The organism is Streptomyces sp. NPDC031049 (genome assembly GCF_055571015.1).
This window is the reverse complement of the sequence record NZ_JBVIGC010000007.1, coordinates 111748-168513: the sequence shown is the minus strand read 5'-3', so window position 1 is coordinate 168513 and position 56766 is coordinate 111748. Positions and strand designations below refer to the sequence as shown.

The 56766-nt window shown below is 73.8% G+C and carries 44 protein-coding genes (2 of these 44 cut by a window edge); 18 read left to right on the top strand and 26 right to left on the bottom strand.

Annotation, left to right across the window (positions count from 1 at the left end; all coding sequences use genetic code 11):
* Nucleotides 1-604 carry the 3' portion of a class F sortase gene (locus tag ACZ45Q_RS14390; protein WP_468259890.1) on the top strand. Its footprint begins 65 nt before the window's first position, so 604 of the gene's 669 nt are visible here — the last part of the coding sequence; its start codon lies off the left edge, out of view; its stop codon occupies nt 602-604.
* A gap of 31 nt (nt 605-635) precedes the next feature.
* Here ACZ45Q_RS14390 and ACZ45Q_RS14385 read toward each other — a convergent pair whose 3' ends face one another.
* Both ACZ45Q_RS14385 and lysX read right to left on the bottom strand, forming a co-directional pair.
* Nucleotides 636-1478, bottom strand: a complete 843-nt coding sequence (locus tag ACZ45Q_RS14385) for a polysaccharide deacetylase family protein (RefSeq protein ID WP_468259887.1) — start codon at nt 1476-1478, stop codon at nt 636-638.
* Nucleotides 1479-1567: 89 nt separating this feature from the next.
* Nucleotides 1568-4870: a bifunctional lysylphosphatidylglycerol synthetase/lysine--tRNA ligase LysX gene (gene lysX / locus ACZ45Q_RS14380; protein ID WP_468259885.1), complete on the bottom strand. Its 3303-nt coding sequence runs from the start codon at nt 4868-4870 to the stop codon at nt 1568-1570.
* A gap of 88 nt (nt 4871-4958) precedes the next feature.
* Between lysX and ACZ45Q_RS14375 the strand changes: the two genes are divergently transcribed.
* A complete protein-coding gene (locus ACZ45Q_RS14375) occupies nt 4959-5423 on the top strand; it encodes a universal stress protein (RefSeq protein WP_468259882.1) in 465 nt (154 codons plus the stop codon).
* A 39-nt stretch (nt 5424-5462) separates the two neighbouring features.
* Here ACZ45Q_RS14375 and ACZ45Q_RS14370 read toward each other — a convergent pair whose 3' ends face one another.
* Nucleotides 5463-6278, bottom strand: coding sequence for an alpha/beta fold hydrolase (locus tag ACZ45Q_RS14370; protein ID WP_468259880.1), 816 nt, complete (start codon nt 6276-6278; stop codon nt 5463-5465).
* A 57-nt stretch (nt 6279-6335) separates the two neighbouring features.
* Here ACZ45Q_RS14370 and ACZ45Q_RS14365 point away from each other — a divergent pair, with 57 nt between their 5' ends.
* On the top strand, nt 6336-6809 hold the full coding sequence (locus ACZ45Q_RS14365) for a MarR family winged helix-turn-helix transcriptional regulator (protein WP_468259877.1): 474 nt from the start codon (nt 6336-6338) through the stop codon (nt 6807-6809).
* A gap of 171 nt (nt 6810-6980) precedes the next feature.
* Here the strand turns inward: ACZ45Q_RS14365 and ACZ45Q_RS14360 are convergent, their stop codons facing one another.
* Nucleotides 6981-8144, bottom strand: a complete 1164-nt coding sequence (locus ACZ45Q_RS14360; protein WP_468259874.1) for a CapA family protein — start codon at nt 8142-8144, stop codon at nt 6981-6983.
* 231 nt (nt 8145-8375) lie between these two features.
* Here ACZ45Q_RS14360 and ACZ45Q_RS14355 point away from each other — a divergent pair, with 231 nt between their 5' ends.
* The 3 genes from ACZ45Q_RS14355 (at nt 8376) to ACZ45Q_RS14345 (ending at nt 10493) form a co-directional block, all read left to right on the top strand.
* On the top strand, nt 8376-8924 hold the full coding sequence (locus ACZ45Q_RS14355) for a sigma-70 family RNA polymerase sigma factor (RefSeq protein WP_468259871.1): 549 nt from the start codon (nt 8376-8378) through the stop codon (nt 8922-8924).
* A 148-nt stretch (nt 8925-9072) separates the two neighbouring features.
* A complete protein-coding gene (locus tag ACZ45Q_RS14350; protein ID WP_468259869.1) occupies nt 9073-9579 on the top strand; it encodes a hypothetical protein in 507 nt (168 codons plus the stop codon).
* A gap of 251 nt (nt 9580-9830) precedes the next feature.
* The gene (locus ACZ45Q_RS14345; protein WP_468259866.1) at nt 9831-10493 is read left to right on the top strand and encodes a zf-HC2 domain-containing protein; all 663 of its coding nucleotides are present in this window, start codon (nt 9831-9833) and stop codon (nt 10491-10493) included.
* Here ACZ45Q_RS14345 and ACZ45Q_RS14340 read toward each other — a convergent pair.
* From ACZ45Q_RS14340 to ACZ45Q_RS14325, 4 genes are all read right to left on the bottom strand, one after another.
* On the bottom strand, nt 10471-11307 hold the full coding sequence (locus tag ACZ45Q_RS14340) for a SigB/SigF/SigG family RNA polymerase sigma factor (protein ID WP_468259863.1): 837 nt from the start codon (nt 11305-11307) through the stop codon (nt 10471-10473). The two genes, ACZ45Q_RS14345 and ACZ45Q_RS14340, sit on opposite strands and share 23 nt — an antisense overlap.
* 109 nt (nt 11308-11416) lie before the next feature.
* Complete coding sequence (locus ACZ45Q_RS14335) at nt 11417-12280, bottom strand: Fpg/Nei family DNA glycosylase (RefSeq protein WP_468259860.1); 864 nt, start codon at nt 12278-12280, stop codon at nt 11417-11419.
* Between the two features lie 48 nt (nt 12281-12328).
* On the bottom strand, nt 12329-14425 hold the full coding sequence (locus tag ACZ45Q_RS14330) for a SpoIIE family protein phosphatase (protein ID WP_468259857.1): 2097 nt from the start codon (nt 14423-14425) through the stop codon (nt 12329-12331).
* A gap of 170 nt (nt 14426-14595) precedes the next feature.
* Nucleotides 14596-15885, bottom strand: a complete 1290-nt coding sequence (locus ACZ45Q_RS14325) for a DUF6777 domain-containing protein (protein ID WP_468259854.1) — start codon at nt 15883-15885, stop codon at nt 14596-14598.
* A 233-nt stretch (nt 15886-16118) separates the two neighbouring features.
* Between ACZ45Q_RS14325 and ACZ45Q_RS14320 the strand changes: the two genes are divergently transcribed.
* Nucleotides 16119-17540, top strand: a complete 1422-nt coding sequence (locus ACZ45Q_RS14320) for a lipase maturation factor family protein (RefSeq protein ID WP_468259851.1) — start codon at nt 16119-16121, stop codon at nt 17538-17540.
* A 19-nt stretch (nt 17541-17559) separates the two neighbouring features.
* Here the strand turns inward: ACZ45Q_RS14320 and ACZ45Q_RS14315 are convergent, their stop codons facing one another.
* The 6 genes from ACZ45Q_RS14315 to ACZ45Q_RS14290 form a co-directional block, all read right to left on the bottom strand.
* On the bottom strand, nt 17560-20583 hold the full coding sequence (locus ACZ45Q_RS14315; RefSeq protein ID WP_468259848.1) for an alpha-mannosidase: 3024 nt from the start codon (nt 20581-20583) through the stop codon (nt 17560-17562).
* 66 nt (nt 20584-20649) lie between these two features.
* Nucleotides 20650-22668, bottom strand: coding sequence for an endo-beta-N-acetylglucosaminidase (locus ACZ45Q_RS14310; RefSeq protein WP_468259845.1), 2019 nt, complete (start codon nt 22666-22668; stop codon nt 20650-20652).
* Complete coding sequence (locus tag ACZ45Q_RS14305) at nt 22665-23927, bottom strand: glycoside hydrolase 5 family protein (protein ID WP_468259842.1); 1263 nt, start codon at nt 23925-23927, stop codon at nt 22665-22667. Before ACZ45Q_RS14305 ends, ACZ45Q_RS14310 begins: the two co-directional genes overlap by 4 nt.
* A 36-nt stretch (nt 23928-23963) precedes the next feature.
* Complete coding sequence (locus ACZ45Q_RS14300) at nt 23964-24878, bottom strand: carbohydrate ABC transporter permease (RefSeq protein ID WP_468259839.1); 915 nt, start codon at nt 24876-24878, stop codon at nt 23964-23966.
* The gene (locus ACZ45Q_RS14295; protein ID WP_468259836.1) at nt 24875-25783 is read right to left on the bottom strand and encodes a carbohydrate ABC transporter permease; all 909 of its coding nucleotides are present in this window, start codon (nt 25781-25783) and stop codon (nt 24875-24877) included. Before ACZ45Q_RS14295 ends, ACZ45Q_RS14300 begins: the two co-directional genes overlap by 4 nt.
* Nucleotides 25784-25789: 6 nt before the next feature.
* Nucleotides 25790-27079: an ABC transporter substrate-binding protein gene (locus ACZ45Q_RS14290; protein WP_468259833.1), complete on the bottom strand. Its 1290-nt coding sequence runs from the start codon at nt 27077-27079 to the stop codon at nt 25790-25792.
* A 216-nt stretch (nt 27080-27295) separates the two neighbouring features.
* Here ACZ45Q_RS14290 and ACZ45Q_RS14285 point away from each other — a divergent pair, with 216 nt between their 5' ends.
* The gene (locus ACZ45Q_RS14285) at nt 27296-28351 is read left to right on the top strand and encodes a LacI family DNA-binding transcriptional regulator (protein ID WP_468259830.1); all 1056 of its coding nucleotides are present in this window, start codon (nt 27296-27298) and stop codon (nt 28349-28351) included.
* Between the two features lie 173 nt (nt 28352-28524).
* Nucleotides 28525-29898 carry an amidase gene (locus ACZ45Q_RS14280; protein ID WP_468259828.1) on the top strand — a complete coding sequence of 458 codons (1374 nt, stop codon included), beginning with the start codon at nt 28525-28527 and terminating at the stop codon, nt 29896-29898.
* Here ACZ45Q_RS14280 and ACZ45Q_RS14275 read toward each other — a convergent pair.
* Nucleotides 29879-30361 (bottom strand): GNAT family N-acetyltransferase, encoded by a 483-nt coding sequence (locus tag ACZ45Q_RS14275; RefSeq protein WP_468259825.1) that lies wholly within the window; start codon nt 30359-30361, stop codon nt 29879-29881. The genes ACZ45Q_RS14280 and ACZ45Q_RS14275 overlap by 20 nt on opposite strands.
* Nucleotides 30362-30409: 48 nt before the next feature.
* Complete coding sequence (locus ACZ45Q_RS14270; protein ID WP_468259822.1) at nt 30410-30583, bottom strand: hypothetical protein; 174 nt, start codon at nt 30581-30583, stop codon at nt 30410-30412.
* 472 nt (nt 30584-31055) lie between these two features.
* On the opposite strand from ACZ45Q_RS14270, the gene ACZ45Q_RS14265 reads away from it, so the two are divergent.
* Entirely contained in the window at nt 31056-31505 is a 450-nt protein-coding gene (locus tag ACZ45Q_RS14265) for a hypothetical protein (protein ID WP_468259820.1), read from the top strand.
* 99 nt (nt 31506-31604) lie between these two features.
* Here the strand turns inward: ACZ45Q_RS14265 and ACZ45Q_RS14260 are convergent, their stop codons facing one another.
* The 5 genes from ACZ45Q_RS14260 to glgA form a co-directional block, all read right to left on the bottom strand.
* Nucleotides 31605-33089 (bottom strand): SDR family NAD(P)-dependent oxidoreductase, encoded by a 1485-nt coding sequence (locus ACZ45Q_RS14260; protein ID WP_468259817.1) that lies wholly within the window; start codon nt 33087-33089, stop codon nt 31605-31607.
* A gap of 187 nt (nt 33090-33276) precedes the next feature.
* Nucleotides 33277-34617 (bottom strand): wax ester/triacylglycerol synthase family O-acyltransferase, encoded by a 1341-nt coding sequence (locus ACZ45Q_RS14255; RefSeq protein WP_468259815.1) that lies wholly within the window; start codon nt 34615-34617, stop codon nt 33277-33279.
* Between the two features lie 250 nt (nt 34618-34867).
* Nucleotides 34868-37480: a PA14 domain-containing protein gene (locus ACZ45Q_RS14250; protein WP_468259812.1), complete on the bottom strand. Its 2613-nt coding sequence runs from the start codon at nt 37478-37480 to the stop codon at nt 34868-34870.
* Nucleotides 37481-37660: 180 nt separating this feature from the next.
* Nucleotides 37661-38881, bottom strand: coding sequence for a glucose-1-phosphate adenylyltransferase (gene glgC / locus ACZ45Q_RS14245; protein ID WP_468259810.1), 1221 nt, complete (start codon nt 38879-38881; stop codon nt 37661-37663).
* Nucleotides 38882-39003: 122 nt separating this feature from the next.
* Nucleotides 39004-40176 (bottom strand): glycogen synthase, encoded by a 1173-nt coding sequence (glgA, locus tag ACZ45Q_RS14240; protein WP_468259807.1) that lies wholly within the window; start codon nt 40174-40176, stop codon nt 39004-39006.
* Nucleotides 40177-40594: 418 nt separating this feature from the next.
* On the opposite strand from glgA, the gene ACZ45Q_RS14235 reads away from it, so the two are divergent.
* Nucleotides 40595-41827 (top strand): DMT family transporter, encoded by a 1233-nt coding sequence (locus ACZ45Q_RS14235; RefSeq protein ID WP_468259804.1) that lies wholly within the window; start codon nt 40595-40597, stop codon nt 41825-41827.
* Nucleotides 41828-41852: 25 nt separating this feature from the next.
* Here ACZ45Q_RS14235 and ACZ45Q_RS14230 read toward each other — a convergent pair whose 3' ends face one another.
* Nucleotides 41853-43121 carry a transglycosylase family protein gene (locus ACZ45Q_RS14230; protein WP_468259802.1) on the bottom strand — a complete coding sequence of 423 codons (1269 nt, stop codon included), beginning with the start codon at nt 43119-43121 and terminating at the stop codon, nt 41853-41855.
* A gap of 447 nt (nt 43122-43568) precedes the next feature.
* On the opposite strand from ACZ45Q_RS14230, the gene gndA reads away from it, so the two are divergent.
* Nucleotides 43569-45008 (top strand): NADP-dependent phosphogluconate dehydrogenase, encoded by a 1440-nt coding sequence (gndA, locus tag ACZ45Q_RS14225; protein ID WP_468259799.1) that lies wholly within the window; start codon nt 43569-43571, stop codon nt 45006-45008.
* A gap of 741 nt (nt 45009-45749) precedes the next feature.
* On the opposite strand, the gene ACZ45Q_RS14220 is transcribed toward gndA, so the two are convergent.
* Together ACZ45Q_RS14220 and panD are read right to left on the bottom strand one after the other, a co-directional pair.
* A complete protein-coding gene (locus ACZ45Q_RS14220; RefSeq protein WP_468259797.1) occupies nt 45750-46094 on the bottom strand; it encodes a GNAT family N-acetyltransferase in 345 nt (114 codons plus the stop codon).
* A gap of 103 nt (nt 46095-46197) precedes the next feature.
* A complete protein-coding gene (gene panD, locus ACZ45Q_RS14215) occupies nt 46198-46617 on the bottom strand; it encodes an aspartate 1-decarboxylase (protein WP_468259794.1) in 420 nt (139 codons plus the stop codon).
* 289 nt (nt 46618-46906) lie between these two features.
* Between panD and ACZ45Q_RS14210 the strand changes: the two genes are divergently transcribed.
* Nucleotides 46907-48127: a metallophosphoesterase gene (locus tag ACZ45Q_RS14210; protein ID WP_468259791.1), complete on the top strand. Its 1221-nt coding sequence runs from the start codon at nt 46907-46909 to the stop codon at nt 48125-48127.
* Between the two features lie 128 nt (nt 48128-48255).
* On the opposite strand, the gene ACZ45Q_RS14205 is transcribed toward ACZ45Q_RS14210, so the two are convergent.
* A complete protein-coding gene (locus ACZ45Q_RS14205; RefSeq protein WP_468259789.1) occupies nt 48256-49092 on the bottom strand; it encodes an endonuclease/exonuclease/phosphatase family protein in 837 nt (278 codons plus the stop codon).
* A 317-nt stretch (nt 49093-49409) separates the two neighbouring features.
* Between ACZ45Q_RS14205 and ACZ45Q_RS14200 the strand changes: the two genes are divergently transcribed.
* The 4 genes from ACZ45Q_RS14200 to ACZ45Q_RS14185 all read left to right on the top strand — a co-directional run bounded on the left by ACZ45Q_RS14200 (nt 49410) and on the right by ACZ45Q_RS14185 (nt 54209).
* Nucleotides 49410-50951: a GMC family oxidoreductase gene (locus tag ACZ45Q_RS14200; protein ID WP_468259786.1), complete on the top strand. Its 1542-nt coding sequence runs from the start codon at nt 49410-49412 to the stop codon at nt 50949-50951.
* Between the two features lie 125 nt (nt 50952-51076).
* Nucleotides 51077-52465 carry an MFS transporter gene (locus tag ACZ45Q_RS14195; RefSeq protein ID WP_468259783.1) on the top strand — a complete coding sequence of 463 codons (1389 nt, stop codon included), beginning with the start codon at nt 51077-51079 and terminating at the stop codon, nt 52463-52465.
* Nucleotides 52466-52476: 11 nt separating this feature from the next.
* Nucleotides 52477-53649, top strand: a complete 1173-nt coding sequence (locus ACZ45Q_RS14190; RefSeq protein ID WP_468259781.1) for an anhydro-N-acetylmuramic acid kinase — start codon at nt 52477-52479, stop codon at nt 53647-53649.
* A gap of 227 nt (nt 53650-53876) precedes the next feature.
* Nucleotides 53877-54209 (top strand): putative quinol monooxygenase, encoded by a 333-nt coding sequence (locus ACZ45Q_RS14185; protein ID WP_468259779.1) that lies wholly within the window; start codon nt 53877-53879, stop codon nt 54207-54209.
* Between the two features lie 51 nt (nt 54210-54260).
* On the opposite strand, the gene ACZ45Q_RS14180 is transcribed toward ACZ45Q_RS14185, so the two are convergent.
* Nucleotides 54261-55145 carry an endonuclease/exonuclease/phosphatase family protein gene (locus tag ACZ45Q_RS14180; protein ID WP_468259777.1) on the bottom strand — a complete coding sequence of 295 codons (885 nt, stop codon included), beginning with the start codon at nt 55143-55145 and terminating at the stop codon, nt 54261-54263.
* 203 nt (nt 55146-55348) lie between these two features.
* On the opposite strand from ACZ45Q_RS14180, the gene ACZ45Q_RS14175 reads away from it, so the two are divergent.
* Nucleotides 55349-56766: the 5' portion of a BCCT family transporter gene (locus ACZ45Q_RS14175; RefSeq protein WP_468259774.1), read on the top strand. It continues 277 nt past the right edge of the window; 1418 of the gene's 1695 nt are visible here — the first part of the coding sequence; it begins with the start codon at nt 55349-55351; its stop codon lies beyond the right edge, outside the window.

Genomic DNA, 56766 nt, shown 5'->3' with positions numbered 1-56766 from the left:
AGCGCTGGTGCTGCTGACCGGCCTGGCGCTCATTCGCAACGGCTCCGGGGAGTTCGACGTGGGGCCGCCGCAGCCGGCCTCGGCGGCCTCCTCGGACAGCCGCCGCGCCCCGGAGGACATCACCGTGGCCGCGGGGCTCCAGCCGCTGCCGTACTCCGTGCCCGACCGGGTCAGGATCCCCGCCATCCAGGTCGACGCGCCCATCATGCCGGTCGGTCTGGACGCGGACGGCTGGGTCGACGCGCCGCCGCCCGAGGACCCGAATCTGGCGGGCTGGTTCACCGCGGCGGTGACCCCGGGGGAAAAGGGCACCGCGGTCGTCGTCGGCCACGTCGACAACCAGCAGGGCCCCGCCGTGTTCTACGGGCTCGGGGCGCTGAAGCAGGGCAACAAGGTGGAGGTCTCCCGCGAGGACGGAAAGACCGCGGTGTTCGAGATCTACGCCATCGAGGTGTTCGAGAAGGACAACTTCCCCGGCGACCGGGTGTACGCCTCCAAGGGCCATCCCGAACTGCGGGTCATCACCTGCGGCGGCGGCTTCTCCAAGCAGGAGGGCTACGCGGGGAACGTCGTCGCCTTCGCCCGCCTGGTCGAGACCCGCTGAGCGGATCGCCGTCCGGGCGGGCGGCGGCGTCTCACAGGTACTGCCGGCGCGGGACGGTGAGGTGGTAGCCGTCGTCGATCAGCCGCGGGAGATAGGAGCGCAGGGCGCGCACGCTCTGGGAGCGGTCGCCCCCGGCGTCGTGCGAGAGCACCACGACGCCGGGGGCGGCGCCGTCCTCGACCCGGTCGACGATGGTGCTCGTGCCGGGCGTGGTCCAGTCGAGGGTGTCGACGGTCCAGGCGAGCGGCTCCATGCCCAGTTCGGCGCCCAGTTGGAAGGCGGCCCGGTTCCACGCCCCGTACGGTGCCCGGAACCAGCGCGGCGGCTCGCCGCAGACCTCCTCGACGACCTCGCTGGTGCGTTCCATCTCGGTGCGGATGCGGCGGCGGGAGAGCCGGGTCAGCAGGGGGTGGGACCAGGTGTGGTTGCCGACGACGTGCCCTTCGTCTGCCATGCGGGCCAGCAGATCGCGGTTGCCGGCGGCCATCTCGCCGCACACGAAGAACATCGCGCGCACCTCGTAGGTGGCGAGGGTGTCCAGGATGTCCGGGGTGTAGCGGGGGTCGGGGCCGTCGTCGAAGGTCAGCACCATGGTGCGGCCGCGTCCGGACACCCGCAGCAGGGGTTCGCGCCGTACCGGGGTGCGGCCGGGCACGGCGCGCGGCGGGCCGTGGCCGGTCATGGGCTGGAGCCGGTAGGCGGAGGGCCCGAGGGCGCTGCGCGCCCGGGGCCCGGGCGCGGGCGCGGGTGCCGGCGGGCGGACGGGGTCGTCCCCGAGGAGCGTTCCGAGCACTCCGGCGGTACCCGCCGCCCCCACGGCGGCGGCCCCGGCGAGCAACGCGCGGCGGCGGGTGAGCAACTGGACCTTCTTCATGACTCATCAGTCGCCCGGCGGCGGGCCGACGCACCAGTGCGACACCGGGGCGGCGGCACGTTTCCACCCGCCCGGCGCAGTGCCGGCTCTCAGTGGCGGCGCACCAGGGGGAAGGGCAGGGTCTCGCGGATGGTGAGTCCGGTGAGGAACATCACGAGGCGGTCGACGCCGATGCCGAGGCCTCCGGTGGGCGGCATGGCGTACTCGAGGGCGTCGAGGAAGTCCTCGTCCAGCTCCATCGCCTCGGGGTCGCCTCCGGCGGCGAGCAGGGACTGGGCGGTGAGCCGGCGCCGCTGTTCCACCGGGTCGGTCAGCTCGGAGTAGGCGGTGCCGAGTTCGGTGCCGAAGGCGACCAGGTCCCAGCGTTCGGCGAGCCGCGGATCGGTGCGGTGCTGCCGGGTGAGCGGGGAGACGTCGGTCGGGAAGTCCTTGTAGAACGTGGGCAGCAGGGTGCGTTCCTCCACCAGCCGCTCGTACATCTCCAGGACGACGTCACCGGGCCCGTCGTCCGGGGTGTAGGGCACGCCCGCCCGGTCGCAGAGCCGGTGCAGTGCCGCCGGTTCCGTGCCGGGGCCGATCTCCTCGCCCAGCGCCTCGGAGAGGGCGCCGTGGACCGTCTTGACGGGCCAGGGCCCGGAGATGTCGTACTCGGTGCCGTCCTTGCGGGCGACGGGGCTGCCGAAGGCGGCGGTGGCCGCGCCCTGGATCAGCTCGCGGACGAGGTCGAGCATCACCGTGTAGTCGGCGTGGGCCTGGTAGGCCTCCAGCATGGTGAACTCGGGGTTGTGCTTGTAGGAGACGCCCTCGTTGCGGAAGGTGCGGCCCAGTTCGAAGACCTTCTCCAGGCCGCCGACGCACAGCCGTTTCAGGTACAGCTCGGGGGCGATGCGCAGGTACAGGTCGAGGTCGTAGGCGTTGATGTGGGTGGTGAACGGGCGGGCGTTGGCGCCGCCGTGGATCTGCTGGAGCATCGGTGTCTCGACCTCCAGGTAGCCGCGGTCCAGCAGGCCCTGGCGCAGTGCCTGGACCGCGGTGGAGCGGGCGCGGACCACGTCGCGGGCGGCGGGGCTGGTCACCAGGTCGAGGTAGCGGCGGCGGACCCTGGCCTCGGGGTCGGTCAGGCCGCGCCGCTTGTCGGGCAGGGGACGCAGGCACTTGCCGGTCAGCAGCCAGGAGGTGACGAAGACGGTGGGTTCGCCCTTGTCGCTCAGTCCCGCCCGCCCGGTGACGGTGACGTGGTCGCCGATGTCGGTGTCGGCGGTGAAGCGGTCCGGGGCCGGGCCGGAGCGGTCGCGGGTGAGGGCGATCTGGTGGTCGCCGGACCAGTCGCGCAGAACGGCGAAGACGATGCCGCCGAAGTCGCGGACCAGCATGATCCGTCCGGCGACGGTCACCTGTTGCCCGGCGCGGACCTCGGCGAGGGCGTGGCTGGGGGCCGCCACGCCCACCGGGTAGGGGTCGGTGCCGGCGGCGCGCAGCCGGTCGAGCCGGGCGTGCCGGACGCGGACCTGGTCGGGCAGGCCGGCGTGCGGGTCGGGGGGCCCGGTCTCGTCTGCGCCGGCCGCGCCGTCGGGCCCGGGCGGGCCGGACGGCGCGGCCGGTGCCGTGCCCACGGCGGCCGTGGGCGCCCGGCCGGTGCCGTGCGGGTGCCCCTTGGCCCAGAGCTTGCGCAGCGAGGGTACGGAGACGAAGCCCTCGGCGATGCCGGAGGCCAGGCCGATGCGGGCCAGGGAGGCGGCGTCGCCGTAGCAGAGGAAGCGCGGGCACCACTCGGGGCGGTACTTGGCGTTGGAGCGGTACAGGGCCTCCAGCTGCCACCACCGGGAGAGGAACAGCAGCAGGCGCCGCCACAGCCGCAGCACGGGGCCGGCGCCGATGCGGGCGCCCTCCTCGAACACCGAGCGGAACACCGCGAAGTTGAGGGAGATCCTGCGCACGCCGAGTCTCGGGGCGGCGGCGCACAGCTCGGCGACCATGAACTCCGTGACGCCGTTGGGCGCGCCGCGGTCCCGGCGCATCAGGTCCAGGGAGAGGCCGTCGCGGCCCCAGGGCACGAAGGAGAGCAGGGCGAGCAGCCGGCCGTCGGCGCCGAGGGCCTCGACGAGGAGGCAGTCGCCGTCGGCGGGGTCGCCGAGCCGGTCCAGGGCCATGGAGAAGCCCCGCTCGGTCTCGGTGTCCCGCCAGGCGTCGGCCCGGGCGACGACCTCCTCCGTCTCCTCGTCGGTGAGGTCGGCGTGGCGGCGGATCCGGCAGGTGGCTCCGGTGCGGCGGACCCGGTGCACGGCCTGGCGGGTGACCCGCATGTCGCGTCCGCCGAGGTCGAAGCCGGGCACGTGCAGGACCGCCTCGTCGCCGAGCTGGAGCGCGCCGAGCCCGGCTTGCGCATAGGCGCGGGCGCCGTCCTCCGAGGCTCCCATCACGGCGGGCGTCCAGGCGTGCCGCCGGGCCACGTCCCGCCAGGCGGCGATGGCGCGGGGCCATGCCTCCCGGTCGCCGACCGGGTCGCCGCCGGCCAGGCAGACACCGGCCTCGACGCGGTAGGTGACGGCGGCCTTGCCGCTGGGCGAGAAGACGGCGGCCCGGTCGCGGCGGGTGGCGAAGTAGCCGAGGGAGTCCTGGGCGCCGTAGGTCTTCAGCAGGGCGCGGATGCGCTGCTCCTCGTCGCCGTGCAGGGCCGCTTCGAGGCGCTGGGAGCGGAACAGGGTGGCGGCGGCGCTCAGCAGGGCGAGGGCGCCGAACAGGCCGAGCAGGAAGGTGACGGCGCGCGGCGGGCGTCCGTCGTAGCGGGCGGTGGAGACCAGGCCGCCGCAGACCCGGTCGGCGGTCCACAGCAGCCGCTGACCGCCGGGGAGCGTGCCGGGGAAGAATTCCACCAGGCCCCAGCCGGCGAGGATCGCCACCGCGAGGCCGGCCAGCAGCACGGCGAGCGCCCGGCGTACGGCGCCGCGGCGGGAGACGGCGTAGAACTCGGCGCGGGCGGCGATCAGCAGTGCCAGCAGCACGGCGCACACGGCGAGGGAGGGGACGGAGCCGGCGTACTCCCCCACGGCCGTGCCCACGGCGTCGGCCAGGACCAGCAGGGCGAGGTAGACGACCACCAGCCACCAGGCGATCTTCTTGCGGGCGGCGGTCGCGGCGGCGAGCAGGAAGAGGAAGACCGCGTAGGCCAGGTTCGGGGAGATCGGCACGAGCAGGGTGCCGACGAAGTCGGTCACCGGCCGGAGCAGCCGCCGCAGCGGCGGGATCAGGGCGAGCAGGACGCAGAGGGCACCGAGGGCGCCGAAGGAGCCCGCGAGGACGTCCGGCACCCGGGCGAGCCGGCCGGGCCCGGGCGGGCGTATGCGGCCTCCGGCGGTGTCCTCGGGGGTCTCACCCCGTGCGGTGGCGGTCATGGTGGTGACTGTAGGAAGGCCGGGCCCGCCGCGCCCGTCGAGCGGTTCGGCGGTGGGGGCGTTCCGCGGGCTCCGATAGCCTCGAGGGGTGACGGAACAGCGGCACTCGCATCAGTTCGAACGGGGTACGGACGGGCCGAAGGTCATCGTGGTCGGCGTGGACGGGTCGGACTCCTCGCTGCGGGCGGCGGCCTACGCGAGCGGTCTCGCCCGCCGGCAGCGGGCCCTGCTGGCCGTCGTGTACGTGCAGCCGGTACTGGCGGCGGGCGCGGTGCTCGGCGCTCCGGTGGCGGACACCACCGACGAGATCGCCGAGGACCTGGTGGCGCAGATCCGGGAGGCGGCCGAGCGGGTGCGGGGGATGTTCGAGGTCCGCTGGGAGTTCCACACCTTCCGCGGCGATCCGTACAACGGGCTGGTGAAGGCGGCCGACGAACTGACGGCGGACGCCGTGGTGGTGGGCGCCTCCGAGCAGGCGGGCCACCGGATCGTGGGGTCCGTCGCGGTGCGGCTGGTGAAGGCGGGGCGCTGGCCGGTGACGGTGGTGCCGTAGCAACGGCGGGTGCCGCGTGTGCGCCGGCGACGGCGGGCGTCACAGGGTGCGGAGGAAGTCCAGCAGGGTCCTGGTGAACTCCTCGGGCTTTTCCAGGTTGGTGTAGTGGCCGGCGCCGTCGATCGTCGCCGAGCGTCCGTCGCGGACGGTGCGCACCAGGCGTTCGGCGGCGCCCCTGAGGTCGTCCGGTTCGAGGGAGCCGTTGACGGCGAGCACCGGTACGTCGATCTTCGGGACGCGGGACCAGGTGCCGGTCATGGGCACGTGGTGGTCGGGCTCGCCGGGGCTGTGCTTGGACAGGGTGTGCAGGGCCATCTCGCGCAGGTGGCGCAGGACGGCCGGGTCGATGTCGTCCGCGGTGCGGTGCGGGCCGGGGACCACGCGCAGGAACGCGGCGACCCAGCCGTCGAGGTCGCCGGCCGCCAGGGTGCGCGCGTAATCGGCCAGGATCTCCTGGTACCAGGGGTCGGTGTACTGGAAGTCGCTGGTCGCGGCGCCGCAGGCGACCACCGCGCGGACCAGGTCCGGGTACTCCAGGACGGTGTCGGTGGCGATCGCGCCGCCCATCGAGACACCGACGAGCACGGCGGGTCCGGCGTCCAGGTGACGCAGCAGCCCGGCGAGGTCGTCCGCCCAGCGGAAGGGCCGGGTGGCGTTGGCCGACAGGCCGTGGCCGCGCACGTCGGGGGCGACGACGCGGTACCGCTCGGCCAGGACCGGTATCTGGGCGTCGAAGAGCCGGTGGTCGACGAATCCGGAGTGGAGCAGCACGACCAGGTCGCCGGCACCGGTGTCCCGGTAGGCGAGGTCACCGTCGGAGGAGGGGAAGCAACGCAGATCCACAGGAGCAGTCATGACAACCAAGGTGTCATCTACGGTCGCGTTTGGCAACCCAGGTGTCATGATGAAGGAGTGACCGATACCGACGCCCCCCTTCCCCCCGACGAGCTGGGCCGGCGCCTCACCGAGGTGTACGACCTGGTCGGCCCGCTCTACCGGCGCGCCCAGCGCAGCGTGGAGCAGGGCCTGACCGACGCCGGACTGTCCGTCGGCGTCCGCGCCGTGCTCGCGCTGCTGCACCGCAACGGGCCGATGACCGTGCCGCAGATGGGCCGCGCACAGGCGATCAGCCGTCAGTTCGTGCAGCGCATGGTCAACGAGGCCGCGGCCGGCGGACTGGTCGAGGCCGTCCCCAACCCCGCGCACCGGCGCTCCTCGCTGATCCGGCTCACCGAGGAGGGCCGGGCGACGATCGCCGCCGTCCTGGAGCGCGAGCACCTGCTGCTGCGCCGGGTCGGCGGCGACCTCACGGACGCCGAGGTGACGGCGTGCCTGCGGGTGCTCGGCTCCATGCTGACGAGCCTCGACCACGTGACCGACGACTGAGCCACGCGGGAGGCGACACCTGAGCCGCCCGGGAGGCGACACCTGAGGCGCGGGAGCCGGCACCTGAGCCGTGCGGGAGCCCGCGGCCGGGCCACGCGGGAGCCGCGCCGTTGCCGCGGGGCTCGCCGCCGGGGTTCTCCCGCCCCGGGGCGTTGCACCGCCCGCCGGGCCCTACTTCCCCATCACCAGCCCGTCCTCGGCCGCGCCGCGGCTGAGGACCACCTCGCGGATGCGGTCGCGCACGGCGGTGACCTCGGCGCCCTGGGCGAGCGCGCGGTTGAGGTCGACCACCCGGCCGGCGTCGAAGTCGAACCACTGCGGGACGAACTCGGCCTTGGTCACCTCCCAGCGCCCACCGGGCCGGGCGGGCGGGGCGAAGGTGAAGCGGGCGATCGACGACTGGTTGCCGCGCGGGTCCCGGGCACCCTCGTGGTTGATCATGTCGCCGGCGATCTGGTCGCCCATCCCGTACACCACCCAGGTGCCGTTGACCTTCTCGTACGCCTGCGGCACATGGGCGTGGGTGCCGAGGATCACGTCGATGTCGGGGCGGCCGTCCGTGCGGGCGGCGGTCAGCCGCCGGGCCAGGGTCAGTTGCTGCTCGTCCGGCTCGTCCTGCCACTCGGTGCCCCAGTGCAGGGACACGGCGACCACATCGGCCCCCGCCTTCCTGGCGGCCGCCGCGTCCGCGAGGATCTTGTCCTCGTCGATGAGATTCACCGCCCAGGGCCGGTCCGCGGGCAGCGGGCGGCCGTTGGTGCCGTAGGTGTAGGCGAGGTGGGCGACCTGGGCGCGCCCCGCGCGCAGCAGGGTGACGGTGTCGGCCTCCTGCCGCGTCCGCGCCGAGCCGGCGTGCCGGACCCCGGCCCGGTCCAGGGCGTCCAGGGTGCGGCGGATGCCCGCGGCGCCGTCGTCCAGGGTGTGGTTGGAGGCGGTGGAACAGCCGTCGTACCCGGTGGCGGCGAGGGCGGCGGCGACCTCGGGCGGGGACTTGAAGGTGGGGTAGCCGGAGTAGTCGCCGTCGGCGCCGTAGACGGTCTCCATGTGACACAGCGCCAGGTCGGCGCCCGAGACGACCGGCTCGACACCGGCCAGCATGGGACGGAAGTCGTAGCCGGTGCCGCCGGCGTCGAAGCGCGCCCGGTCGATGATCGACTGGTGCGGCAGGACGTCACCGGAGGCGACGAGCGTGAAGGAGCCGCTGTCGGGCGCCTTCGGGGCCTCGGGAGCCGGGCGGGCGGGTGGCGACTCCCGCTCGCCGCCCGCCTGACAGGCCGCGCCCGCGGCGAGGACGGCCGTCAGCGCCAGGGCCACCTGGCGACTGCGTGTGATCATGCGTTCACCCCGCTGTGGTCATCCACCGACAGAAAAGTCGTATTTACGCATAATCAGGAAAGAAGGCATGGACCGTCACACACGGCTCCGACACGCCCTTTAGCCCGTCCGGTGGTCGCGAACTGGGTCCGCCGACCGTTCATCGAACCGTTCATCGACGCGATCGACCGCCCGTCGCACATCCGTGCGCGCACCCTGTCCCCCGACGGCCCCCTGCGATGCCATACGGCCATGACGGCCGGAACCACCACCCTCGCCCACCAGACGACCGCCGAGCACGAGCTCGCCGCGCTGCAGCGGGAGCACGGCCGGACGCTGTTCGCCCTGCTGCTGCGGCTGTGCGACGGCGACCGGCAGCGCGCCGAGGACCTCGTGCAGGAGACCCTCGTCCGGGCCTGGCAGCATCCCGAGGCCCTGCGCGCCGACGACTTCGACTCCGTACGGCCCTGGCTGCTCACCGTCGGCCGGCGGCTCGCCATCGACGCGCGGCGGGCCCGGCAGGCCCGGCCGCCGGAGGTCGGCGACGCCGTGCTGGAGAACGCGCGCGTGTGCGCCGATCACGCCGAGCGGTCGGCCGCCGCGGTCGACGTCCGCGAGGCTGTGAAGACACTCACGCCGGAGCACCGTGAAGTACTGGTGCTGGTGTACTTCCAGGGGGCGAGTGTGGCGGAAGCTGCGTCAGCCCTCGGCATTCCGCCCGGTACCGTGAAGTCCCGCGCGTACTACGCGCTGCGCGCCCTGCGCAGGGTCCTGCCGGGATACGCCCCCGAACTGCGGTGAAACCGACTGCTGAGTCAAACCTCCGTAAAGCGCCTTGCCGAGGACCCCGGTTGAGTAATCGGCTGTCCTCATCCGTGTTCCGGACGGGGCCCTGTCGCAGGGGCCCGTGGATGGGCGCCGCGCACGCACCGGAGGAAGGCAGGAAGGGATGCTGCACAGAGGTCAGGAGAGCACGGACGGCGGCGACGAACTGGCCGTCCCCATGGCGTGGTTGTACGCCGAGTACATCGCCGACGAACTCCTGCGGACCGGCGACCTCATGCCGCCGACGTCCTTCGAGTTCCGCGCCGGGCGCGACGCCCTGGCACTGACCGTCTTCCTCTCCGACACCGAGGGCGAACTCGGCGGCGTCCGGGTCGTCTCCCAGCTGGAGACGTGGCTGTCGCTCACCGCCTACGACCAGCCGTGGCACGAGTGGGTGCGCGAGCGGCTCGCCGAGGTCGCGGCCGAGACCGCCGCCTCGGGGCGCGGCGCGCCGGACCTGGAGCTGGCCCGCGCGGCGTGGCGCTGGCTCCAGGAGACCGAGCTGCTCGCCCCGGACCTCAACGCCGTGCCCGGCGGCGCGGGGGCCGGCGAGGACGAGGGCCCGAAGGTGTGGACACCGGCATGGCAACTGGGCCTGCCGCTGGGGCACCTGGCGATCCACCTGTTCTAGGGCCTCCGGCGCGGCGCGCCGCCAAGGGGCGCGGGGAACCGCGCGAGCAACCACACACCACCGCTCACACCCTCCGGCGCCCGAGGACACCCTGCGGAAAAAATCTCGGCGGGCGGACCAATCCGCCCGCCGCACCGCTCCGAACTCCTTGGTTGCGATTCTCCGCGTGGCTTGAGTGATTCGGCGGTCCTCTGCGTACGGATGGGAGCAAGGAGTAACCCCACCCGCACCCGACGGCACGAGGATTCGGCATGAGGTCCCTGGAGAGGCATCGCGACGTCGGCGCCTACGCGCTCGGCGTGCTGGACGAGGCGGACGCCTTCCGCTTCGAGGACCACCTCATGGAGTGCCCCCGCTGCGCCGCGGCGGTGACCGAATTCGGCCCCACCACACGGCAGATGCTGCTCTACCGTCGTGCCACGCCCCGTTTCGTGCACCCCATGACCCGGCCCGGCCCGGCACTGCTGGACCGGCTGGTCACCCAGGTGGCGGCCCGGCACCGGGCCGGGCGCCTGCGGATGTGGTGCGCCGTGGCCGCCGCGGTCGTCCTCGCGGCCGGCGGACCCGGCTTCGTGGTGCTCGCGGAGCAGCCCGGCAGGGAGGCCCGGACGGTGAGCGTCAGCGCCACCGACGAGCGGTCCGGGGTGTGGGCCCAGCTCACGACCGAGGACCAGGCCTGGGGCAGCGATGTGCGCCTGGAGGTGAAGGACGCGGCGGGGCCGCGCCCCTGCCGGCTCGTCGCCGTCGGCCGCGACGGCTCCGAGCAGACCGTGACCAGCTGGACCGCCCCGGAGGGCGACGCCGCGCCGAGCACCATGCGCGGGGGCGCCGCCCTGCACCCGGACCAGATCGCCCGCTACGAGGTGCGCACGACGGACGGGGAGCGCCTGATCACGCTGGAACCGCCGCGGTAGCGCGGCCGGTGCCGGCCTCCGCCGCCGCGTCCAGCGTCTCCGCCCGGATGCGGGCGCAGGTCTGGCCGAGCAGGCGGGAGACGTGCATCTGGGAGATGCCCAGCCGCTCGGCGATCCGGCTCTGCGACCAGTCCTCGAAGAAGCGCAGGTAGAGGATGGCGCGCTCACGGGAGGGCAGCCGCCGCACCGCCTCCTTGACGCTCTCGCGGTCGACCACGAGCTGGAAGGCGGGGTCGGGCTCGCCGAGGACGTCCATCAGGGCGGCACCGTCGGGGTCCGCGCCCGCGTCACCGCCCGGCGCGTCCAGGGACAGCGCCCGGTAGCTCTCCAGGGCCTCCATGCCCCGGGACACCTCCTCCTCGGAGAGCCGGGTGTGCCGGGCGAGATCGGCGACCGTCGGGCGGGGACTGCCGGGCGTCAGGGCGAGTTCGACGTAGGCGGCGCGCACCGCGTTGCGCAGTTCCTGGACCCGGCGCGGCACCCGCACGTCCCAGGTGCGGTCCCGGAAGTGGCGCCGCAGCTCGCCGCGGATCGTGGGTATCGCGAACGGCTCGAACGGGCCCCGGCCGGGGTCGAACCGGCGGATGGCCTTGAGCAGCCCCAGGGCGGCGATCTGCCGCAGGTCCTCGACGGACTCGCCGCGGTCGCGGAAGCGGGCGGCGAGACGGTGGGCCATCGGCAGCCACGTCCGCAACAGCTCCTCCTGCTGCCGTTCCTTCGCCGGCCCCTCGGCCAGGGCGGCATAGCGGCGGAAGGCGGCAACGGGGTCCGTGACGGCGGTCGGGTGCGGACGGGCTGCGACGTCGGTCGGCATACTGCTGGGTTCCTCGCTGTGGGCTCGGTCACGTGCTTTCTCCGACCTTCTATGCCCATGCCCTTCTTGCGCCCATTCGGGACTTTCGTCCCTTATTCGGATGCTCCGACTACTTCAACAGGCGTGACAGTCTCCGGTCGGCCAGCGGCTTGCCCCCCGTCTGGCAGGTCGGGCAGTACTGGAGCGAGGAGTCGCTGAAGGAGACCTCGCGGATGGTGTCGCCGCAGACGGGGCAGGCCTCGCCGGTACGGCCGTGGACGCGCAGACCGCTCTTCTTCTCCGCCTTGAGACGGCCGGCGGCCAGCCCGCGCGAGCGCTCGACCGCCCCGGCGAGCGTGTCGCGCAGGGCGGCGTACAGATGGGCGGTCTCCTCCGGGGTGAGGGACGAGGCGAGCTTGAACGGCGACATCCTGGCCGCGTGCAGGATCTCGTCGCTGTAGGCGTTGCCCACGCCGGCGATCAGGCCCTGGTCGCGCAGGGCGCCCTTGAGCTGCCGCCGTTCGCCCTCCAGGAGCGCGGCGAAACGGGCCTCGTCGAAGTCGTCGGCGAGCGGGTCCGGGCCGAGCCGGGCCACCCCCGGCACCTCCCCGGGGTCCCGCACCACGTACACCGCGAGCCGCTTCTGCGTGCCCGCCTCCGTCAGGTCGAAGCCGGCGCCGTCCGCCAGGGCGACGCGCAGGGCGAGCGGCCCCTTGCCCGGCCGCGGGACCCCGTCGGGGAGGCGGTCCTTCCACTGGAGCCAGCCCGCACGGGCCAGATGGGTCACCAGACGCGGGCCGCCGGCGGTCTCGACGTCCAGGAACTTGCCGTGCCGGTGCACGGCGGCGACCGGCCGGCCCTCCAGCTCCGCGACCGGAGGGTCGTAGGTCTTCAGGACGCTGATCGCCACGGGCAGCACCCGGGCGATCTCACGGCCGGCGAGGTGCTCGGTGAGGAACTCCCGCAGCGCCTCCACCTCGGGCAGTTCGGGCATACGTCCAGAGTGCCACCCGGCGCCCGCGGCGCCAGCCGGGTGGCGGGATCAGGGCCCGTCCCCGGGCTCGGGCTCGACGAACTCCGCCCAGACGCACTTGCCCCCGCCGCGCGCCTCCACCCCCCACACGTCGGCGAGCATCTCGACCAGCATCAGGCCCCGGCCGGAGACCCCCGACTCCCCCGCCTCACGGCGGCGCGGCAGGGCGCTGGAGGAGTCCTCGACCTCGACCCGCAGCCGCCGGCCGGTGCCCCCGAACGCCCTGAGCGTGACGATCGCGGAGCCCTCGGTGTGCATCAGGGCGTTCGTGATCAGCTCGTCGGCGACCAGTTCCACGGCGTCGGACCGGTCCTCGGCGCCCCAGGCGCGGGCGGCGGCGCGGACCATGTGGCGGGCCTCGGTGAGCGCCTCCGGGTCGCCCGGGGCGACGTGCTGCTGGAGCCGGCCGGCGGTCCGCGGGGCCTCCGGTTCCCGCCGCCGCAGCAGGAGCAGCGCCACGTCGTCGCCGCCGCCGCGCTGGACCGCGTCCTCGATCAGCAGGTCGGCGAGTTCCCGGACGTCCTCGGGGCCGACGGCGACGAGGTCCGTGAGCGCCCGCAGGCCGTCGTCCAGGTCGGCGCCCGGCTGCTCGACCAGTCCGTCGGTGCACAGCACGAGCGTGCAGCCGGGGTCCAGTTCCAGGGTGGCGACCGGGTAGTCCAGGCTCTGGAACTCGGCGGACAGCCCGAGCGGCAGCCCGCCCTCGACGGGGGCCCGGCGGCAGATGCCGTCGGTGCCGCGCACCAGGGGGTCGATGTGCCCGGCGCGGACCACCTGGACGACTCCGGTGGCGAGGTCGGTCTCGGCGTACAGGCAGGTGGCGAACCGGTCGGTGTCGAGTTCGTGGAGGAAGACCGACGCCCGCGCCATCACGGTGGCCGGGGTGTGGCCCTCGGCGGCGTAGGCGCGCAGCACGATGCGCAGCTGGCCCATGACCGCGGCGGCGTGCGTGTCATGCCCCTGGACGTCGCCGATGACGGCGCCGACCCGGCCGCCGGGCAGCGGGATCAGGTCGTACCAGTCGCCGCCGATGTCCCGGCCGAGGGTGCCGCCGACGGTGGCGGCGCGGTAGCGGACGGCGATGTCGCAGCCGGGGACGCTGGGGATGGTGCGCGGCAGCATGGCCTGCTGGAGTCCGGCGGCGAGGTCCATCTCCTGCTCGTAGAGCATGGCGCGCTGGAGGCTCTGCGCGATGCTGCTGCCGAGCGCGATCAGGACGTTGCGGTCCTCGGGCGAGAAACCGCGCCGGTCGTCGTAGAGCAGGCCGACCGCGCCGATCGGGCGGGCCTGGGCGATCAGCGGCAGATAGGCGGCGGAGGTGATGTGCAGGCCGGTGAGGTGCGGCCAGAGGATCGGGTAGCGCTCGGCGAACTCCTCCGGGGACTCGATGAACTGCGGGCTCAGGGTCCGCACCGCCTCGCTCATCGGGTAGGCCTCGTCGATGCCGGTCAGTTCGGTGCCGGGTACGAAGCCGCCCGCGGGTCCCTCCGCGAGCAGCCGGATCCGGCCGCCCTCGACCTGGCCCAGGACGAGGCTGGCGACGCCGAGATGGCTCAGCCCGCGGGTCTCCCTGAGGACGTCCACGACGTCGTCCACGGTGCGGGCGTGCGCGAGGGCGGCGGTGGTGAGCTGGACGACGCCGGTGTGCTGCCGGCGGGCCTGGTCGAGGGCGGCCCGTTCGCTGCGCGCCGCGGTCTCGGCCAGTTCCTCGGTGGCGTCGCGGACGATGCCGACGATCCGCCGGGGGCGGCCGGTCTCGTCGCGCCGGATGTAGCCCTGGGTGTGGGTCCAGCGCAGGGTGCCGTCGCGGCAGCGGAGCCGGAAGTAGGTGCCGTAGTTCTCGCTGCCGTCCTTCATGGCCTGGGCGACCAGCTCGTCCAGGCGGCGGCCCTCGGCGGCGGGGACCCGCGGCGCCAGGGACTCGGGGCGCCCGTCGTACTCGCCGGGACGCAGGTCGAACACCTCCTGGGCCTGGGCGTCCATGTGCAGCAGCCCCGTGTCCAGGTCCCAGTCGAAGCTGCCCATGCGGTTGAGCGCCAGAATCGGGTCCGGGTGGGCGGGCCAGTCCTCCGGGAGTGACGAGGCGCTCGCTCCCCGATCAGCCATGCGCCCACCTTGCCAGGATTCGTCCGGTTCTTCGACTTGTTCGGTGTCGTCGGCCGCTCCACGGCCCGGCTTGTGCGCCGCTCGGCCTCCGCGCCGCCCGGCGTCCCCGCTGCCCGGTCTCCCCGCCGCCCGGCGTCCCGTCGCCCGGCGTCCCGTCGCCCGGCGTCCCGTCAGTCCGCGAAGACGTCCGTGGGGCTGCCGAAGACGCCGCCGGCCGCCGGATCGTCGGCGTCGGGGACGAGTCCGCCGCCGTCGGGCGGGTCGGGGACCTCCGGCACGGACTCGGGCCCCGCCTCGTCGGCGGGTGCGGAAGCGGCCTCCTCGGCGGCCGGCGGCGACGCGGCGTCCCACGGTGCGGCCGGCGGGGCCGGCTCCACGGGGGCGGCGGGCCCGGTGGGCGCAGGCGGCTCTCCCGGTGGAGACGCGGCGGCACCCCGGCCGTCCGGGCGGTGTACGGCCGTGCCCGGCTCCGCCACCGGTTCCCGGGCCGGCGGCGCATCGGGGGCGACACCGTCCGCACCGGCGTACGCGCCCGCCTCGTCACGCGGGTCACCGCGCGGGGCGCCGTCCGGGACCGGGGTCGGCGCACCGGTCGCCCACTCGGGCGGCGGGACGACGCGGTCGCGGCGGGCGTCGGGGCCGAGCGGCCGCACGACCCACGTGCGGTCGGCGACGTCCACGATCGTGAACCCGTCGACCGCCCGGGGCGCCGGGGTCACCGCGATCACCTCGGCCGGACGGTACCCGGGCCAGGCCCGCCCGTGGACGGCGGCGTCCGGCCGGAGCCGCGCCGGCGGTGCCAGCGGACTGCCGGAGGCACAGCGCACGCGCGGAACACCCCGGTCGTCGACGAGAACGGCGGTGCCCTTCTGGAGGACGGACTGCCGTCCCCTCGCCCGGCCGTCCCGGAAGCCGTGGTCGGTGACCCTGGTGTCGGCGCGCAACTGGACCGGCGTCAGCCGCCGCAGGTGGCCGGGGACCGCGGCCGGGGAGATCCGCGCGACCTCGGCGAAGGCGCGGGCCTGGGCGGGACGGGCGGTCAGCCGGCGGATCTGCCGGGCGACGTCGCAGCCGGCGCGCCGGGCGGTGCCGCCGTACAGGCCGGGCGTGCCGCCGGACAGGGAGCGCGGTGCGAGCGGGACGGCGCCGGGCCGGCCGTCCCCGGGCGGCGGCTGCGGCGTTCGGGTGACCGCCGTGGGGGTAGCCGTCGTGGTGACCACGGAGTCTGTGGTGGATGTGGAGTCCGTGGCGGCCCTGGACTCCGTCGCAGCCGTGGAATCCGTGAACGGGTCCGGCCCGCGGTCCCCGGCCGGCTGGAGCCGGAGGGAGCCGCTCGCCCCGGCCCCGGTGTCGTCGCCGTCACCGGCCATGTCGCAGCCGGTGGCCGTGGCGAGGACGGCCACCGACAGCACACAGGCGGTGGCACACGTCGCGAGGAAGGGTCCGGTCGAGTGGCGCACGGCGTTCTCCCACCTCGTCTCGGCACTCCGGCCACGATGGTCGCAGCGATCGCAGAGAGCACAGCCACCACCGCGACCACCGCGACCACCGCGACCACCGCGACCACCGCGACGACAGTGACCACAGCCACGACATTCCGGACAATCGGCCACTATTGTCTGCGTCACTCGCGTGGATCACGCAAGTGCATCGGTCGCGCACGCGGAGTGACGCGAGCGGAAGGAGGCGGCCCGTGGAGTGGTTCACCGCGCCCGACTACTGGCTGAGCCGACTGGTCTTCCAGAAGGCCCTGGCGGCGGTGTACCTCGTCGCGTTCCTCACCGCGGCACTCCAGTTCCGCGCGCTGATCGGGGAACGCGGGCTGCTTCCGGTGCCGCGCTTCCTGGAGCGGGTGCCGTTCAAGCGGGCGCCGAGCCTGTTCCACTGGCGCTACTCCGACCGTCTGTTCGCCGGCTGCGCCTGGGCGGGCTGCGCGGTCTCGGCCGCACTGCTGGCGGGCCTGGACTCGGTGCTGCCGCTGTGGGGCGCGATGCTGCTGTGGCTGGTGCCGTGGGCCCTGTACCTGTCGATCGTGAACGTCGGCCAGACCTGGTACTCCTTCGGCTGGGAGTCGCTGCTGCTGGAGACGGGGTTCGTGGCCGTCCTGCTCGGCAACGACGAGGTGGCCCCGCCGGTCGTCGTGCTGTTCCTGCTGCGCTGGCTGCTGTTCCGCGTCGAGTTCGGGGCGGGGCTGATCAAGATGCGGGGCGACGAGTGCTGGCGCAAGCTCACCTGCCTGGACCACCATCACGAGACCCAGCCGATGCCGGGCCCGCTGAGCTGGTTCTTCCACCATCTCCCCCGGCCGCTGCACCGCGTCGAGGTGGCCGCGAACCACGTCACCCAGCTGGTGGTGCCCTTCCTGCTGTTCACTCCGCAGCCGATCGCCACGGCCGCCGCCGCGCTGATGATCGTCACCCAGCTGTGGCTGGTGCTGTCGGGGAACTTCTCCTGGCTGAACTGGATCACCATCGTGCTGGCCCTGTCGGCGGTCGAGTTCCCCTCCGACGCCCCCGCCGTGCCGGCCGCGCCGCTGTGGTACGAGATCGTCGTCCTCGCCGTGGCCGCGCTGCTGCTGGCGCTCAGCTACCGCCCGGTCGTCAACATGCTCTCCCGCCGCCAGGTGATGAACCGCTCCTTCGACCCGCTGCACCTGGTCAACACCTACGGCGCGTTCGGCAGCGTGAGCCGGGTGCGCCACGAGGTGGTGATCGAGGGCACCGCCGACGAGGTGCCGCGCGAGGACTCCGACTGGCGGGAGTACGAGTTCCGGGGCAAGCCCGGTGATCCGCGCCGCTGGCCGCGCCAGTTCGCGCCCTACCACCTCCGGCTGGACTGGCTGATGTGGTTCGCGGCGCTGTCCCCCGCCTACGCCGGGTCCTGGTTCGGGACGCTGGTGGAGCGGCTGCTGGAGAACGACCGGGCCACGCTGAGACTGCTGCGCCGTTCCCCGTTCCCGCCCGACGCGCCGCCCCGATACGTCCGCGCCCGCCTGTTCCGCTACCGGTACACCACGTGGCGCGAGCTGCGGGAGACGGGCGCCTGCTGGCAGCGGACGTACGTACGCGAGTACCTGCCGCCGACCCGGCTGACGGGGGCCCGGTCCGAGGACTGAACCGGGCCCCCGGCCGCCGCTAGGCGCGCCTCAGCCGCAGCGTCATCAGCTGGAACGACCGCAGCCGTACGGCGATCCGGTCGCCGTCGGCCTGCGGCGCCGTGTCACCGGCGGGCAGCGGGCGCTCCAGCAGGTCCGTCGCCGTCACCTCCGCGACCGGGAAGGACGCCGTGAGCGTGGCCCGGGCCCGGCCGCCGTGCGCCTCGTGGAAGCGGACCACCACGTCGCCGCTGCCGTCGTCGGCGAGCTTCACGGCGGTGACCACCACCGCGTCCTGGTCGACCGTCACCAGCGGCGCGACCTCCCCGGCGCCGGTGAGACGCCGTTCGGGCTGGTTGATCCGCCAGCCCTCGCGCACCGCGTCGCCGATCCCGGCCCCGGGCACCAGCGCGTGCCGGAAGCGGTGCACGCCCTGGTCGGTCTCCGGGTCGGGGAAGCGCGGGGCACGCAGCAGGGACACCCGCACCGTGGTGGTCGTGCCGCCGTCGCCGTCGGTGCGGACGGTGCGCGTGACGTCGTGGCCGTACGTCGAGTCGTTGACGAGGGCCACGCCCCAGCCGGGCTCCTCCAGGTGGACGAAGCGGTGGTTGCAGGCCTCGAACTTGGCCGCCTCCCAGCTGGTGTTGGTGTGGGTGGGCCGGTGGAAGTGCCCGAACTGCGTCTCGGAGGCGTAACGTTCGGCGTGCACGTCGAGGGGGAAGGCGAGCTTGAGGAACTTCTCCGTCTCGTGCCAGTCGACCTCGGTGTCCACCTCCAGGCGCCGCTGCCCCGGCGGCAGCGTCAGCACCTGGGTGACCCGCGAGGACCCGAAGGCCCGCACGATCCGCACCGACGTGCCGTCCTGCCCGGCCGTCACCGACTCGGCGTCGGTCAGGTCGGTGACGGTGTTGCGGTAGAACGCGTCGACGTCCCAGGCGTCCCACATGTTCGGGAAGTCCGGGTGCAGCTGGAGGAGGTTGGCGGCCCGGCCGGGGGCGATCGTCTCCCGCTCGGCCCCGAGGTCGTAGGCGGAGACGACCAGTCCGCGCTCGTCGATCTCCACCCGCAGCAGGCCGTTGTCGAGGACGTGACCACCGTCGGGGCGCCCCCGCAGCTCCGTCCGGCCGGCGGTGGACGCGGTCCGCGCGCCGCCGGCCGGCACCCCCGAGCGGGTGTGCGGGGCGGCGTTGAAGACGAGCGGGGTGTCGCCGTCGCCGGCCAGGGCGCGCTGGGCGGCCTCGACGATCGCGGTCAGTTCGGCGGCGACCTTGTCGTAGGTGGCGCGGGCCTCGCGGTGCACCCAGGCGATGGAGGAGCCGGGCAGGATGTCGTGGAACTGGTGCAGCAGCACCGTCTTCCAGATGCGGTCCAGATCCTCGTACGGGTAGCGGAAGCCGGTGCGTACGGCGGCCGTGGCGGCCCACAGCTCGGCCTCGCGCAGCAGGTGCTCGCTGCGCCGGTTGCCCCGCTTCGTCCTGGCCTGGCTGGTGAGGGTGGCGCGGTGCAGTTCGAGGTACAGCTCGCCGACCCAGACGGGCGGCTCGGGGTTCTCCGCCTCCGCCTTCTCGAAGAAGGCCTGCGGGGTCTCCCAGGTGACCGTGGCCGAGCCCTCCAGGTCGCGCAGCCGGGCGGCCTTGGCGATCATCTCGCGGGTGGTGCCGCCGCCCCCGTCGCCCCAGCCGGTCGGGGCGAGCGAGTGCCGGGCGACGCCCTTGTCCTTGAAGTTGCGGGCGGCGTGGGCGATCTCGCTGCCCTTCATGGAGCAGTTGTAGGTGTCGACGGGCGGGAAGTGCGTGAAGATCCGGGTGCCGTCGATGCCCTCCCAGCGGAAGGTGTGGTGCGGGAACGTGTTCGTCTGCGACCAGGAGATCTTCTGCGTCAGCAGGTACTTGGCCCCGGCCGCCTTGATGATCTGCGGCAGGCCGGCGGCGAACCCGAAGGTGTCGGGCAGCCAGGCCTCGTCGTTCTCGATGCCGAACTCGTCGAGGAAGAACCGCTTGCCGTGCACGAACTGCCGGGCCATCGCCTCCGAGCCCGGCATGTTGGTGTCCGACTCCACCCACATGCCGCCGGCCGGCACGAACCGCCCGTCGGCGACCGCCTTCTTCACCCGCGCCCACACCTCGGGCCGGTGGTCGCGCACCCAGGCCCACTGCTGCGCCTGCGACATGGCGAAGACGAAGCCGGGCTCGTCCTCCAGCAGCGCGGTCATGTTGGAGGTGGTGCGGGCCACCTTGCGGACGGTCTCGCGCAGCGGCCACAGCCACGCCGAGTCGATGTGGGCGTGGCCGACGGCGCTGATCCGGTGGGCGGAGGGGACGGCGGGGGCGGAGAGCACCCCGGTCAGCTCCGCGCGGGCGCGGGCGGCGGTGCCGCCGACGTCCTGGAGGTCGACGGCGTCCAGTGCCCGGTCCACGGCCCGCAGGATCTCCCAGCGGCGCGGCGCGTCCGCCGGCAGCTCGGCCATCAGCTCACCGAGCACCTCCAGATCGATCACCAGCTGCCACACGGTCTCGTCGAAGACGGCGAGATCCATCCTGGTGAGCGTGTACTGCGGCTCGCTGCCCGCGGTGTCCTTGTCGCCGAGCGGGGTCGGCACGAAGGGGTGGTAGTCGAGGATGACGGGGTTGGAGGCGGCCTCGATGTGCAGGCGGACCTCCTCGCCGCCCTCGACGGGGGCGCCGATCCGCACCCACTGGTTGCGCGGGTTGAGGCCCTTCACCGGGGTGCCGTCGGGCCGGTAGACCAGGCCCTCGCACTGGAAGCCGGGCATGTTCTCGTCGAAGCCGAGGTCCAGGACCGCCTCGACGGTCTTCCCCGCCCACGCCTCCGGCACGGTGCCGGTGACGCGGAACCAACTGGTCCCCCACGGGGCGCCCCAGCGGGCGCCCACCGCGACGGGCTCGGGTTCGGCCGACAGTCCCTCGGCGACCGGCACGGGTTCGCCGGGCGCGTGCCAGACCGCGACGTCCAGCGGCACGGACTCGGGGTACACCGCGGGGCGGACGCGTTCGTCGAGGACGCGCTTGAGACGGGCTTCGACCAGGTTGCGGTCGTCATGCATGCGGGCTGCTCCGTGGTCGGGTGCGGGTGGGTGCTGCGGTGGTCGCCGGACGGCTGCGCTCTCCGGTCACCAGGTGTGGGTCACGACGGCGGGGGCCGATGTGGTGTACAGCTCCCCCACGGCACGCAGTTCGAACCGTGCGCCGCGCTCGCCGTCCTCGGGCCGCAGCCCGCCGGCGAAGAAGGCGTACTGGCAGGTGCCGCCGAGGAACCGCCGGGTGCCGTCGGCCAGGACGCGGTGCAGGGCGTAGTGGCGGACGCCGTCGCGCCGCCCCCGGCTCCAGGCGAACCGCAGGCCGCCGCCGTCCGCTCCGGTGATCCGCAGGCCGGCCGGGGCGGCGGGCGCCGGCCGGGTGGCGCCGCGCACGGCGAGGCCGCCGAGCCGCCAGCGCGCGGGGCGCCCGGCGGCGGTGAGCCGGACGCCGAGGGCGTGCACGGTGCCGCTCAGGCCGGTGAGCGGCACCGTCACCGTCCGCCAGCCGGTTCCGCCGGGCACCGGCAGATACGTGTACGGCGGCGGGTCCCCGGCGCGGCCCGGCTCCCCCGTGGCCACGGCCAGCTCGACGGTCACCGCCCCGGCGTCGGTCCGGTGCGTGACCTCGACGACGGTGTCCGGGCCGACGGGCAGCCGGGTGGCGTACAGGTCCACCTCGGCCGGCGCGTCGAGGGCGCCGTCCACCAGGAGGCTGCTGCCGCCGCGCCAGGCGTCCGCGAAGTCGAAGCCGACCGCGGGCCGCTCCCCCGCCGTGCGCACGACCCAGCGGCGGGACGGCAGCCGGTCCTGGAGCCCGAGGTGGTTCCACGGAGCGTCGGAGGTCACCTCCCCGTCCTCCCACCAGCGCAGCCCGTGACCGGTGTTGAAGACGGTCGCGAAGGGCACGGACGTCACGGTGGACCGGTCGGCGACGGACACGGCGGGCGCCCGCCAGGCGTCGCCGTCGTCCGGGCGGGACGGGTCCAGGGAGCGTCCGGTCCAGAACCGGTCGTCGGCGGCGTGGAAGTCGGCGGGCGTGCGCCGGTCCGCCGGCAGATGGTTGCGGGTCCACTCCGGCCGGTACAGGCCGATCGAGGTGACGTGGGGCCGGTCCTTCGGGACGATCGCGTCCCAGTTCTCGGACGTGTTCCAGCCGTTCGCCTCCACGTCCACGCCCGCCCACAGCTCGTAGCGGCTGCGGCCGAGCCGCTCGGCGGTGCGGCCGGAGGCGGCGAGGCGGTCCGGTGTCCAGCGGAAGTCCACGAACATGTCGTCGGCGGCCTCGAAGAACGCCTGGTTGCGGTCGGTGAGCCCGCCCTGCCAGCTCACCTCCCCGTCCACGGTCATCGCGTCGTACCAGGTCACCCGCTGCCCTCTGGCGCGGGCGAGGGTCTTCAGCTCCCGCACGAAGCTCAGCATGTCCGCGCCCAGCGCACGGTCGCCGCCGCCGGTCTCGGCGTTCACGAACCAGCCGTCGAAGCCGTACGCCTCGGCGACCTCGACCAGCCGCCGCGCCAGCGGGTGGCGCCCGGCGGGGTCCCGCTGCACCAGGTCCCGGGTCCACCGCAGCCGGCCGCCGTAGGCGACGGGCGGCAGGAAGACGGTGCCGAGGACGGGCACGCCGTGGCGGTGGGCGGCGTCCACGACGGGGGCGTTCGGCGCGAGGATCAGCCCCTCGCCGGACGAGCCGCCCCAGAAGACGAGTTCGTCGATGTACGCCCAGTGGGTCAGGGCGTAGTGGTCGGCGGTCGCCGAACCCTGTGACGGGTTGGACGAGGTCGGTCCGAAGGAGACCAGGGCCTGGACGCGGGCCTGCCCGGCGCGGGCCGTGGGATGGGCCGGCACCGGGGTGAAGCGCGCGGCGAGCGGCTCCGTGGCCGCGTTGAAGGGCAGGTCCGGGTCGGTGCCGGCCCGCCACTCCTTCAGGCTGCGCCAGGTGATGCCGGGGCCGGGGGTGCCGTCGGGCAGGGAGTCGGGGAACCAGTAGGCGGCGTACGGCCGGCCCGCCGCGGCCCCGGGGCGGGCGTGTGCCGGCCAGGCCTGGCCGGTCAGGGCCAGGGCGGCGCCGGCGGCGAGCAGGACGGTGCGTCGGGTCGGTCCGTCGGTGTTCACGAGCGGGTGCCTCCTTGGGTGGGGAGTACCTGTCCGGGCGTGACGACCTCGGTGATGCCGCGCGCGGCGAGGTGGCCGCGGTCCCGGGCGCGGGTGTCGAGGACGGTGGTCGGGCGGGCGCCGTCGGCGACGAGCCGGAAGAAGGCCTCGAAGACGGGGCCGCCGGGTGCGCAGCGGGAGCGCCGCCCCGGGTCGGCGGGGACGACGAGGGCGGTGGCGCGCGGCGCGGTGACGCGGGGCAGTGCGCGTTCCGAGCGGGCGGCGCGGGCCAGGACGGCGGCGACGTCCTTGGGGCGGCGGTCGTTGGTCAGCACGCCGAGGCCGTACTCCAGTTCCGGGAAGTCGGCGAGGCGCCGGGAGACGTCGTGGGAGCACCACCAGGTGACGCCCCACAGGCCGGGGCAGTCCAGGGCGGCGGCGACGGTGGCCTCGGTGAAGGCGGCGGCGTGCTCGGGCGGCACCAGGGGGGCGGGGGCGCCGACCTCCTGGAGCCAGACCGGGCGGTGCGGGTCGCCGGCCCAGGCCTTGCTCAGCTCGACCAGGTAGGCGGCGTGGTGCTCGGCGGGGACCGAGGCGTGGCCGTGGCGCTGGGCGGTGCCGTTGAACACCCAGGAGTGCACGGCCGTGACGGCGCCGAGGCGGGCGGCCTGGGCGGGGGTGAACGGCTGGTCGTCCTGGTACCAGGTGGCGTCGTACTCGGCGTGCAGGTGCATCCGGCCGGGGGCGCCCTTCTCGCAGGCGGCGAGCATCCGCTCCAGCCAGCCGTCGATCTCCTCGCCGGTGGCCCGGTCGGGGTCGGGGTGTGGTGCGGCGGAGAACTGGTTGACCTCGTTGCCGAGGGTCATGCCGAGGAAGTTCGGCCGACCGGCGAGGGCGGCGGCGAGGGTGTGCAGGTAGGCGGCCTGTCCCTCGATCACCTCGGGGTCGGTGAACAGGTTGCGCCGGTGCCAGGTGCGGGTCCACGCCGGGAGGAAGTCGAAGCTGCTCAGGTGGCCCTGGAGGCCGTCCACGGCGACGTCGAGGCCGCGTTCGGCGGCCGCGTCGACGAGGGCGAGGAGGTCCTCGACCGCGCGGGCGCGGATCAGGGAGCGGTTGGGCTGGAAGTAGGGCCACAGCGGGAAGACGCGGACGTGGTCGAGGCCGAGCGCTGCGATGGAGTCGAGGTCGGCGCGCACGGAGTCCAGGTCGAAGTCGAGCCAGTGGTGGAACCATCCCTCGCTCGGGGTGTAGTTGACGCCGAAGCGCACGGCAGGGGGCATGCGGTGTCCTTGGGGGTACGGGTGTCGGGGCGGCTGTCAGCCCTTGACGGCGCCCTCGCCGACCCCGCGGAAGAAGTACCGCTGGAGGCAGGCGAAGAGGACGATCAGCGGCGCCACGGCGATGATCGTGCCGGCGGCGACGAGGCGTTCGTCGTTGGCGAAGGTGCCGTGCAGGTAGTTGAGGCCGATCGTGAGGGTGAACTTGGAGGGGTCGCTGAGCACGATGAGCGGCCAGAGGAAGTCGTCCCAGGCGCCCATGAAGGCGAAGATCGCGACGACGGCGAGGGTGCCCCTGACCGACGGCAGGGCGATGCGCCAGAAGCGCTGCCAGACGTTGGCGCCGTCGACGTAGGCGGCCTCCTCGATCTCGTAGGGCAGGTTGAGGAAGGCGTTGCGCATCAGCAGGACGTTGAGAGCGCTGACGCAGCCGGGCAGCAGGACGCCGAGGAGGGTGTTGTTCAGGCCCAGCTCCCGCATCGTGGTGAACTGGGCGATGATGATGCCCTCCACTGGCACGAGCATCGCCAGGACGAACACCAGCGTGGTGACGCGCCGGCCGCGGTAGCGCAGCCGGGCCAGCGCGTAGCCGGCCAGGGCCGCGCCGACGCAGTTGGTGACGACGTTGGCGGTGGCGACCTTCAGCGAGTTCAGGGCGTAGTCCCAGACCGGGATGGTCTCGGAGACCCGTGCGTAGTTGTGCAGGGTGGGGTCGGCGGGGAGGAACCGCGGCGGGGAGCTGAAGATGTCCTCGGTCGGTCCCTTCAGCGAGGTCGACAGCTGCCACAGGAACGGGCCGATGGTCAGGGCCAGGACGGCGAGCAGCAGGGCGTAGCGCAGGGCGAGTTCCCAGCCCCGCACGCGGCGGCCGTGCTCGTCGGTGATCCTCGGCTCGCGGGCCGGCGCGGTCCTGGGGGTCCCGGCGGCCGGCGGGGCCTTCTCCACGACGCTCACGACTCCTCCCTCCGGTCGGCGCGCAGGACGAGCAGCATCAGGGCGACGGTGACGGCGAAGACGACGACGGAGATGGCGGAGGCGTAGCCGACCCGGCCGGTCAGGCCGGTGCCGGTGCGCTGCACCAGCATGACGAGGGTGGTGTCCTCGCCGGCCGGGCCGCCGCTGGGGCCGGCCATCAGGTACACCTCGGAGAACACCTTGAACGCGGCGACCGAGGACAGCGCGGCGACCAGGACCATGGTGGAGCGCACCGCGGGCACGGTGACGGTGAGGAAGCGGCGCACCGGGCCGGCGCCGTCGACCGCCGCCGCCTCGTGCAGTTCGCGCGGCACGTTGGCGAGCGCCGCCAAGTAGATGATCATGTAGTAGCCGAGGCCCTTCCAGACGGTGACGCCCATGGCGCTCAGCAGGATCAGCCACTGGTCGCCGAGGAAGCCGACCGGGCCGGCGCCGGCCGCCTCCAGCACCGAGTTGACCAGGCCGCGGTCGTCCAGCATCCACACCCAGATCAGGCCGACGACGACGATCGAGGCGACGACCGGGGTGTAGAAGGCGGAGCGGAAGAAGGTGATGCCGGGGATGTTCTTCTGCACCAGCAGGGCGAGCAGCAGCGGCAGCACGACCAGGGCGGGGACGACGCCGAGGACGTAGAGGGTGCTGTTGCGCAGGCCGGTCCAGAACATGTCGTCGTGGAGCAGCTCGCGGAAGTTGGCGAGGCCCACGAACTCGCCGGGCACCAGGGTGCGGCGGTCGGTGAAGGCGTTGACCAGGGTGGAGACGAACGGGTACAGGATGAACGCGCCGGTGATCAGCAGTCCGGGCGCGGCGAACAGCCAGGGACTGGTGGCCAGTTGCCGCCGCACGCGCCGGACCGGGCTCCCGGAGAGGGTGGGACTCGCCATGACGGGTCAGCCCTGCTGCCGCAGCAGCCGGTTGCAGGCCGTGACAGCGTTGTCGAGGGCTTCCTTCGGGCTCTTCTTGCCCTGGAGGGCCTTGGCCACCTCGTTGCGCAGCTCGGTCTTCATCTGCTCGCTGAACAGCACGGGCGTGTAGTTGACCGCGGTCTTCAGCGACTTGGCGGCGGCCACCCGGACTCGGGTGACGTCGGTGCCGTCCTCCTCGGTGAAGTACGGGTCGTCGAGGGAGCCGGCGGTGCTCGGGAAGATGGCGACCTTCTTGGCGAAGGACATCTGCTGCCGGGCTTCGGTGACGTGGTGGGCGAAGGCGACGGCGGCGGGCTTGCGGTCGCTCCGCGCGTTGACCATCACGCCCATCACGTACATGTTGACGTGACCGGTGCTGGTGATCTGGTCGGTGATGCCGATGTTCTCGTACAGGTTCGGGGCCTGCTTCTTGAAGGTGGCGAGGTCGAGCGCGCTGCCGGGGTTCATCGCGACGGCCCCGGTGAGGAACTTCTTGCCGGACGACTCCGGCGTCGCGGTCAGCGCCTGCCCGTCCAGGGCGCCCGCCTCGTACAGCTCCTTGTAGCGGGTGAGGAGTTCGACGCCCTTGGCGTCGTCGAAGGTGAAGGCGGTGCCCTCGTCGTTCATCAGGGGGACGCCGTAGCGGCCGAAGTCCTCGATGGTGGGCACGTTGGCGAGCGTGGCGACCTCACCGTCGGTCTTCTCCGCCATCCGCAGGGCCTGGTCGAAGAGTTCACCGTAGGTCCGCGGCGGATCGGCGGGGTCGAGGCCGGCCTTCTCGAACAGGGACTTGTTGTAGAACAGCGGCCCGGTGTTGAGGTACCAGGGGAAGGCGTACGTGCCGTCCAGGCCCGGTACCCGGTGGCTGGCCCAGGCGCCCTCCAGGTACTCCTTCTCGTACTGGGGCGCGGCCTTGTCCAGGTCGAGGGCGAGGCCCGCCTTGGCGAGCGGGGCGACGAGGTCCGGGGAGACGTTGACGACGTCGGGCAGGGTGCCGCCGGCGGCGTCGGCGCTGATCTTGTCGGCGTAGCCCTCGGCGGGCTGGTCGACCCACTTGACGTCGGTGCCGGGGTACTTCTTCTCGAAATCGGCGATCAGGTCCTCGAAGTACGTCTTGAAGTTGGCCCGCAGGTTCCAGGTCTGGAAGGTGATGTCGCCCTCGACCTTGCCGGAGGCGTCGGCCGAGCCGCCGCCGTCGCCCCCGGAGCCACAGGCGCTGAGCGGCAGCAGAAGGGCGGCGACGGCGACGGCGAGTGTTCTGCGTGAGGTGGGCACGGTGACACGTCTCCCTGGGCGGCGGTCGGCTGGATGCCAGCGCACCTTGCCGGGCGGTTCCGAGGAAAGTCAATGGATTCACCCGAACTAAAGAAATCTCTGCTTCATTAGTGCAGGTCGGAGCGGGTTCGGGGAGAGGATTGCCAAATCCCGCTAATGCGCTTTAGGCTCCTCGCACTCAAGCGCATTAGTGATCAGTCGAGGAAAGGGGCGACCATGCCGGCCAAGCGGCCCGCCGCGCGCCGGCCGACGATGAAGGACATCGCGCGCCGCGCGGGGGTCTCCGAGAGCGCCGTCTCCTTCGCGCTGAACGGCCGCCCGGGGGTCTCCGAGGTGACCCGGGACCGGGTGCGCCGGGTCGCCGAACAACTGGGCTGGCGGCCCAGCACCGCGGCCCGGGCGCTGTCCGGCGAGGGCGCGGCGACGGTCGGCTTCGTCCTGGCCCGGCCCCCGCACACGCTCGGCGTGGACTCGTTCTTCCTCCAGCTCGTCTCCGGCATCCAGGAGGTGCTGGCGGAGCGTCATCTGGGGCTGCTGTTCCAGGTGGCGGCGGACGTGGCGGACGAGTGCGCGGTCTACCGGCGGTGGTGGGCGGAGCACCGGGTGGACGGCGTGCTGGTGGTCGACCCGCGCTCGGCGGACCCGCGTCCGGACCTGCTGGACGAACTGGGCCTGCCCGCCGTGGTCATCGGCGGCGCGCCGGACGAGCGGCACCCGGGGCTGTCGACGGTGTGGGCGGACGACGCGGGTGCGATGGCCGCCCTGGTGGACGGGCTGTACGCCCGCGGCCACCGGCGGATCGCGCACATCGCCGGGCTGCCGGGCCTGGCGCACACCGAGCGCCGCATCCGCGCCCTGCGGGCCGAGGCGGAGCGGCGCGGCCTGACCGAGGTGCGGTCGGTGACGACGGACTACTCCGACGCCGAGGGCGCCGCCGTGACCCGCCGGGTCCTCCAGGCGCCCACCCCGCCGACCGCCCTGATCTACGACAACGACGTGATGGCCGTCGCCGGGGTCGCCGCCGCGGCCGAGCTGGGCTTCGCCGTGCCGGCCGACGTGTCGGTGGTCGCCTGGGAGGACTCGGCGCTGTGCCGCATGGTCAAGCCGTGGCTGTCCGCGCTCTCCCGGGACAGTGTGGAGTTCGGCCGCACGGCGGCCACGGAACTGACGGCCCTGCTGGACGGCGGCCCGGCCCGCACGGTCCGGGTACCGGTGCCCCGCCTGATCGAACGCGACAGCACCGGCCCGGCCCGCCGGCCCCGGGACGCCTGAACCCCGTCCGGCCACAGGATCGGCGGCCCGCCCGACGCCGGGGACGCCTGAACCCCACCCGCAGGCCCGGCGGCCCGCGCCTGCCGTGGGTCTCGACGCGGTGCCCTTGGCCAGGGCAGAGTGCTGCCTGCGTACCCACCAGTAGCCAGCCGCACCGCACCCGAGGAGCCTTCGTGACCCACTGGGCCGGCCGGACCGCCGTCGAGATCGCCGCCGCCGTGCGCGAGAAGCGCGTCACGCCCCGGGAGGTGGTGACCGAGCACCTCGCCCGCATCGAACGGCTCGACGCCGGACTCGGCGCCTTCCGCACCGTACGGGCCGAGGCGGCGCTCGCCGAGGCCGACGAGGTGGGCACCCGCCACGACCTGGCCGAACTGCCGCTGGCCGGCGTGCCGGTGGCGGTCAAGGACAACCTGGCGGTGCGCGGCGAGTCCCGCCGGGTCGGCTCGGCCGCGACGCCGGCCGCACCCGCCGGCGCCGACCACGTCACCGTCGCCCGGCTGCGCGCGGCCGGCGCGGTCGTGGTGGGGCTGACCAACGTCCCGGAGCTGTGCGTGTTCGGCACCACGGAGGGCGTGCACGGCACCGCCCGCAACCCGTGGGACCCGACGCGCACCGCGGGCGGTTCCTCGGGCGGCAGCGCCGCCGCGGTGGCCGCCGGCCTGGTGCCGGTCGCGCTCGGCAACGACGGCATGGGCTCGCTGCGCATACCGGCCGCCAACTGCGGTCTGGTCACCCTCAAGCCGGGCCACGGCGTGGTCCCGGCCGGCATCGGCGAGGGCGACTGGTTCGGCATGGCGGAGAACGGCCCGCTCGCCACGACCGTCGAGGACGCCCGGCTGCTGCTCACGGTCCTGGCCGGCGACGCCGCGCCCGGCCGGAGCGAGCCGGGCATGCGCCGGATCGCTGTCTCGCTGCGCAGCCCGATCGCCGGGGTCACCGTCAGCCGGCCGTACGCGGCCGCGGTGCGCGAGGCCGCCGAGGTGCTGATGAAGTGCGGCCACCAGGTCCGGCGGGCCGACCCGCCCTATCCGGCGACGCTGGGCCTGACCGCGCTCGTCCAGTGGACGGCGGGCACCTCCATGGACGCCCGGAGCCTGGACCCGCGGCTGCTGGCCCGGCGGACCCGGGTGCACGCGGCCGTGGGCCGGCGTCTGACCGGCACGGCCGCCGCGGGCCGCGGCAGGGAGCGGCTGCGCGCCCGCCTGGAGCCGTTCTTCGCCGAGTACGACGTGCTGCTCACCCCGGCCCTGGCCCGCCGCGGCCCCCGGGCCGCGCCCTGGCACGAGCGCGGCTGGCTGCGCAACATCGCGGCGAACACGGCGTACTCGCCGTTCACCCCGCCGTGGAACCTGACCGGCCGGCCCGCGATGTCGGTGCCGCTGGGCAGCCTGCCCTCGGGTGCGCCGTGCGCCGTCCAGCTGGTGGGCCGGCCGGGGTCGGAGGGTGAGCTGCTGGCGCTGGCGGAGCAGATCGAGCGGCTGCGCCCGTGGCGGCGGACGGCGCCTGCGCCCGCCGGAGGGGGTCTCACAGCGCCCGGTACATGATGTGCAGCCCGACCGGGCCGAGTCGCGGGTGCTCGAAGGCGTCCGGGACGGTGCCGAGGACCGTGAACCCGAGGGAGGTCCACAGGCGCACCGCGGGGTTGGTCTCGACGACGGCGTTGAAGACCATGCCGCGGTATCCGTCGTCCTTGGCGGCGGCCAGGACGTGTTCGGCGAGGGCGCGGCCCGCGCCGCGGCCCGCGTGCTCGGGGTCGACCATGAAGCCCGCGTTGGCGATGCGGGCGGCGGGGCCGCCGTAGTTGGGGGTGACGTAGGCGGAGGCGATGACGGTGCCGGAGTCGTCCTCGGCGACGAAGACCCGCTTGGCGGGGTTCATCCACAGCTCCCGGGCCCGCTCCTCGGGGGTGCCCGGGTCCCAGGCGTAGGTCTCGCCGGCGGCGACGATGCGGTGCCAGAACGGCCAGATGCGAGGCCAGTCGTCGGCCGTTGCTTCCCTGATCAGCATGGGCGTGAGTCTCGCACGCCCATGCCGTCGGCGATCGCTGGGGCGGCGTCAGTCCACGCTGGGCAGGATGTGCGGCTCGGCGAGGTCCTCCTCGTAGCCCGCCAGACGGATCGGGGCGGAGCGGGCCCACACGTCGAGGCTGCCGAGCTCTCCGGTGCGGCGGCCCGTACGTTCCGGGCGTTCCTTGGGGCGCTGATCGCTGTTCGAATTCTCCGGTGTCACCGCGCACTCCTTCTGTGTCGGTCACCCTCGGGCGTCGCCGGCCAGTCTGCTGTCCGTCGCCTGACGCCCGCTCGGGTCTCGGTCAAGAGCAGTTAGGGACGCGGTGGCGCCGGTAACTCGACTGGGAGGAGGCCGTTGTGCCCCGGCTCGTCCCATGACGGGCTGTGGGTGTGGGTAGGACCCGTGCTGCTGCCCGTCGGCTCCAGATTAACCAAATGAGCGGGGGTCCGCTCTATGGGGCTGAAAACATGGTGTAACCATCACGCGTCCTGCGGTGCGGAGTTGGGCCGTTCTTCACCGATTCGTCCCGCGACGCCCGGCACATGACTCACCCGATCGGCGCACATCACCGAGCGCGTCTGCGAACGTCGCAGGAGAGTTGATTGCGCAGTTCAAATGCCGTTGGCCGGGCCGCAAGCTCCTCATGGTCTGCTGACGGACCGCAAGGGCTGTCTCGCGGGAGGACCGACGCATGGAGCTGCGCAGCGTCGAGGAGCTGATGGACCTGCTGTACGCCTGCCGGGGCTCGCGCGGCCCGGCCGGGCCCGGCGGCGGACCGGCCGATCTGCACGACCACGCGCTGCGGACCGCCGCGCTGCTGCGCCGCAGCCGCCCCGCCGACAAGGAACTCCAGGTGGCGGGGCTGGTGCACCCCGTGGGCCGGCTGCTGTGGCCCGCCGACCCGGCCGGCGGCGCGGACCGCACGGCGGACGCGATACGCCCGCTGCTCGGCGAACGCGTCGCCGGACTGCTGCGCCTCCACCACCGGTCCGGCGCCCCGGCCGACGACGATCTGCTGCGGCTGCGCGAAGCGGGCGAGGAGGGCCGGGTCGCCGTCTTCGACGCGGGTGTCCTGGAGGACTGGCGCACGGTGCTGGAACTGCTCGCGGCACGGCAGTCGCGACTGGGGGCCGTCGACTGACCGCTCCGCGCCCCGGACCGCCCCGGCAAAGCGGGCGCGGGGCGCGTCTCACGGACCGCGCGAACGGAGCGTGCGCGAAGCGCCGTCGCGGCGGCCCGCCTACCACTTGCCCGGCGCGTAGTCCTTCAGGAAGACGCCGTACAGGTCCTCGCCCGACTCGCCGCGCACGATCGGGTCGTAGACCCGGGCCGCGCCGTCGACCAGGTCCAGCGGGGCGTGGAAGCCGGCCTCGGCGAGGCGGACCTTGTCGGGGTGCGGGCGCTCGTCGGTGATCCAGCCGGTGTCGACGGCCGTCATCAGGATGCCGTCCTTGTCGAACATCTCCTGCGCGCTGGTGCGCGTGAGCATGTTCAGGGCGGCCTTGGCCATGTTGGTGTGCGGGTGTCCGGCGCCCTTGTAGCCGCGGTTGAAGACGCCCTCCATGGCGGAGACGTTCACGATGTACGTCCGCCGGGACGGCGAGGCCGCCATCGCCGGGCGCAGCCGGCTGATCAGGATGAACGGCGCCGTGGAGTTGCACAGTTGCACCTCCAGCAGCTCGACCGGCGTGACCTCCTCCACGGTCTGGATCCAGCTGTTGGTGTCGTGCAGGTCGGGGACGAGTCCGCCGGCGTCGATGGCCGTGCCGGCCGCGATGCGCTCCAGGGACGCCGAGCCGGAGACCAGCGCCAGGTCGGTGACGTCCTGCGCGGTGAGCGCGCCGCCGCCCGCGATCGGCAGCTCGGCGACCGCGCCGGAGCCGAACGTCCCGATCACCTCGGCGGCGGGCAGCTCACCGGCGGGCAGCGGGCCGGACTCGGCGGCCAGCAGCTCGCTGTAGGCCTGCGGGGAGCGCCGTACGGTCTGGGCGGCGTTGTTGATCAGGATGTCCAGCGGGCCCTCGGCGGCGACCGAGTCGGCGAGGGCGACGACCTGGGCGGGGTCGCGCAGGTCGATGCCGACGATCTTCAGCCGGTGGATCCACTCGGCGCTGTCCGGCTGGGCCTTGAAGCGGCGGATCGCGTCGTTCGGGAAGCGCGTGGTGATCGTGGTGTGGGCGCCGTCGCGCAGCAGCCGCAGCGCGATGTACATGCCGATCTTGGCCCGGCCGCCGGTGAGCAGCGCCCGCTTGCCGGTGAGGTCGGCGCGGGCGTCGCGCCGGGTCCGGTTCTCGGCGGCGCAGGTCTGGCAGAGCTGGTGGTAGAAGTAGTCGACCTCGACGTAGCGCTGCTTGCAGACGTAGCAGGAGCGGGGGCGCTGGAGTATCCCCGCGATCGTGCCTTCCTCGGTGCGGGAGGAGGGCAGGATGCCCTCCGTCTCGTCGTCGATGCGCTGGGCGGAGCCCGTGGCCGTGGCCTCCGTGACCGCCTTGTCGTGGGCGGTCTTGGCGGCCCGGCGTTCCTGGCGGCGGCGCTGCTTGACCGTGCGGTAGATGTGCGAGGTGGCCCGGCGGACCAGGATCGCGTCCGGGTGGTCGACATCGAGCTGGTCGAGTTCCTCGAGCACGCTGAGGCAGACGGCCAGCCGTTCCGGGTCGATCCCGGGGCCGTGCCCGGACCCGGCCGCCCCGTCCGTGGTCGCCGAGCCGTCCTGTGTCACCGTCATCGCCGCTGCCGTTCCTTGGGTCACCCGTCGCGGCGCTCCGACTCGCGCCCGCTTTCGAACCGGGGATTTTACGCGAGCGCCGCGGCGGGCCGCCAAACCGGACCGGGACCGCCCAGGATCACCCGAGGGATCACCCGGCGTCCCCGGGCCGGAACACCCGGCGTCCCCGGACCGGACCGCCCGGGGATCAGGGGTCGCAGACGGTGATCAGCTCCGCCACCTCCTCCGACACGGCGCGGGCGAGGAGGTCGAGGTCCGGCACCGCGCGGGCGTCGGCGACCAGCCCGAAGTGCACCTGACCGCGGTACGTGGAGACGGCGACCGCCAGGGAGTGCCCGCGGGCCAGCGGCGCGAACGGGTAGACCTCGGTGAGCGGGTTCCCGCCGAGCCGCAGGCCGAGGCTGGGCAGCGGCACGCTGGTGACCAGGATGTCGAACCACAGCCGGGCGGCCCCGCCCACCAGCGGCCCGCCGAGCCGGTGACCGAGCGCCGGGACGTGGTCGGCGAGCAGCGCCACCGCGCCGGCGCCCCGGCCGGGCCCGGCGTCCTTGTTGCGGTCCATGGCGGAGCGGACCGCGCCGAGGCGGCCGAGCGGGTCCGGATCGGCGACCGGGAGCCGTATCAGGTACCCGGAGAGCCGGTTGCCGGGCGGCTGGGCGGAGCGCGGGCGCCGATTGGAGACGGGGATCAGGGCGCGCGGCAGGACGCCCTCGCTGCCGTCGCCGCGTGCGTCGAGCCAGCGGCGCAGCGCGCCGGCGACGACCGCGATGAGCACGTCGTTGACGGTGCCGCCCTCGGCCTTGCGGACGCGGTGCACGTCGTCCAGGTCGACGGCCACGCCCGCGGTGCGGCGGGTGCCGGAGGGCTCGGCGGTGAGCGCGGGCGAGGAGCGCACGTCGAGTCCGGACAGGGCCGCGCTGGCGCCGATGTCGAGGGCGCGGCCCGCGTCGCGGAGCGCGCCGCGCAGCAGCTCCGGCACGCGGCGCACATCGGGGAGCGGACCGCGGCGCGGCTCCTCGGGGCGGGGCCGGGGCGCGGGCATGTCGAGCGGGTCGAGGATGCCGGCGGCGAGGGTGAGCGCGCGCAGCCCGTCCGCCAGCGCGTGGTGGAACTTGAACAGCACGGCGAAGGACACCCCGTCCTCCCCCGGCAGCACATGGGCCTCCCACGGCGGCCGGTGGCGGTGGAGCGGGCGTTCCATGAGGCGCCCGGCGTCGGCCTGGAAGTCGGCCGTGGGGGCGTGCAGCCGGATGTGGTCGAGCGGGTCGAAGCCGGGGTCGGGTTCCCGGGCCGCGCCGCCGAAGGAGAACGGCCGGCGCAGGGCGAGCGGCGGCTGCCACACGTCCCGGATCCGCATCCGCAGTCCGGGCACCCCGGCGGCACGGGCGGCGAGCAGGTCGGCCGCGTGGGCGCCGGCGGTGGGGGAGCGCGCCGAGAAGATCCCGAGCGCACCGAGGTGCATGGGGTGCTCGGCGGATTCGATGTTCCAGAACGCCAGGTCGAGGGGAGCGAGCAGGTCAGGAGTCAAGGGCTTGCCTCGCGTCGACGAACGGATGGACCAGCAGTCAATCGCCCCTCGACGATTACGGTCAAGTACGATCAGGCTACGTACAGTTAACACCAGATTAAGTGCGGTCGCCGACCGCGGCGGTGGGACTCCTGAGGCGTGGGCGGCCTGATTCCGGCAGGTGGCGCCCGCCGTGGCGCTCATCCCCACCCGGACGGGCGCCCTCCGACCGTGCGTCCGGCGGGCAGGGGCCCGCCGGACGCAGGGGTGCTCAGCCGGCCGGGCAGCCGGCCGGGACGGGCTGCGAGGCGTCCCGGACGAGCGCCTCGTGCGCGGCCCGCATCCGCTGGACGTCGGGCTTGAGGACCTCGCGGTCGTAGGTCGTCAGCCCGTTCAGCTCGCCCTCGACGTCCGAGATCTGCGTGTAGACGGCGCCGTTGCTCCCCCGGCAGACCAGGGCGCGCACCTCGTCGAGCTTGGCCAGGTAGTCGTCGGTGTACGTGGCCGGGTCGACGTCCACGTACGACTGCTGCACCGACCAGGCGTGGCCGGGCACGGCGAGGCCCAGGCCGCCGTACTCGCCGCTGACCAGGGCGCGTTCGCCGTCCGGGCGGGGCGGCAGGGCGGGGCTGGGGTAGCCGTGCTCGTCCATGATGTCGCCGGCGTGCCCGTCGGCCCCGAGGTTGAGGCCGGACTGGTTGTTGACCAGACGGGTCGGGTCCCAGCGCTTGGCCTGGTCGGCGACCCGGCCGATGTCGTACTGGCCCCAGCCCTCGTTGAAGGTGACCCACATGATCACCGACGGGCTGCTGATGTGCTCGTCGATCATCTCCTTCATCTCGCGTTCGTACTGGGCACGCGCCTCGGCGTCCGGGTTCACCCCGGCCGTCATCGCGGGCATGTCCTGCCAGACGAGCAGGCCGAGCCTGTCCGCCCAGTAGAACCAGCGGTCGGGTTCGACCTTGATGTGCTTGCGCACGGAGTTGAAGCCGAGCTTCTTGTGCAGCTTCAGGTCGTACGCCAGCGCCTCGTCGGTGGGCGCGGTGTGCAGGCCGTCCGGCCAGAAGCCCTGGTCGAGGGTGGCCATGAGGAAGACGGGCTCGCCGTTGAGCATCGTGCGCGGCACGCCGTCCACCTTCTCGACGGCCACCGAGCGCATCCCGAAGTAGCTCTCCACCCGGTCGGCGCCGACCCGGACGTCCAGGTCGTAGAGGAACGGGTCGTCCGGCGACCACAGGCGCGGCTCGTGGATCCGCAGGGTGAGCGGCTCGCCGGTGCGCCCGCTCGCCGTGGCGACCTTGCGGCGTCCCTCGTACGCCGTCGCCGTGACCCGTACGCCGTCGCGCACGCCCTCGGGCTCGACGGTGAGGGTGCCGGCGTCGACGTCGGGGGTGAGCTTCAGTGAGTCGACGTGGTCGCGGGCGACGGGCTCCATCCAGACGGTCTGCCAGATGCCGGAGCTGGGCGTGTACCAGATGCCGCTCGGGTCCAGGCGCTGCTTGCCCAGCGGCGGGTTCTCGCCGCCGACCGCGTCGGTCGGGTCGTACACGCCGACGATCAGCTCCTGGGTGCGGCCGGGCTTCAGCGCCTCGGTGATGTCGGCGCTGAACTTGTCGTAGCCGCCCTGGTGCGCGGCGACCCGGTGCCCGTTGACGTACACCTCGCTCCGCCAGTCGACGGCGCCGAAGTTGAGCCGCAGCCGCTTGCCGGAGCCGATCCGCCAGTCGTCGGGGACGGTGAAGGTGCGGCGGTACCACATGCGGTCCTCGTGCCGCTGGATGCCGGAGAGCTGGGACTCCACCGGGTACGGGACGAGGATCCGCTCCTTGAGCGTCCGGCCGAACGGCGGCTGCTCGCCGGCCTCCGCGGCGGCGAACTGCCAGCGGCCGTTGAGGTTGCGCCACTCGTCGCGGGTCAGCTGCGGACGCGGGTACTCCGGGAGGGCGTTGCCGGGTCCGACCTCGTCGGCCCAGCGGGTGCGCAGCTCGTACGTGGAGTGGTTGGCGCCGCTGGTCCAGAAGGCGCTGACAACGTTGCCGTCGGCGGTGGACAGGCCGCCGTCGCCGTCGTAGCGGATGTCGGCGGTGCCGGGGGCGGTGCCGGACTTGTCGCCGACGACGGGTTCACCGAGGGCGACGAGGAGGGAGCGGGGGTCGGCCGGGTCGAGCCTCGCCTCGCCCAGGGGCCAGGCGGCGCCGCCGATCACCGCTTCGAGGTGGTCGGCGAGGCCGGCGGGGGGTGCGGCGAGGCGGTGCGGGAAGTCCAGCTTGAGGGTGCGGCCGGTGGCGAGGACGGTGGCCCCTGTGGCCCCGTCGTAGTCGAAGTCGTCGGGCAGGCGGAACGCCGACTGCGGGACGGGCTCCTTGGCGCCGCCGGGCGGGGTCCAGCGGACGTGCAGGTTGGAGCCGCCGTAGTGCTCGAAGTACTCCAGCTTGAAGTCGTAGGCCTGCCCGGCCGTCAGCTCGACCGGCGCCCCGGTCTGCTCCCGGTCCCAGTCGTCGACCCAGTGGTCGATCACCGGTTCGCCGTCGATCCAGAGGCGGAAGCCGTTGTCGCCGATGATCGAGAAGGTGTGGGGCCCGGTCTTCTCGGGGACGAGCTTGCCGGTCCAGCGGACGCTGACGTCGTCGGACCGACCGGTGGCGAAGTCCAGGCGCGGCTCCAGGTTGTCGAAGTCGAGCTGCCGGTCGAATCCGGTGGCCTTCAGTTCGTGGAAGTCGAAGGCGCCGGGGGCGGAGTGCGTGTAGTACTCGCCCTTCAGGCCGTGGACCTCGGCGGGGGCGTCGTCCGCCGCCTGCGCGGCCGGGACGGTGGTGAGTCCCGTGACGCCGAGCGCCGCGGCGAACAGCAGGGCGAGTCGGTCTCTGAGTCGTTTGGTGCGCACTGACCCTCTCCTCGTGGACGGGGTGGTGGCCGATGGCTCAGGGACATCGATGTCATACATCGATGTAACAGCAGTGGCATGACAGCATGGATTCCCCATCTCGTCCAGGGACATGACAACGGCCCCGGGGTCCTCCCGAACCCCGGGGCCGACGGCCACGCCCTCCGCCACCGCCGGTCGCTACGGCACCCGCCGGCCCTTCCCGAGGGCGATCACCCCGCCCCCCGAGACCGTGTACAACTCGGCGTCCCGTTCGGGGTTGACGCCGATCGTCGCCCCCGGCGGCACCTCGATGTTCTTGTCCAGCACGGCGCCGCGCACCACCGCGCCCCGCCCGATGTGCACGTTGTCGTGGAGCACCGAGCCCTGCACCACCGCGCCCGGGTCCACCACGACGCCCGGCGACAGCACCGACCGCGTCACCTGGCCCCGGATCAGGCACCCCGCGCTGATGATCGACTCGCTGGCGATGCCGCCGGCGTTGAACCGGGCCGGCGAGAGCTGGCCGGAGTGGGTGTAGATCGGCCAGTCGCGGTTGTACAGGTTGAAGGCGGGCCGCTCGGCGATCAGGTCCATGTGGGCCTCGTAGTAGGCGTCGAGCGTGCCGACGTCCCGCCAGTAGCCCTGGTCCCTGCTGGTCTCGCCGGGAACGTGGTTGTCACTGAAGTCGTACAGCGCGGCCTCGCCCCGGGCGGTGAGCTGGGGCAGGATCGAGCCGCCCATGTCGTGCACGGAGTTCTCGTCCTCGGCGTCCCGGTGCAGGGCCTCGATCAGGGCCTTGGTGGTGAAGAGGTAGTTGCCCATCGAGGCGAACACGCACTCGGGGTCGTCGGGCAGCCCGGGCGGGTCGGCGGGCTTCTCCAGGAACCGCTCGACCGTCCGGCCGTCGGAGCCCGGCGTGATCACGCCGAAGGACGACGACTCGGCGCGCGGCACCCGGATGCCGGCGACGGTCACGCCCGCGCCGGACTCGATGTGCTGGGCGAGCATCTGGCGCGGGTCCATGCGGTAGACGTGGTCGGCGCCGAAGACCGCGACGTACTCGGGCTGTTCGTCGTGCACCAGGTTCAGGGACTGGAGGATGGCGTCGGCGCTGCCCAGGTACCAGCGGGGGCCGAGGCGCTGCTGCGCCGGCACCGGGGTGACGTAGTTGCCGAGCAGGCTGGACATCCGCCAGGTGGTGGTGATGTGCCGGTCCAGCGAGTGCGACTTGTACTGCGTGAGCACGCAGATGCGCAGGATGTCGCCGTTGACCAGGTTGGACAGGACGAAGTCGACGAGCCGGTACGTCCCGCCGAAGGTGACCGCGGGTTTCGCGCGGTCCGCCGTGAGCGGCATCAGGCGCTTGCCCTCGCCGCCCGCCAGGACGATGCCGAGTACCGAAGGACCTCCACGCCGCATGGCCGCTCCCCTCACCCTCGCTGTGGCCCGTTGCCTGCCCGTGGGCCGTTCCGCCTACGCCTGTCGCGCCGAGCCCGTCGCGCCGGTCTCCGCGCCGCTGACTGCGCGCCGCTCTCGTCGCGCTAGGCCCGTCGCGCCCGTTCGAGGACGTTCTCGTACAGCCGGACCGTGTGGCGGGCCACCGCCTCCCAGCCGAACTCGCCCACCGCGCGCTCCCGGCCCGCCTCACCCATCCGCCGGGCGGCCTCCGGATCGCCCACGACCGCGTCGAGCGCCCGGGCGAGCCCCGCCTCGAAGTCGTCGTCCGCGTCGACGAGTACCCCCGTCTCCCCGTCCGCCACGACCTCGGGGATGCCGCCCACGCGGGAGGCCACGACCGGTGTGCCGCAGGCCATCGCCTCCAGGTTGACGATGCCGAGGGGCTCGTAGACCGAGGGGCAGACGAAGACGGCGGCGTGGGTGAGCAGCTGGATCACCTCCGCGCGCGGCAGCATCTGCGGAATCCAGTGCACCCCCGCGCGGGCCCGGCTCAGCTCCTGGTACAGCTCGCGGAACTCGCGGTCGATCTCGGGGGTGTCGGGCGCCCCCGCGCACAGCACGACCTGCACCCCGGGGTCGATGCCGCGCACGGCGCGCAGCAGGTGGGGCACGCCCTTCTGGCGGGTGATGCGGCCGACGAACAGCACGTACGGGCGGGAGCGGTCCAGGCCGGTCCGCTCCAGGGCCTCGGTGCCGTGGTCGGGGCGGTAGAGGGTGGTGTCGATGCCGTTGTGCACGACGTGCACCCGGTCTTTCTCCAGTGCCGGGTAGCAGGCGAGGATGTCCTCGCGCATGGCGGCGGAGACGGCGATCACCGCGTCGGCGGCCTCGAACGCGGTGCGTTCGGCCCAGCCGGAGAGCGCGTACCCGCCGCCGAGCTGCTCGGCCTTCCAGGGGCGCAGCGGCTCCAGGGAGTGGGCGGTGACCACGTGCGGCACACCGTGCAGGAGGCTCGCGAGGTGACCGCCGAGGTTGGCGTACCAGGTGTGCGAGTGGACCAGGTCGCGGTCCCGGAGGGCGGCGGCCATCGCCAGGTCCACCGAGAAGGTGCGCAGCGCGTCGTTGGCACCGTCGAGGACGGGCCAGGGACGGTGGCGCAGCACACCGGCGCCCTTCTCCGCCGTGCTCGCCTCGCCCCAGCAGTGCACGTCCAGGTCGACGAGGGCGGCGAGTTCCCGGGCGAGGAACTCCACGTGGACGCCCGCGCCGCCGTACACGTCCGGCGGGTACTCCCGGGTCAGCAGTCCCACTCGCACCCGGAACCTCCCGTGTTCGGCGGCTGGTCCCTTCATGGTCACTCAGGCGGGGCGCCGGGGGAAGAGCGCGGCGGGAGGCATCGCGGCGGCAGCGGGGACACGCGGGGGGGGCAGGAGCCGGGGACACATGGGGGGCAGGAGCCGGTGGCCGTCGCGTGCAGCGGCAGCGGGGCCCGTCGGAGGCGGGCACACCTTAGGGGGCCGCGGGGAGGGCCTCAGGGGTGTCCGCGCCGTTCCGCCCACCCTGGGGATGACCGGGGCCTCGTCGTACTCCATCGGCAGTAGGACCCAAAGAATGCTCTGGGACGACGACGGGAAGAGCACGGCACGGCAAGGTGTTGTTCATGGAAGCCGACCGTTCGCCGCGCCGGGCCGGGCAGACCGCGCTCAGCCCCCGCCTCACGCAGGGGAGACGCCGATGAGCGCCCTCGCGTTGTCCGTGCTCCTGTCGCTGGTCTCGGCCGTCGCCTACGCGGGCGGGGCGATCGTCCAGGAGCGCGTCGCGGTCTCCGCCCCGGACCAACCCTACGCGCCGCTGCGCCGGCCGGGCTGGTGGGCGGCCGTGGCACTGAACGGACTCGGCGGACTGCTGCACGTGGTCGCGCTCGCCTACGGCCCGCTCAGCGTGGTGCAGCCGCTGGGCGCGCTGACCATCGTCGTCGCGCTGCCCATGGCGGCGCTGTTCGTCGGTCGCCGGGCCGGGGCGACGGCCTGGCGGGGCGCGGTCATGGCGACGGTCGGCCTGGCCGGTCTGCTGTCCCTGGTCGGCGCCTCCGGCACACAGTCGCTGGACGCGGCCGAGCGCACGGCGGTGGCCGGTGTGACCGCCGCCGCGCTGGTGGCCCTGATGGTCGCGGCCCGTGCCGCGCACCGGCACACGGCGGTGCGCAGCATGCTGCTCGCGACGGCGTCCGGCGTCGCCTTCGGCATGTCCTCGGTGTTCACCAAGACCGTCGCGGTCGACTGGACCGGCGGGGTGACCGGAGCGGATCTGCCGTCCCTGGCCGTCATCGGGGTGCTGGCCACGGCCGGCATGCTGCTGTCGCAGGCCGCGTACCGGGACGCGGGTCTCGCCGCGCCGCTGGCCACGCTGACGGTGGTGAACCCGGTGGTGGCGGCGGCGGTCGGCATCACGATGTTCGGCGAAACCTTCCGCTACGGCACGACGGGTGCGGTGCTCGCTCTCAGCTGCGGTGCGGTGGCCGCGGGCGGGCTGATCCTGCTGACGACGGAGCGGATCGCCCGGACGGAGCGGGACGCCGCGGTGACGCCGTCCGCGGCGGCGCGGGCCTCGGCGGCGTACGCCTCCCGGGTGCCGGTCGAGGCCGTGCTGGCCGGGAGCGTGCTGTCCGGTTCCGGGCTCGCCGACGGCGTGCCCGGGCAGCGGGGCGCGGGGCCGGACGCGGAGGCGGTGCCGGGTCCGACGGCTGTGCTCCACGCCGACGCCGACGCCGATGCCGACATCGACGCGGACGCCGATGTCGCGGAGCCCGGCGGACCGGCCCTGCTCGTGCCGGACGTGCTGCCGGCGCGGATGCCCGGGGCCGAGGCGCCGGCGACCGTGCCCCCGATCTCGTACGGGCCGTTCTACGGCGGTCCGTACGTGCCGCTGCCGCTGCTCGATCCGCGCCGGGTGCGGGTCAGATCCTGACGCCGGCCGTGCCGCGCACGGCGGTTCAGATCCCGACGCCTCCGGCGCGCAGGTAGGCCACCGGGTCGATGTCCGTGCCGAAACCGGGCCCCGTCCGCACCTCGAAGTGCAGATGCGGGCCCGTGCTGTTGCCGGTGGACCCCGAGCGCCCGATGCGCTGCCCGGCGGTCACGCTCTGCCCGTCCTTCACGGAGATGGCCGACAGGTGGGCGTACTGGCTGTAGCGGCCGTCGGTGTGCCGGATCACCACCTGGTACCCGTACGATCCCGCCCAGCCGGCGCTGACCACGCTGCCCGGCGCGACCGACTTGACGGACGTGCCGGTGGGCACGGGGAAGTCGACGCCGGTGTGGTAGCCCTTCGACCAGGCGGAGCCCGCCTGCCGGTACGGCGTGCCGGTGGAGGCGTCGACGGGGGCGACGCGGGCGGAACGGCTGGTCTCCCGCGCCCGGGCCTGCGTCCGGTTCTCGGCCTTGGCCTCGGCATTCGCCTTGGATCTGGCCTCGGACTTGGTCTTCGCCTTCGCCTTGGGCTTGGCGGCGGATTCGGGCTTGGCGGCGGACTTGCCGGGCGCAGCCCCACCGCCGTCCACCCGCAGCCGCTGACCCGGCAGGATCAGATCGGGGTCGGCTCCGATGGCGGAGCGGTTGGCGGCGTAGAGACGCTGCCAGCCGCCGTCGACCCGCTGGTCGTCCGCGATGCCGGACAGCGTGTCGCCGGTGACGACCGTGTACATCCGGGCCTGGCCGGCACGGGACTGGGGTGTGGTCTGGGGGCGGACGTCGGCGACGCGCTGCTCCCGCTGCTCTTTCTTGTCCCCCTTGTCCCGGGTACCGTCCCCGCGGGCCTCCCCCTCCCGCGCCTTCTCCTCGCCGGCCGTCGAGGTGCCGGACGGCCGGATGTCGGGGGTGCCGCCGTCCCGGGTCAGTCCGGCCCGCACCGAACACACCGGCCAGGCGCGGGGCCCCTGCCCGTCGAGCACCTTCTCGGCGACGGCGATCTGCTGGTCCCGGGTCGCGAGATCCGCGCGCGGCGCGTACCGGGTTCCGCCGAAGGCCTCCCAGGTGGACTGGCTGAACTGAAGGCCGCCGTAGTAGCCGTTGCCGGTGTTGATGTCCCAGTCGTTGGTGGACTCGCACTCGGCGACGCGGTCCCAGGTCTCGGCGTCGGCCGCGTGGGCGGTGCCGGTCCCGATGAGCGGAAGCGCCATCCCGGCACCGCTCGCGGTGACGGTGAGCGAGGCGCGGTTGATCCTGTTCGGCTGGTACCGGCGGTGCCGGCCGCGTACGGCCATGAACGTCCCCCTCGACAATGCGTCAGGAGGGGCAAAAGTAAGCGCTGCGAACGAGCCACGACAAGACGGCAATCGGCCGCTTGGGGGCGCCAAGTGGCCGACGGCGGACGGCCCCTTGGGCCACGGGGCGCGGGCCCGTGCCCCGTGCGCGCCGGCGCACGCTGAGGCGACCGGCCCCTTCCGTGCGTACTGGAGTCCGTCGGTGGGAGAACCGCGGCGGGCCGGCGGCGACGTGCGGTCGGCGCACCGGCAGGTCACGATGGTCGACGGGCAGTACGGAGGGGCAGGGCAGTGCGCACGGGCAATACTGGCGAGCACGACCGGCACCACCCGGCCATCCGGGGCCGCCCCCGTCCACCTGGGCCGCCCGCGGCGGTCCAGGCCACCCCAGTTCGTCCAGGTCATCCCAGTCCGTCCAGGTCACCCAGGTCACGAGGAGCGAACCCCATGAGCAACACAGCGCAGATCGGCGTCACGGGACTCGCGGTCATGGGCCGCAATCTCGCCCGGAACTTCGCCCGCAACGGCTTCACGGTCGCGGTGCACAACCGGACGGCGTCGCGCACCCACGCGCTGGTGGAGGAGTTCGGCGACGAGGGCGACTTCGTCGCGGCCGGGACGGCGAAGGAGTTCGTGGCGGCACTGGAGCGACCGCGGCGGCTGGTCGTCATGGTGAAGGCGGGGGAGCCGACCGATGCGGTGATCGAGGAGTTCGCGCCGCTGCTGGAGCCCGGGGACATGATCATCGACGGCGGCAACGCGCACTTCGCGGACACCCGGCGCCGGGAGCGTGAGCTGCGGCAGCGGGGCATCCACTTCGTCGGCACGGGCATCTCCGGCGGCGAGGAGGGGGCTCTGCACGGCCCGAGCATCATGCCGGGCGGGTCACCGGAGTCGTACGAGTCGCTCGGGCCGATGCTGGAGAGGATCGCCGCCAAGGCGGCCGACGGCGCGCCCTGCGTGACCCATGTCGGCCCGGACGGCGCCGGCCACTTCGTGAAGATGGTGCACAACGGCATCGAGTACGCCGACATGCAGCTGATCGGTGAGGCCTACCAGCTGCTGCGCGATGTCGCCGGGTACTCCCCCGCCCGGATCGCGGAGATCTTCCGCACCTGGAACACGGGCCGGCTGGACTCCTACCTCATCGAGATCACTGCCGAGGTGCTGTCGCACGTGGACGCGGCGACGGGCCGTCCGTTCGTGGACGTGGTGCAGGACCGGGCGGAGCAGAAGGGCACGGGGCGCTGGACGGTGCAGATCGCGCTGGACCTCGGGGTGCCGGTGTCCGGCATCGCCGAGGCGGTCTTCGCGCGGTCGCTGTCGGGGCACGCGGTGCTGCGGGAGGCCTCCCGCGCACTGGCCGGGCCGAAGGCGTCGCCCCTGGGCGAGGCGGAGGCCGGCGCGTTCGCGGACCGGGTCGAGCAGGCGCTGTACGCGTCGAAGATCGTGTCGTACACACAGGGCTTCCACGAGATCGCGGCGGGCAGCGAGGAGTACGGCTGGGACATCGACCTGGGCGCGGTGTCCGCGATCTGGCGCGGCGGCTGCATCATCCGGGCCGCCTTCCTGGACCGCATCCGGGCCGCGTACGACGCGCGGCCGGACCTGCCGAGCCTGCTGGCCGACGAGACCTTCGCGCAGGAGATCGCCGCCGCGCAGGACGACTGGCGGGAGGTGCTGGTCGCGGCGACCCGCCAGGGCGTACCCACTCCCGGCTTCGCCGCCGCGCTCGCCTACTACGACGCCCTGCGCGCCGACCGGCTGCCGGCCGCGCTGACGCAGGGGCAGCGCGACTACTTCGGTGCGCACACCTACCGGCGGACGGACCGGGAGGGGTCGTTCCACACGCTGTGGGGCGGGGACCGGTCGGAGGTGACGGCGTAGGGAGCGGTGTCCAGGGCCGGCCGGGGCCGGCCCTGGCCGGCCAGGGTGGCTGGGGGCCGGCAGGTTCAGCCGACGGACGGCGGACGCGGGAAGCGGGACGCCGGACGCGGGGCCCGGATGCGGGGCTCGGACGCGGTCCCGGCGCGGCGCCCGGACGAGCGCGGGTAACGGACGAGGGTGGGTCGACGTGTCGCCTGTGCCTCAGCTGAGGGGTGGCCCCGGTTCCGGGTTCGGCACCGGCTCGGGGCCCGGCGGGATCGGGGACGGAGACGGCTCCGGCGGCCCCGGGTGCGGGGGCGGCGGGGCCGGGTGCGGTCCGGGGCCCGGAGGCGGGGGCGTCGGCTCGGGGCCGGGCCCGGGCGGGGGCGGCATCGGCTGCGGCCCCGGGTCCGGGGGCGGCGTCGGCTGGGGGGCGGGAGGCGGCTCCGGGGTCGGGACCGGGTGCGGCTCGGGGTGCTGGGGTTCGGGCCCCGGCGTGGGTCCCTGCGGAGCGGAGCCCGGCGTCGGTCCCTGCGGGGCGGAGCCCGGCGTGGGTCCCTGCGGGGCCGGGCCCGGGTGCGGGTTCGTCATGGCGCGTGTCCTCCGGCCAGTCGGTCGACATCGGCTCTGGACTACTCCCCCGCCTACCCGACGGCCGCGCGGCCACTCACCCGCCCGCATGAACGACGCGGGCCCAGGTGGACGACCGGAAAGCCGCCCGGCGGATCGACCAGGGCCGCACCCGGCCGGACGACGGGACGCTCAGAACCGCCCAGGGTGCGCCACGAGCGACGCCTTGGCCGCCCGCAGCAGCTCGGGGTCGGGCGCCGGGGCCTCGTCGGGGTGGCGTTCGGCCCACCTGACGACGTAGGGGCACAGCGGTGCGACGGGAACGCCCTCGCGGCGCGCGGCGGCGTACAGCTCGCGGGCCAGCGAACCGGCGATGCCCTTGCCCTCGTGGGCCGGCTCCACGACGGTGTGCACGGGGACCAGGGCTTGGCCGGGGGACTCCAGCACGAAGTACTCGATGCGGCCGACGGTCTCGTCCCCGGCCACCGCGGTCAGCCGGCCGACCGCCCGGTCGTCATGGATACGGATGTCGCTCACGGGCACGCTCCTCGTCCGGTCGTCCAGCCGTCCCTGCTCCGGGACCGGTGCGTGCACCGATCCCGGTCGCCCAGCCGCCCCTGCGCCCGGGGACAGGCTGCGCTCAGCGCGCCACGGCCTGCGGGCTGCGCTCCTGGTCCGAGCCCGGCACCGGCTCGGACGGGTCGGCGCCCAGGGCGACGACGCGGTTGTCGCGGTCCACGTGCACGACCCGCGGCTTCAGCGCCCGCGCCTCGGCGTCGGTGACCTGAGCGTAGCTGATGACGATCACCAGGTCGCCGGGGTGCACCAGGTGCGCGGCGGCGCCGTTGATCCCGATCACCCCGGACCCGCGCTCGCCCTCGATGACGTAGGTCTCCAGCCGGGCGCCGTTGGTGATGTCGACGATGTGCACGAGCTCACCGGGCAGCAGGTCGGCGGCGTCCAGCAGGTCGGCGTCGATGGTCACCGATCCCACGTAGTGCAGGTCGGCCTGGGTGACGGTGGCGCGGTGGATCTTGGACTTGAACATGGTGCGCAGCATGTTGAACTCCTGAGAGACGGCTCCCTGCCTGCTTTGTGCAGGTCAAAGGCGGTCTTCACTCTACAACTGGCACGCGCCCGACTCGAAGGTTGTGAGGAACGTCGCTCCGCCCCGGTGAGCAGGACCTCGCCTCGCCGGCCTGTCCGACGGCCTATCAGGAGCCTGGGGGGCACACGGCAGGTCGGCGCCGCGAGGGGCCGCGAGGGGCCGCCCCCATGAACGCCCGTCCGGTCGGCCCGCAGTCGGCCGGTACAGTGCGCGGGACGGCAGCCCGGTCAGGGAGGGAAGCGTGACCGAGACCAGTAGCACCCGGCCCGCCGAAGGGGGCGCGCAGGCGCCGCGGTCGAGCCGGCTGTACCGCCTGTTGCGCTACGTCCCTCTGATCGCCCCCGTCCTGCTGTGGGCCGTGCCGTGCTGGGTGCTCCTGTACGCGGGACAGCACTGGCCGCTGCCCGTCGCGCTGGCCGGCACCGTGCTGTTCGTCCTCGGCCTCGTCGGTATGCCGCTCGCGATGGCGCGCGGCCACGGGCGACGCCAGCGGGACCGGGCGGCGATCGTCGGTGACACGCTGCTGGGCGTCGGCTGGGTACTGTTCACCTGGTCCGTTCTGCTCGGCGTCTTCCTGCGGCTCGTCCTGGCCGTGGCCGGTGTCGGCGAGAGTCAGGAACGGGCCCGGATCGTCACCTGGGCCGTCCTCGGTGTCACCGCCGTGCTGCTCGCCTGGGGGTACGCCGAGGCCCGCCGCGTGCCGCGCGTGCGCCGGCTCGACGTGCCGCTGCCGCGTCTGGGCGCCGGGCTGGACGGCCTGCGGGTCGTTCTGATCACCGACACCCACTACGGGCCGCTCGATCGCGCCGGCTGGTCGGCACGCGTGTGCGAGACCGTGAACACCCTGGACGCCGACCTGGTCTGCCACACCGGCGACATCGCCGACGGCACGGCCGAACGCCGCCGCGCCCAGGCCGCCCCGCTCGCGACCGTGCGGGCCACCCATGCCCGGGTCTACGTCACCGGCAACCACGAGTACTACAGCGAGGCCCAGGGCTGGGTCGACCTGATGGACGAGCTGGGCTGGGAGCCGCTGCGCAACCGCCACCTGCTGCTCGAACGCGGCGGCGACACCCTCGTGGTCGCCGGCGTGGACGACGTCACCGCCGAGTCCTCCGGCCTGACCGGCCACCGCGCCCACCTCGCCGGAGCCCTGAAGGGCGCCGACCCCGGCCTGCCCGTCCTGCTCCTGGCCCACCAGCCCAAGTTCATCGACCGCGCGGCGGCCGAAGGCGTCGACCTCCAGCTCTCCGGCCACACCCACGGCGGCCAGATCTGGCCCTTCCACCACCTGGTCCGCCTCGACCAGCCCGCCCTCGCCGGCCTCACCCGGCACGGCACCCGCACCCTGCTCTACACCAGCCGCGGCACCGGCTTCTGGGGCCCGCCGTTCCGCGTCTTCGCCCCCAGCGAGATCACCCTGCTCGTGCTCCGCTCCCCGCAGCTGCCCAGCTCGCCGTAACCCTGGGCGGCCCGACGCACCCGCCCGGAGGTGTCCTCGGGCCGTCTCCGGGCCAAGGTCTCGCTGCGGCCTGGTCCACGCCGGCGCCTTCCCTTCCGCTTCCCGGGCACGATCACCGGCCTCGCCGGTCAGGGCACGTCGACGTCGGTGTGCAGCACGTGGTGGTCCGAGCGCGGCGTCGGAGCCACGCGGTGGGCGAGGCGGACGACGCCCCGCAGGAAGACGTAGTCGAACTTGCTCTGCCAGTCGGTGGTCGGGGCGCAGGCGCCCGGACGCGACGGGTGGCACCGGGGGTCGGTGTCCGCGGCCAGTTCCCACATGCCGGCCAGCTCCGGGGCGTGCGGCACCGCGTTGAAGTCGCCGAGCACGATCGCGCGGTCGTACCGGGCGACCGCCGCGGCGAGCACGCGGGCCTGGTCCGCGCGGACCTCCTCCTGGCGTCGTTCGGCCAGGTGGGTGTTGAAGACCCGGACGGACCGGCCGTCCACCGTCGTGGTGACCGCCATGTACCCGCGGTCCTCGGATCCGCCGTCGGGGTACTCGACGTTGACGGGGTCCTCGGCCGGGGCCGCCGACAGGACGGCCTGGCCGAAGGCGCCCGGGCTCCACGGCAGTCCTCCGCAGCGGCCCCAGTTCCCGAGCACCGTTCCGTACTCGACGTGGTAGACCAGCCCGTGGAGGTTGCGCAGATGGTCCCGGATGCTCTCGACGTCCCGGACGCAGGCCTCCTGGAGGCCGATGACCTGGGGTGCGTGCCGGGCGATCTCCGCGGCCCGGTCCGCGTTGCTCCGGTCGCAGGGGTTGCAGAGGTTCCACGTCATGACCCGGTTCGGCACGACGTCCCCGGCGGCTTCGACGGGCAGTGATCCGGCGGAGGGAGTGACGCGTGCGCTGGGGCCGACGAGCACCGCACAGGCCATGATCAACGCGCCCACGAGCAGACGCGTGCTCCTGCCGGCCACCATCGTCTCCTCCGCCCCCTCCCCGTGCCGTCCGGGGTGTCCGCCTCGGCTCCCGTGCACGAGGTTATGCCGCCGAGGTGTCGGCTGCGCGTGAGGACGGCGAGTCGGCGCCCTTGCCGGAACGCCCGCCGAGCACTTCGATGGCTTGCGCACGTACCCGTCGCCACACGTCCGTGTCCGTCACTGCACGCCCATACGCGTCACCGCACGTCCGTACGCATCACCACATGCCGTACGCGTCACCGCACGCCCGTACGCGTCACCACACGCCCGTACGCGTCACCACACCTCCGTGTCCGTCACCACAGGATGGAACGAGCATGTACGACTACGTCATCGTCGGCGCCGGGTCCGCGGGCTGCGTCCTCGCGGCGCGGCTGTCGGAGGACCCCGCTGTGCGGGTGGCCCTGATCGAGGCGGGGGGTCCCGACACCGCGCAGGAGATCCATGTTCCGGCGGCCTTCCCGCAGTTGTTCAAGTCCGGCCTCGACTGGGACCTCGACTCCGACCCGGAGCCGGGGATCGGCGGGCGGCGTGCCTACCTGCCGCGCGGCAGGACGTTCGGCGGGTGCAGCTCGATCAACGCGATGATCTACATCCGGGGCAGTCGCGCCGACTACGACGGCTGGGCGGCGGCCGGTGCCACCGGGTGGTCGTACGCCGAGGTGCTGCCGTACTTCAAGCGCGCGGAGGACAACGAGCGCGGCGAGGACGCCTTCCACGGCACCGGCGGGCCGATGGCCGTCAGCGACGGCAGGTCCGGGCACCCGCTCGCCTCGGCCTTCGTCCAGGCCGCGGTCCAGGCCGGGCACAAGCCGAACGACGACTTCAACGGCGACACCCAGTTCGGCGTCGGGCGCTACCAGCTGACCCAGCGGGGCGGGTTGCGGTGCAGCGCGGCCGTCGCCTATCTGCACCCCGCCCTCGGCCGGCCGAACCTCACCGTGCTGTCCTCGGCCCGCGCCCACCGGGTGGTGCTCGAGGGCGGCCGGGCCGGGGGCGTGGAGGTGGAGCGGGGCGGCACCGTGGACGTGGTCCGTGCCGGGCGCGAGGTGATCGTGTCGGCGGGTGCCTACGAGTCCCCGAAGCTGCTGATGCTGTCCGGCATCGGGCCCGCCGCCGCCCTGTCCGCCCTCGGCATCGAGGTCGTCCGCGACCTGCCGGTCGGCCAGGGGCTTCAGGACCACTACATGGCGCTGCTGAACCTCCGCACCGAGGTGGAGTCGCTGATCGGCGCGGCCACTCCGGAGAACGCCGCGCTGCTGGAGAACGAGGGGCGCGGCCCGCTGAGTTCCAACCTCGGTGAGGCCGGCGGCTTCTCCCGCAGCCGGGACGGCCTGACCGCTCCGGACGTGCAGTTCCACGCCGCTCCCGTGCTCTTCCACCAGGAGGGGCTCGGCCCGGTCGCCGAGCACGGCTTCGCCTTCGGGCCCTGCGTGCTCGCGCCGACCAGCCGGGGCGCGGTGACGCTGCGTTCCCCGCGCCCCGACGTCGCGCCCCGGATCGTGCACAACTACCTGATGACGCCCGAGGACCGGGAGTGTCTGGTGGCCGGCGTCCGGCTGGCCCTGGAGATCGCGGCGCGGCCGGCGGTGGCCGACGTCGTCACGGCGCCGTTCGACGTGCCGGCCGGGGAGTCCGACGCGGACCTCCTGTCCTGGGCGCAGCGGTCGGGGCAGACGCTGTACCACCCGACGTCGACCTGTGCCATCGGCCCGGTGGTCGACCCCGAGCTGCGCGTCCACGGCGTCGCGGGCCTGCGCGTCGTCGACGCCTCGGTGTTCCCGTCGGTGCCCCGCGGGAACACCCACGCGCCCACCGTCATGGTCGCGGAGAAGGCGGCCGATCTCATCAGGGCCTGATCGGGATCTGATCAAGGGGAGCCACGGCGTTGAAAGTTATTGACAGTCAGCTGATGGGGCATTGAAACTAACTGCCACCCAGCCTGCCCGTCGCGCAGGGCGTCCGCGACCGCGAAGGGGCCCGTATGACCACCCCGGTACACCAGCCGGTCGAGGGAGCCACCACGCCTCCCCGGGCGCGCAGGGCGCTGGTGGCGGGCTCGGTGGGGAACTTCATCGAGTGGTACGAGTTCGGCGTCTACGGCTACTTCGCCACCGTCATCGCCGCCAACTTCTTCACCCCCGACGGCGGGAGCGCCGTCGAGGGGCTCGTCAAGACGTACGCGTCCTTCGCGCTCGCGTTCTTCTTCCGCCCGGTCGGCGCGGCGGTCTTCGGGCGGGTGGGCGACCGGATCGGGCGGCGCCCGACGCTGATCCTCGTCGTGCTGCTCATGACCGTCGCCACCACCCTGATCGGCCTGCTGCCGACGTACGCCACCGTGGGTGCCGCGGCGCCCTGGCTGCTCACCTTCCTGCGGATCCTCCAGGGGCTGTCCGCGGGAGGGGAGTTCGGCGGCGCCGTGTCGATCATGACGGAGTTCGCCCCGCCCGGCAGGCGCGGCCTGTACGGGTCCTGGCAGTCCTTCACGGTGGCGCTCGGGCTGCTCGCCGGAGCGGGCGTGGCGGCCCTGCTCGCCACGGTGCTCAGCGAGGGGGACCTCGACGCGTGGGGGTGGCGGCTGCCGTTCCTGCTGACGCTGCCGCTGGGGCTCGGCGCCCTGTGGCTGCGCCTGCGGCTGGAGGAGACGCCCTCCTTCCGGCGGGCCGCCCCGGACCGGACCCCGGGCGCGGCGGGCACGCCGCCGACGGTCGCCACCGGCCCCGCGCCCGCGGTCGGGGGTGCCGCCGCCCCCGCGCCCCCGGCCGCCGCCCCCGCGCGCGAGGTCGCCAAGGCCATCGCGCTCGGCGCCGGGCGGCTGATGGGCTGGTCGGCGGCGGGCTACACCTTCCTCGTCGTCATGCCGTCCTATCTGCAGAGCACGCTGAACGCCACGTTCCAGCAGGCGCTGATCGCCACGGTCGTCGCCAATCTGGGCTTCGCCGTCTCCATCATCCCGGCGGGTGCGCTCAGCGACCGGATCGGGCGCCGCGCCGTGATGGTGGCCGGGGCGGTGCTCGTGGCGGTCCTCGCGTTCCCCCTGCTGGACCTGCTCCAGGACCCCGGCGCCTCGACGGCCGCCAAGGGCCTCGCGGTGTTCGCCGCGGGTGCCGTGGTCGGCCTGATGGCGGGGCCCGGGCCCGCGATGCTCGCCGAGATGTTCCCCACCACCGTCCGCTACACCGGTCTCGGTCTGGCGTACTCGCTGTCGAACGCGGTCTTCTCCGGATGCGCGGGCCTGATCATCACCGAGGCGATCGAACGGACCGGCGACATCGACATCCCGGCGTACTACGTGGTCGTCACCTGCGCCGTCAGCACCCTGGCCCTGCTCACCCTGCGCGGCGACGACCACCGCCGCGCGCTGCGCGACTGAGGGGGCCGGCGATGCGGGTCATCGGGCTGATGTCGGGAACGTCCCACGACGCGGTCGACGCCGCCGCGGCCGATCTCACGCTCCGGGGGGACACACTGCTGCTCAGGCCGCTGGGCATGGTGAGCGCCCCCTACCCGGAGGACCTGCGGGCCGCGCTGTCCGCCGCGCTGCCGCCGGCGCGGACCACCCTGCGGGAGGTGTGCCGGCTGGACACACGGATCGGCCAGGCCTTCGCCGAGCAGGCCGTCCGGGCCGACCGCGAACTGTGCGACGGACGCGCCGACCTCGTGGTCTCGCACGGCCAGACCGTCTACCACTGGGCCGAGCGGGGCCGGGTGCACGGCACCCTCCAGATCGGTTCGGCCGCCTGGATCGCCGAGGCCACCGGTCGCCCGGTCGTGTCCGACCTGCGCACCCGCGACGTCGCCGCCGGCGGTCAGGGCGCGCCCCTGGTGAGCGTCTTCGACGTCCTGTGGCTGCGCGACCGGCCCGGCGTGCCCGCCGCCCTGAACCTGGGCGGCATCGCGAACCTGACGGTGGCCGCCGGGGCGGCCGGGCCCCTCGCCTTCGACACCGGTCCCGCCAACGCCCTCGTCGACGCCGCCGTGCACGCCCTGACCGACGGGCGCCTGGACCACGACCGGGACGGCGCCCTCGCCGCCCGCGGCAGGGTCGACGAGGCGCTGCTGCGGCGGCTCCTCGACGAGCCGTACTACGCCGAGCCGCCGCCGAAGACGACCGGCAAGGAGGTGTTCCACTGGCCCTATCTGCGCCGGGCCCTGGCCGGGCGCGAGCGGCTCCCGGACGAGGACGTGGTGGCCACCGTCACCCGGCTCACCGCCCGCACGGTCGCCGACGCCGTCCGTTCGGCCGGCGCGAGCGAGGTCGTGGCCTCCGGCGGCGGCACCCGCAACCCGACGCTGATGGCCATGCTCCGCGCGGCACTGGACGGCGTCCCGCTGCGGACCTCGGACGACCTCGGGCTGCCGTCGGCGGCCAAGGAGGCCTGTGCCTTCGCCGTCCTGGGTTTCCTGACCGTGCACGGCCTGGCGGGTACGGTCCCGTCGTGCACCGGCGCCCGCCGGCCCAGCGTCCTGGGCTCGATCACGCCGGGCGACCGGGGCCTGCGCCTGCCGGAGCCGGCGGCGACCGCGCCCGTGCGCCTGCGCGTCGTACCGGACTGACCTCGCCCCGCGGGGCCCGGGTTCCCGGGCCGCCGTCGTGGCGGACGGCCGTGGTGCCGGCGTAGCGGCGGCCGGCCCGGACGCGCTCACGGGCCCGTCACCTGCGTCGGTTACGATCACCGGCGGCACATGTGTCCGATATGTGCCGCGGCGCGACCGCGTCCCGCCGGGCGCTCCGCCCGGGGCGGCGCGTCGCACCCCGCGCAGAGAACCCACGAGGGAGACCGATGATCTTCATCACCGCCAAGTTCCGCGTCCGTCCCGAGTACGCCGACCAGTGGCCCCGGATCGCGGCCGACTTCACCACGGCCACCCGTGCGGAGCCGGGCTGCCTGTGGTTCGACTGGTCCCGCAGCGTCGACGACCCCACGGAGTACGTGCTGGTCGAGGCGTTCCGCGACGACGAGGCGGGCGCGGCCCACGTGCAGTCCGAGCACTTCAAGGAGGCCCAGCGCACCCTGCCGCCCCACCTCGCCGAGACGCCCCGGATCGTCAACACCACGGTGCCGCAGGACGACTGGTCGCTGCTGGGCGAGATGAGCGTCGACGGGCAGGAGTGACGCACCGCGTCGGCAGCGGAAGGTGCGTCCGTGGTGGCGCCGGCGGGCGGTTCACCCGTGGCCGCGCCGGTGCAGCTTCAGGTCCGCGACGACGGGCCGGTGGTCGGACGCGTCCGTCGCCACGGTCCGGGCGCCGGTCACGGTGACGCCGGGCGAGACGGTCACGAAGTCGATGCGCTTGACGGGGCCGACCGCCGGGTACGTGCCCGTGCCGCCGGGAGCGGCGTCCCGCAGCTCCCGCCACAGCGGCGCCAGTTCCGGTGCCGTGGCCTCGGCGTTGAAGTCGCCGACCAGGACCTTCGGCCCGCGGTCGGCGGCCAGCACCCGGAGCATGTCCGCCACCTGGGCCGCGCGGATCGACGGGTCGGACCGGTAGTCCAGGTGCGTGGAGTACACGTGCACGTGCGAGCCCCGCACGTTCACCACCACCTCGGCGAAGCCCGGCGCCGGCGCCGGCACGGGGTGGGGCGTCTGGGTGGAGAGCCGGGTGATCTCGTGGTTCTCGGCCCCCAGCACCGGATACCGGCTCAGGACCGCCACGCCGTACTGGCGGCGCTGCCCGCCGTCGGACACCGGGTCCAGGTCGTAGATGGGCGCGAAGAACACCCGCATGCCCAACTCCTCGGCCAGCTCCCGGGCTTCGTCCACGAAGTCGCTGCGGGCACCCCAGTGGACGTCGACCTCCTGAAGACCGATCACGTCGGCGTCCAGGCCGCGCAGGGCCTCGGCGGTGCGGTCGAGATCGAAGACGCCGTCCTGGCCGGCCCCGGCATGGATGTTGTAGGTCGCCACCCGCAAGGGCACGGGCGGTGCCTGCTCCCCGGGGACACCGGTGTCCGCGGCCGTCGCCGGTGCGGCCAGCGCGAGCACGGCGGCGGCCAGCACGGCGATCGCCGCACGGCCGCGTCCGAGGGGACGTCGGATGCTGGGCTTCATGCCTTCTCCTGATCGGGCGGGGAGCGAAATCCTGGCCGGCGCGGTCTTTCTGACACCGGCTCACACACCCCTGGATTCTGCTCGGACGACGGCCCGCCCACTCCCGTCCGGGACACCCCGGGGCGGGGCCCGGCACCCGGCGCTCGGCGCGCGCGGCGCGCCGCCCCTCCTTGTCCTGCTATTTCCGGCCATAGTGGGGCGTCATGAGCACGGAATCCCTCGATCAGCCGGAGCCCGAGCCCCCGCACGACGCTCATGCCACAGGTGCACCCGACCGTCTCCTGGTCGGCATCGGCATGGCCGCCGTCGCCGCCGTGGTGCTGTGGGCCTGGCTCGGCGACGAGTCCTTCGACAGCGCCTCCACCACGAGCCTGGCGTGGGTCCTGGACAACTTCGGCTGGCTGTTCGTGGTCGCCGCGGACGTCTTCCTGGTCCTGTGCCTGGTGATCGCGTTCAGCCGGTTCGGCCGGATCAGACTGGGCAGGGACGACTCCGAGGCCGAGTTCGGGAACCTGGCCTGGATCGCGATGATGTTCAGCGCGGGCATGGGCATCGGCCTGATGTTCTACGGCGTCGGCGAGCCCCTCACGCACTACCTCGAACCGCCCCCGGCCAGCGATGCGCGCAGCCAGACACCGGACGCGGCGCGCACCGCCATGGAGTACTCGTTCTTCCACTGGACGCTCACCCCGTGGGCGATCTACGGGATCGTGGGGCTCGCGCTGGCGTACGCCACGTTCCGCAAGGGCCGGGGAAACCGGCTCAGCGCCGTGTTCGTGCCGCTCATCGGGGCCCGGCGCGCGGTGTCGTGGCAGGGCAAGGTGATCGATCTGCTGGCCGTCTTCGCGACCGTCTTCGGTACGGCGACGAGTCTGGGCCTGGGCGCCCTCCAGGTCGCCGAGGGGCTGGATCTCACGGTGGGCGTCGACGCCACCCGCTCCCTGGAGCTGATCATCATCGCGGCGCTGTCGGCGGCCTTCGTCGTCTCGGCCTTCTCGGGTCTGCACCGGGGCATCAAATGGCTGTCGACGCTCAACATCGTGCTCGCCGCGGCCCTGATGGCGTTCGTCTTCCTGCTCGGCCCCACCGTCTACATCCTGGACTCGATCCCGGCCTCGGTCGGCGGCTACCTCCAGAACCTGCTGCCGATGGCCACCCGCACCGGCGCCTTCTCCGACCACGCGTGGCTGGGCTCCTGGACCATCTTCTACTGGGCGTGGTGGCTGTCGTGGGCGCCGTTCGTGGGGACGTTCATCGCCCGCATCTCGCACGGCCGTTCCGTGCGTGAGTTCCTCGTCGGCGTGCTCCTGGTGCCGAGCGGTGCGACCGTGGTCTGGTTCTGCGTGATGGGAGGTTCGGCGCTCCGGCTGGACTCGACGGGAGCGGCGGACCTCACGGCCACGGTGGCGGACGGGGCGGAGGCGTCGCTGTTCGGGTTGCTGGACGCACTGCCGATCGGCACGGTCACGTCGGTCATCGCCATGATCCTGGTCATGACCTACTTCGTCACCAGCGCCGACTCGGCGTCCCTGGTGATGGGGTCGCTGACCAGCCGCGGGGCGCTGCACCCGCCGTCGTGGCTGGTGGTCGTGTGGGGCGTGCTGATGGCGTCGGTCGCGGC

What these genes read in the sequence shown, in the direction of transcription:
- ACZ45Q_RS14385 (WP_468259887.1), bottom strand. Translation starts at nt 1,478, where the DNA reads ATGAAGAAGGTCCAGTTGCTCACCCGCCGCCGCGCGTTGCTCGCCGGG.
- lysX (WP_468259885.1), bottom strand. Translation starts at nt 4,870, where the DNA reads ATGACCGCCACCGCACGGGGTGAGACCCCCGAGGACACCGCCGGAGGC.
- ACZ45Q_RS14370 (WP_468259880.1), bottom strand. Translation starts at nt 6,278, where the DNA reads ATGACTGCTCCTGTGGATCTGCGTTGCTTCCCCTCCTCCGACGGTGAC.
- ACZ45Q_RS14360 (WP_468259874.1), bottom strand. Translation starts at nt 8,144, where the DNA reads ATGATCACACGCAGTCGCCAGGTGGCCCTGGCGCTGACGGCCGTCCTC.
- ACZ45Q_RS14355 (WP_468259871.1), top strand. Translation starts at nt 8,376, where the DNA reads ATGACGGCCGGAACCACCACCCTCGCCCACCAGACGACCGCCGAGCAC.
- ACZ45Q_RS14350 (WP_468259869.1), top strand. Translation starts at nt 9,073, where the DNA reads ATGCTGCACAGAGGTCAGGAGAGCACGGACGGCGGCGACGAACTGGCC.
- ACZ45Q_RS14345 (WP_468259866.1), top strand. Translation starts at nt 9,831, where the DNA reads ATGAGGTCCCTGGAGAGGCATCGCGACGTCGGCGCCTACGCGCTCGGC.
- ACZ45Q_RS14340 (WP_468259863.1), bottom strand. Translation starts at nt 11,307, where the DNA reads ATGCCGACCGACGTCGCAGCCCGTCCGCACCCGACCGCCGTCACGGAC.
- ACZ45Q_RS14335 (WP_468259860.1), bottom strand. Translation starts at nt 12,280, where the DNA reads ATGCCCGAACTGCCCGAGGTGGAGGCGCTGCGGGAGTTCCTCACCGAG.
- ACZ45Q_RS14330 (WP_468259857.1), bottom strand. Translation starts at nt 14,425, where the DNA reads ATGGCTGATCGGGGAGCGAGCGCCTCGTCACTCCCGGAGGACTGGCCC.
- ACZ45Q_RS14315 (WP_468259848.1), bottom strand. Translation starts at nt 20,583, where the DNA reads ATGCATGACGACCGCAACCTGGTCGAAGCCCGTCTCAAGCGCGTCCTC.
- ACZ45Q_RS14305 (WP_468259842.1), bottom strand. Translation starts at nt 23,927, where the DNA reads ATGCCCCCTGCCGTGCGCTTCGGCGTCAACTACACCCCGAGCGAGGGA.
- ACZ45Q_RS14295 (WP_468259836.1), bottom strand. Translation starts at nt 25,783, where the DNA reads ATGGCGAGTCCCACCCTCTCCGGGAGCCCGGTCCGGCGCGTGCGGCGG.
- ACZ45Q_RS14285 (WP_468259830.1), top strand. Translation starts at nt 27,296, where the DNA reads ATGCCGGCCAAGCGGCCCGCCGCGCGCCGGCCGACGATGAAGGACATC.
- ACZ45Q_RS14275 (WP_468259825.1), bottom strand. Translation starts at nt 30,361, where the DNA reads ATGCTGATCAGGGAAGCAACGGCCGACGACTGGCCTCGCATCTGGCCG.
- ACZ45Q_RS14265 (WP_468259820.1), top strand. Translation starts at nt 31,056, where the DNA reads ATGGAGCTGCGCAGCGTCGAGGAGCTGATGGACCTGCTGTACGCCTGC.
- ACZ45Q_RS14260 (WP_468259817.1), bottom strand. Translation starts at nt 33,089, where the DNA reads ATGACGGTGACACAGGACGGCTCGGCGACCACGGACGGGGCGGCCGGG.
- glgC (WP_468259810.1), bottom strand. Translation starts at nt 38,881, where the DNA reads ATGCGGCGTGGAGGTCCTTCGGTACTCGGCATCGTCCTGGCGGGCGGC.
- ACZ45Q_RS14235 (WP_468259804.1), top strand. Translation starts at nt 40,595, where the DNA reads ATGAGCGCCCTCGCGTTGTCCGTGCTCCTGTCGCTGGTCTCGGCCGTC.
- ACZ45Q_RS14230 (WP_468259802.1), bottom strand. Translation starts at nt 43,121, where the DNA reads ATGGCCGTACGCGGCCGGCACCGCCGGTACCAGCCGAACAGGATCAAC.
- gndA (WP_468259799.1), top strand. Translation starts at nt 43,569, where the DNA reads ATGAGCAACACAGCGCAGATCGGCGTCACGGGACTCGCGGTCATGGGC.
- panD (WP_468259794.1), bottom strand. Translation starts at nt 46,617, where the DNA reads ATGCTGCGCACCATGTTCAAGTCCAAGATCCACCGCGCCACCGTCACC.
- ACZ45Q_RS14205 (WP_468259789.1), bottom strand. Translation starts at nt 49,092, where the DNA reads ATGGTGGCCGGCAGGAGCACGCGTCTGCTCGTGGGCGCGTTGATCATG.
- ACZ45Q_RS14200 (WP_468259786.1), top strand. Translation starts at nt 49,410, where the DNA reads ATGTACGACTACGTCATCGTCGGCGCCGGGTCCGCGGGCTGCGTCCTC.
- ACZ45Q_RS14195 (WP_468259783.1), top strand. Translation starts at nt 51,077, where the DNA reads ATGACCACCCCGGTACACCAGCCGGTCGAGGGAGCCACCACGCCTCCC.
- ACZ45Q_RS14190 (WP_468259781.1), top strand. Translation starts at nt 52,477, where the DNA reads ATGCGGGTCATCGGGCTGATGTCGGGAACGTCCCACGACGCGGTCGAC.
- ACZ45Q_RS14185 (WP_468259779.1), top strand. Translation starts at nt 53,877, where the DNA reads ATGATCTTCATCACCGCCAAGTTCCGCGTCCGTCCCGAGTACGCCGAC.
- ACZ45Q_RS14180 (WP_468259777.1), bottom strand. Translation starts at nt 55,145, where the DNA reads ATGAAGCCCAGCATCCGACGTCCCCTCGGACGCGGCCGTGCGGCGATC.